Consider the following 57,053-nt stretch of genomic DNA (forward strand, 5'->3'; position numbering starts at 1 on the left):
AGTGCCGTTCAACAACTGAAAGGTCGAGGAATCGAAGTACACCTGCTTACTGGAGATAACCTAGAAACTGCACAAGCAGTGGCGAGATCAGTAGGGATTGAACACTATAAAGGTGAAGTATTGCCTGCTGACAAAGCCAGATACATCAAAGAATTACAGGCGAACAATCAAACGGTCGCTATGATTGGAGATGGAATAAATGACAGTCAGGCTTTAGCTCAAGCAGATGTAAGTATCGCAATGGCGACAGGGTCAGATATCGCCATGGATGTTGCCAAGATAACCTTGATGTCTTCCGATTTAGAATCGGTACCAAAGGCATTGAACCTTTCAAAAAAGACAGTCCTAGGGATTCGACAAAACCTGTTTTGGGCATTCATTTATAACATCATTGGTATTCCGCTGGCCGCTGGTATTCTCTACCCTTTAAACGGATTCCTATTAAACCCAATGATTGCTGGTGCGGCCATGGCATTTAGCTCCGTTTCCGTCGTTTTGAACAGTCTAAGACTTCGGGCTGCTAAACTATAAGCATAGGAGTAAAAATCTTGATTGACTGTGTCAAAATTCTATAACGCATTCAACAAGTAACGCTCCTAACTTTGAGTTAAGTTAAATTATCAACTATGAAAGAATACAAATTCAATACAACCATTAAGTGTAACGGATGTATCACTAAAGTAAAGCCCTCTTTAGATGGGCTAAAAGGGGTTGAATCATGGGAAGTAGACATACTAAACCCTAAGAAACCACTAACCGTCATTGCGAAAGAAGGGACTTCTCATCAGATCATCGAAACTGTTCAAAAGGCTGGTTTCGAAATTTCGGAACAATAAAAAAGCGGGGAATTGATATTCCCCGCTTCAACTTTTAAAATAAATCTTTCTTAAAACGGACTCTTATAATCTGGATTATTCATCATTTCTTGATCCGTCAAGGTTTTCAAGAATGCCACTAAGTCTTGTACGTCTTGATTTGATAGGTTAAGACCTCCAGAATTGATAGGATAGATTAGTGCTGGATCAATGGTTGATGACATCACCATCCCTGTATTGTAGTGGTTAACTACTTCTTCGAGCGTATTGAACCTTCCATCATGCATATAAGGAGGAGTCAATTCAATGTTGCGCAGAGTAGGCACCTTAAACTTGGCTCGATCTGACTGATTTCCAGTGGCCAATTCGCGACCATAATCATCGAAATCGGCATCCGAGTCCAAGCCATTATTCATGTACAAATCATTCTCAAAGTTGAGTCCACCATGACAGTGAGCGCAGTCAGCCCCAGATGAATCTGGAAATCCGGGATTGAACTCAGCAAAATATAGTTCTCGGCCCCTCTCTTCTGAAGCGCTGAGGGTCACCTCACCGCGTAAGTACTTGTCATATTTGCTGTCCACAGAAATGATGGAATTCATGAACTGTTCAAGCGCGAGACCAATTCGTTCTTCTGTTACTGTGGAAGACCCAAACGCTCTGATGAATTGATCTTGATACTCTTCGATGGCAGAAAGTCTAGTTATTAGATCAGCCATTGCCAAGTCCATTTCCAAAGAATCTTGGATGGGCAATACAGCCTGATCTCTCAGAAGATGAGCTCTACCATCCCAGAAAAACTCATTTGTGTTATAGGCCATATTGAAGGCTACCATGGCTTGACGCTTCCCAGGAAAACCATTCACTCCAATGGAAAAGGTATTTGTGTCAGAAAATCCTGTTGATTGAACATGGCAGGTGGCACAGCTCATACTATTGTCAGCACTAAGCCGATCATCATGAAAGAGCATTCTGCCTAATCTTACTTTTTGCTCTGTCAATTCATTGTCTGCTGGAATTGTCGGTGGAGTAAGGTGCTTTGTGTCTAAAACAAAAGGTGTTAAATCGTGCTCTATTCGATTGTCTGGTTCATCAGGCGAGCAAGCAAGTGCAAGCATGAAAAAACTAAAGACTACACCAACGTGAATACTCTTGATTCTCATAAGGACGATTCAATTAATTAACCTGGAGTTTCGATGTACTCACACTTGAGTCCGTTTGAACCGTTACAATGTACATTCCAGTGTTCTCAATATAAACTAAAACTTCTCCTTGGTTTTCCACACTTGTTGAATAGATACATTTCCCAGTTAAATCAGTAATAGTCAATTCACCAGTCATCATCTCCTCTAAAGTTAGCAATGAATATCCTTGTGATGTAGGGTTTGGCTTTAGTTCAAGCGCGGAAACTGTATACTCATCCAAACCTACAGGATTAACAGTAGCTTGAGAGGGAGTGAAAACGCTATCTCGGAAATTTTCCATCAACTTAACTGCAGCTCCAGTTTCTCCATGATTTATCAATCCGTTATTCACAGAAATACCAGAAAATGAATTCAGATACTCAGCATCTAGTTGGATTACTAGATATCCCCCCATATCAGCACCGTTGGTAACTACGGTTTGACTGAAGTAGTTTTGATCACCTAAGGCATGTATCTCCATATTATTGCTAAGATTACTTCCTGCACCACCTTCAACAGCAACGAATCTATATCCAGCCGACCAACCCCAGTGCATACTAGGTGACTTGGGAGCTAGCGGATGTGAAGCGTTATAACCTGCAGGATCAGCATGGTTTGCATTCTGATCTACACCGATTGAAAAACTTATAGAATCTAAAGTTGTAATGGCGTGGTTTCCAAGATTAACTTGAGTTGTCGTTCGTGCATCGGCCAAAATGTAAGTAGTCGGCAATGCTGTTGTCTGACCGCCATCATGGTGTAATTCAATTCCCGAAATGTAGTATTGGAGTCTATCCAATTGAAGATTATCACCATCTTGAGTAACGGCAGGAGAATTCACAGCAAAAGGCTGCCCATCCCAATTGTGCATCACTCGAAAGTACACATCCATCTGAGCGACGAGAGATGTTGATATGAGTGAAATGATTAAGAGTAAAGCTTTCTTCATGGGTTGTCTTGTTAGTTATAAAAGTTGCTTCGGAATGGCAAAATACAGAAATTGACAGAACTATACTTCTGATGGTGAGTTCTCTATAAAACTGCGGTATGTCAAATTATTCTAAAAACAGCCTTTCACTTGTAGGTTCTATTGCGCTTGGCACTGGCGTAATGATAGGAGCAGGAATTTTCGCTCTCCTTGGCCAGGTTGCAGAACTTTCCAAAAGCTGGTTTCCCTACATGTTTATTGTAGGTGCCATCATCTCTGGTTTTAGCGCGTATTCTTATGTAAAGGTTTCAAGTGTCTATCCTTCTTCTGGTGGCATTGCCATGATATTACAAAAAGCCTACGGCAAAACCGCGATTACCGGTGGTGCTGCTTTGCTAATGGCCTTCTCAATGATCATGAATGAAAGTTTGGTCGCTCGAACTTTTGGCACCTACGTTATGCGCCTTTTCCCTGAAACAGATGCTCACATCCTTATCCCTTTTCTCGGGGTATGTCTGATTATTACAGCATATGTCATCAACCTTATGGGCAATAAAGTGATAGAGGGCTCTTCGAATGTGATGTCCTTTGCGAAGATTATTGGAATACTCGTCTTCGCCCTGGCTGCAATATGGGGAGTCGATCAATTTGAACTTTCCATTGTTACCCCTGCGGAACGTATCACCGGTTTTGATTTATCAGACACGCTAGCAGCAGCAGCCCTTTCAATATTAGCATTCAAAGGGTTCACGACAATCACGAATAGCGGAGATGAAATAACAAAACCTGAACGTAATGTTGGACGATCTATCGTTTACTCAATCCTTATTTGCCTAGTAGTATATCTGATTGTCGCATTTGCCGTAAACGCCAATCTATCAATCGAAGAAATTGTTCATGCTCGTGATTATTCCCTGGCGGAAGCCGCTCGTCCTTCATTGGGGAATTCAGGTGTATATTTTACAATAGGAATTGCCATCATAGCGACGATCTCAGGGATTATCGCAAGTCTGTTTGCAGTTTCGCGTATGACAACAATGCTGACTGAAATGAAATTGATTCCTCATAGTCACTTTGGAATGACCGGAGGAGTTCACAAACACATGTTGCTCTATATATCGCTCATTGCAATCGTATTGACCGTGCTATTTGACCTATCAAGGATTGCAACGATTGGGGCAGTATTCTACCTGGTGATGGATATCATCATCCATGTGGGAGTATTAAAGCACCTCAGAAAGGATGTACATGCCCAACCAGTGGTTTTAATTATCGCTATACTATTAGACATCACAATACTCGTAGGACTTCTCTACTCTAAGCTCTCTACTGACCCAATCATAGTTTATGTTTCGCTTGGCGGTATAGTTCTCACATTTAGCTTTGAGTGGTTTTACCTAAAGCGAAAATTGAATGCGAAAGAATAGTTAAAGCGAATTGGATAACTCAATAAATTGTAATTTTATCAAGTGAAATGGTTGAAGTCCATATCGTTAACACTACTCATCCTCATTTCCAACAGTGGGATTGCAGCAAATTATCATTGGTGCGCAGGTGAGTTAATGGAGGCTTCTATTTCGTGGGGGACTGAGAAGCTGAGTTGTGGTATGTCTGAAATGGATACTTGCCCAATTCCCGCTACACCATCTGAAGAAGATACCCTTTCGAATCTATCATGCTGTGACCACACCAGTCATATTCTTTCGGTTGATGATGAACTCCGTAAAAGTGATGTAAGTGTAGATAACATCACACTCCACTTTATTATCGCCTTCGCAACTTCCATTACCTCAACTCATTCGCAGAAGGAAGTCTTAGGATACGACATCTCGCATCGCCCTTCGACCCATCGAATTCCTTTCTACATCATTCACTGCTCTTACCTGATTTAAATCTTTTCGTTCACGAGTAAAAGCCATCCCCCTTGGATGGTGCATTCATGAATTGGAAAAGAAGTAAATCATGCTCAACAAACTCATAGACTATTTTTTAAGGAACAAGCTTGTAACGTCCTTGTTTCTCGGTGGTCTCATAATTTGGGGAATCGCCACTGCTCCGTTCGCATGGAACATCCCGGCCATCCCCTCCGCCCCAGTACCCGTTGATGCCATACCGGATATTGGAGAAAATCAACAAATCGTATTCACTAAATGGCCAGGAAGATCTCCTCAAGATATTGAGGACCAAATCTCCTATCCACTAACAACGTATCTCCTCGGAATTCCTGGAGTAAAAACCATTCGGAGCAATTCCATGTTCGGATTCTCGAGTATCTATATCATATTCGAAGAAGATATTGAATTCTATTGGTCGCGTTCCCGAATCTTGGAGAAATTGAACTCCATGCCAAGCGGTTTGCTTCCGACAGGGATAACACCATCTTTAGGTCCAGATGCTACAGCCTTAGGCCAAGTGTACTGGTACACCATAGAAGGCAGAGATTCGAGCGGCCAAGTTACAGGCGGATGGGATCTTGATGAACTCAGAAGCATTCAGGACTTCTATGTAAAATATGCACTCAGTGCTGTAGATGGTGTTTCTGAAGTCGCCTCTATCGGAGGATTTGTGAAAGAGTATCAAATCGACGTCAATCCCGATGCTCTGCAGAGTTATGAAATCACACTACTCGATGTTGTGAATGCGGTTCGCAACTCCAACATTGACGTCGGAGCTCAAACCATAGAGGTGAACAAGGTCGAATACATGGTTCGAGGACTAGGCTACGTCGAGTCTCTCGAAGACTTGGAACTGGCGGTTGTGGCAGAATTCGATAATACTCCCATCTATCTAAAAGAAGTTGCCCGTGTCAGCTATGGCCCGGCCACAAGACGAGGAATACTAGATAAAGGTGGCGCCGAGGTGGTTGGTGGTGTTGTCGTTGCGAGATATGGCGCAAATCCAATGCACGTAATCAACGGAGTTAAGGAAAAAGTAGAGGCTATAGCGGGAGGACTTCCCTCAAAAGAATTAAGCGATGGAAGTACTAGTCAACTCACAATAGTTCCTTTCTACGATCGATCAGAATTGATTGAAGAAACCCTAGGCACGCTGGAGGAAGCACTTTCACTGGAAATTCTTATCACCATTCTGGTGGTACTGTTAATGGTATACCACCTAAGGGCATCGATGCTAATATCATTACTCCTTCCTATAGCTGTGCTCTTCACCTTTATCGCAATGAAGGGTTTTGGCGTGGATGCAAATATTGTCGCATTATCAGGAATAGCCATTGCAATTGGCACCATGGTAGACTTAGGTATTATTCTTACAGAAAACGTACTGGTTCACGTTAATGACGGATCGAATAAACCTCTAATCGACAGGATCTCGTCTGGAGTATCCGAAGTTTCTACTGCCATAGTAACTGCGGTTAGCACTACGGTAGTTAGCTTCATTCCTGTTTTCGCGATGGAGAACGCCGAGGGAAAACTGTTTGGTCCATTGGCCTACACAAAGACATTTGCACTTGTTGCAGCACTCTTAGTCTCACTGTTCTTTCTGCCCATGCTCGCCCACTTATTCATGTCCAAAGTGAAGGGCAAGTATTTAGCCATTGTTGCAAAAGTGCTCACCATACTGGCGGGAGTAGCTACTCTGGCACTAGGCCACACCGCTGTAGGTACAGGGCTTTTGTTAATCGGTGCAATTGACTTTTTCAAAACGAAATACGGAGGCTACGAAATCAACAATCGACTGTTGACCCATGTATGGCATAACTCCACAATCCTGATTGCTGTGGTTGTTGTAACGTGGATGCTTTCAAGCTACTGGATGCCATTAGGACCTGCGGTAGGCGAGCTCATCAACTTTGTATTTGTGAGTGTGCTGGTAGGGCTAGTTCTTACTTTATTTTCACTGCTCAGATGGAGATACGAGCAAATCCTGCACTGGTGCTTGAATCACAAGTGGACTTTCCTTTCCATTCCAGCGCTCTTCATCGTTCTTGCGCTAAACATTTGGCTTGGATTCTCAACCGTATTTAGCTTTATCCCTAAGGGGTTCAATGCAATAGACATCAATATTCAGCAAACCAAAGTATGGTCTAGCTTGTCGCATGCATTCCCAGGAATCGGACAAGAATTTATGCCGTCTTTGGATGAAGGTGCATTCCTGTTAATGCCCACCTCTATGCCCCATTCTGGTGTTGAATATAACCGGGAAATTGTTGGTCAGCTGGACATGCGCATTGCGTCCATACCAGAAATCAACGAAGTAGTTGGAAAGGCAGGGCGCGTAGAGTCAGCCATTGATCCCGCGCCAATTTCCATGTTCGAGAACATCATCACTTATAAGTCTGAATATGCCACTGATCCTGATGGAAGAAGGTTGAGATTCAGAGCGCACGGAGACCGCTTCATTTTAGAAAATGGCACCTATGTCCAAATGGACTCAGCTGCCTATCTCGGCATACCATCTTCGGAGCTCATACCCGATGAAGACGGGTATTTCTACCGTCAATGGCGTCCAGAAATTGAATCACCCGATGATATATGGAACGAGATTGTAGCCGCTTCAAGGATTCCAGGCGTCACATCTTCTCCAAAACTACAGCCTATTGAAACCCGGCTTGTCATGCTACAAACTGGCATGCGTGCACCAATGGGTATCAAGATTTACGGTGATGACCTGAAGGTCATGGAACGCTTTGGACAATCACTCGAAGGTCATTTGAAGAAGGTTCCAGGCGTAAAGGCAGAAGCCGTATTTGCCGATAGAATTGTAGGCAAACCCTACTTGGAAATCGACATTGATAGAGTGGCCATTGCTCAATATGGCTTGACCATTAAGGGGGTACAAGATGTCATTGAAATTGCCATAGGTGGCATTCCCCTTACCGCGAGTGTCGAAGGTCGTGAGCGATACAATATCCGTGTTCGATATCCGCGTGAGAGGCGGGATGACCCTGAAGCTATTGGAGAAATTTTGGTTCCCACACCTTCAGGTACTCAAATTCCATTGTCACAACTAGCTGATTTGAATTATGTACAAGGGCCTCAATCCATTAAGAGTGAAGACACCTTTTTGGTAGGGTATGTTCTTTTCGATAAGCAAGATGGATATTCAGAGGTAGAAGTCGTTAACAACGCACAGTCCTTCCTCAAAGATAGAATAGATGCAGGCGAGCTGATTATGCCGGAAGGTATTCGATATGAATTCTCAGGATCCTATGAGAATCAAGTGCGCGCAGAAAAACGTTTGTCATTCATCGTTCCTGTAGTACTTGTGCTGGTATTCCTCATTCTCTATTTCCAATTCAAGAGTGCCTCAACTTCCATGATGGTATTTTCTGGCATAGCGATGGCCTTTAGTGGTGCTTTTCTTGTGCTGTGGTTATTTGGACAGTCCTGGTTCATGGATTTTGATGTGATTGGCCAGTCGTTTAGGTCCATCTTCGGCATTCAAACCATCAACCTAAGTGTGGCCGTATGGGTTGGATTTATTGCACTTTTTGGAATTGCCACCGATGATGGTGTGCTGATGGCGACGTATTTAGATGAATCGTTCAAGAGGAACAAGCCCAAGAACATGAAGGAAGTTCGTGAAGCAGTTGTTGAAGGAGGCCTCAAGCGTATTCGCCCAGCCGTCATGACTTCGGCAACGACGGTCATCGCACTACTCCCTATCCTCTCCTCTTCTGGAAGAGGAGCCGATGTAATGATTCCGATGGCCATTCCAGCTGTTGGAGGGATGTTGATGGCGTCTATCACTTACTTTATTGTGCCAGTGCTTTATGCCATGCGAGAAGAGCGTAGAATCCGAAAAAGTACTAAATCATGAGAGTCCTATTTATCACCCTATTTGGCTTATTCTCCACAGGACTGAGCGCTCAGAGTTTAGATAGCTTAAAAATCGAAGCCATTCAGAACAACCCGTCAGTTTTGGCTTCATATCACTTGTTTGAAGCACAATTGGAACGAGTGGCGCAAGTGAATGCTCTTCCCGATCCTCAGTTGTCGGCTGGGGTATTCATCCAGCCTATCGAAACACGAGTTGGACCACAAGTTGCCAAAGTTTCGATTTCACAAATGTTCCCATGGTTCGGAACGCTTAGTGCTAGAGGCGATGCAGCAGCACTACAAGCTGAAGCTGCTTATGCCGTATTTCTCAATGAGAAATTAACAGTGACGCGGAATCTTGAGATTACCTATTACGAGTGGTTAGAATGGCATGAATCCATGACTATTCTGCAGGATGATATTACTCTTCTTGAGCGAATCTTGAATACTGCCGAACTTCAAGCTGAAGTTGGAGAAGCGAGCTTGGCCGATGTGCTCCGCCTCCAGATCCGTATCGAAGATGTGAAATCGAATCTCAATCAATTGAGAAATCAAGAAGAGGTGATTTTGACCAAGCTGAGATCCCATTTGAATCGTGTAGACTCCATCACTATTCAATTGGAAGTAGTGCCAATAGACTCAATGGATTACTTCATAACATGGCCAGTGGATTCTGGAATAGATAATCACCCAAGGATTAGTAGATTTCTTTCTCTTCGGAATAGCGAAATATCTAGGGAAGAAGCTGCAAAAAAAGCAGGATATCCAAGTATTGGATTGGGTTTGGATTACATGTTCGTAAATCCAAGGTCAGACATGTCGGTTCCCAATAGCGGACAAGATGCAATCATGCCAATGGTGTCCATCTCTCTCCCTATTTTCAGATCGAAGTACAATGCCAGTATTCGAGAAGCTCAGCTTCGTCAGAATGCATATGACTACCAAAGTCAGAATGAAGCTAATGCAATTCGAAACGAATGGGAAATGGTGAAATTTGAATGGTTATATAATCTAGAAGAAGTTCGTAGACTGGAAAGCAACGTGGATCGAGCTTCCTCTACCTTGAGATTACTTGTATCGGCATATGAAGCTGATGGGGCCGATTTCAACGGTGTGCTAGAAGTGGAGGAGTTATTACTCAAGTACAGATTGGAAGAGTTATCCGCGAAAATCAACTTACTGAAAACAAAGTCTCAATTGAATTATCTGTTGGGAGAAAACATAGAAAAATGAAAAAGAAGCAAATCATTGGAATTATAGCAGTGGCTATTGTCGCCGGTGCTCTTGGGTGGTTGATCAAACCCAATCATGAAGCACATAACCACACCGAAACAGTCACTGAATCTCAAATTTGGACTTGTTCTATGCATCCTCAGATAAGGAGCAATGAACCAGGAAATTGTCCGATTTGTGGGATGGATTTGATTCCTCTTGAAGAAGAGGGCGAATCGGCGAATTCTCATGAAATTTCACTCACCGAAAATGCAAGGAGACTCGCAAATGTTCAAACAGAGGTCGTTGGCCACTCTGAAACATCAAATGAAATCAGACTCAGTGGAAAAGTGAAGCCAGACGAGCGTTTAGTACAATCTCAGACCGCTCATTTCCCTGGAAGGATAGAGTCTCTAGCTGTAGATTTCACCGGAGCTTATGTTGAAAAAGGACAGGTAATAGCACGAATTTACAGCCCACAACTTCTGGTTGCCCAGCGTGAACTTCAGGAAGCCGCACGATTCAAGGATTCTCAACCGAGCTTGTATCAAGGAGCTAGGCGCAAGCTGCAGAATTGGACTATTCCAGCTCATCAAATCGATGCTATTGAGGCCGGCTCTATAGACATGAATGCCTTTCCTGTTTTGGCCAACGCTTCGGGCTACGTAACCGCTTTGAATGTATCTCAAGGAGACTATATTGATCGAGGTACTGTCATGTATGAGATTACAGGTTTGGAAAAAGTGTGGATTTCACTTGACGTTTATGAAAACCAATTGAATGCCATCTCCAAAGGTGATGAAGTGACGTATACAGTTAGGAGCAATCCAGGCAATAAATACACTGGGGTGATTGATTACTTAGATCCTGTTCTCCAAGGATCACGCCGCACACTAGAAGCACGAGTGGTACATCAAAACCGAGGTCAAGAATTAAAACCAGAAATGATTGTTTCTGCAGTCGTAAAGCCAAAGGTCAATTCAATGCAATTATCCGTACCGTCGAGTGCAGTTCTTTGGACTGGAGAAAGGTCGATTGTCTATGTAGAGAATCCATCTAGTGCAGGTGTATATCAATTGCGAAATGTAGAATTAGGCCAGCAAATTGGTCGTCGCTATGAGGTGCTAAAAGGATTACAAAGCGGCGAAAAAGTGGTAATCAATGGTACGTTTACGGTAGATGCAGCTGCTCAACTCGCTTCAAAGCCAAGCATGATGTCAAATGAATCTGAATCCAAACACGCCGTTAGTGCTCAAACAGAAGAGAAATTGAGGCAGCTTCTTAGCACTTATTTGGAATGGGAAAACGCCTTACACAACGATGAATTGGAAAAGGCTAGGTCAGCATTTAATGCGTTTCAAGATAACGCTTCCCAGTTCCAGATGAGCGACTTCGCAGGTCCCGCGCATCAAGTATATATGGAAGCCGTTTCAGGATTAGAATTGTCAGGCAGTAGTGCGTCCATTTCGATACAGGAACTGCGTGAACAATTTTATTCTGCCTCCAAGGCCCTGATTCTTCTCACTGAAAAAATTGAGTACAACACCGACGAACTCTACGTTCTTCATTGCCCCATGGCAAACTCGAATAATGGTGCCGATTGGCTTAGCACACAACCCGAAGTTCTGAATCCATATTTCGGTTCGAGCATGTTGAGATGTGGAGAGGTGAAATCAGCGATCTGATTAATCCAACCAGAATTGATTCTAAAGAGTTTGATATCTTCGTTTCTGGATTCGAATTGAGAACTTCTGAGCCGGTGAGAGGGGGACTCGAACCCCCGGTACCTATCCAATGATAACACACTATCGATTTACGAGAACTCAATATTCATAGGACTTCGGAATCTCTGTCGATTCCGAAGTCTTACTTCGCAATATTGCGAAGTAAGAAGTGGTCTTATTGATCCATTTAGTAGGAACTTACTATCTTCAAACTAAGGTTACCAACTGAGAACTTCTGAGCGAGAAGCCCTCTGCACTGAGAAGTTTCTCCCGCAACCGCGGGATAACCCTTCTGAGAAGCAAGGCTCTGAAATACTGATTTTTAGGACGATATAAGAGAGGTTCATTTCCCTCCTTCTTGGAGAGAGAATAGATTTGATTGAAATTAAGAATGTTAATTTTGCATTGATAATTAGAAAACAGGGGTTTCAATGAAGAAAAAGAACTCGAGAGCATTCGCCTTTACCGGTCTGCTTACTGCAATTACTGCATCGCTTTGTTGCATAACCCCTGTGTTGGCCCTGATGGCTGGATCAAGCGGACTTGCCGCGACATTTTCTTGGTTAGAGCCATATAGGCGATGGTTAATAGGCTTGTCCGCTCTAACCTTAGTGTTTGCATGGTACCAAAAGCTGAAACCGAGATCCGCTGAAGAAATTGCATGTGAATGTGAAGAGGATGCAAAGCCCTCATTTTGGCAATCGAAGAAGTTTCTGGGGATAATAAGTGTCTTCGCATTGTTGATGATGGCCTTTCCGTATTATTCAACTTCCTTTTATCCTGAACCGACAATTTCTCCAGCTCAAACAGCTCAAAATGAGTCAAGCTATGAAATCAATATTAGTGGCATGACTTGTTCTGGATGTGAAGAGCACGTGAAAATGGAAGTAGGAAGCCTACCAGGAATATCAGGATTGGAAGTGTCTTATGAAAAAGGAAGTGCTTTGGTTTCCTTTGATAAAGAACTTACCAATCTTGAAGAGGTGAAGGAAGCCGTGAAGAAGACCGGATATACAGTAGAATCGGTTAAGCAATCAAGATGAGCGAGGTAATTTTAAAATCTACAATAACATGTCCTACATGTGGACATCAGAAGGAGGAAATCATGCCCACTGATGCCTGTCAATTTTTCTATAATTGTGAAAATTGCAAGGAAGTACTTCGACCAGAGCCCGGTGACTGTTGCGTCTATTGTTCTTATGGGTCGGCAGCTTGTCCACCTATTCAGGAAAATGGTAAAGGTTGCTGCTGATGTTTTTTTAAGTGAAGGGAATAGAACCTTTTGAGGTGGAGATAGTCGGAGTCGAACCGACGCCACCTCACTACTTTCATATAGATACGAATTACTTTAACCCGCTTGAACACTACTCTCCGGAATCTCTGTCGATTCCGAAGTCTTATTGATCCATTTAGTAGGAACTTATTATCTTCGAACTAAGGTTACCAACTGAGAACTTCTGAGCGAGAAGCCCTCGACGTTGAGAAGTTTCCAAATCGTAACCCTTCTGAGAAGCATAGCTCTGAAACACTGATTTTCAGGACGATATAAGAGAGGTTCATTTCCCTCCCTCTCCGGGGATAGTAACAATAACATTACGGGTTTTCGAACAAGATCCTATTATAGAGGAAGTGTGGCAGAACAGTATCTTAATAACTATGGCAAATTATAAGTTGCATATCGTTATATGGAGCAATATCTTCTTGTTCATGTTGCTTCTTTGCTCGTGTAGTAGTCATTATAATCATGATATTGAGAACTGGTCACTATCTTACTTTCGTGGACTCAATCCTTATGATATACATTCGCCAGGTCTATTGGTGATAAAGAATGATTCAATTAGATGGTATGGGCACATGTTTGATGTTCAATCAAACCTGTGTCTTGACAATTTAATGGATCATAGATATTGTGGGCCGTATACACGAGAACATTTAGGTGCGGTCTATGATTACTGTCATAACACAATTCCACATGTAAAATTGAAAATGACGGATACATGCAGATCCATTAGTGTCATTGTAAGTCCTCGAATTTTGCATTATCGGTTTCAATCGACTGACACCATCTATACTATTAAAACTGGAGAGGCCTTTGATTTATGTGGCCTGATTTTGCAGCACGGCCTAGCGCAAGGTAGAGAGGATGAAAATTTGATTTACTTCGGAAACAGAGAGATTTGGCACCGATTATTTGCATTTCCAATTGCCGCTAAATCTGGAATACTCCCTCCAGTAACTAGGTCTATTGAGAGGTATTTTAGTAATTTTAATAATCCCCGCATAGATGAGACCGGATATGCTAAAAGAGCGTATAGTGAGACCATTAGCTTCAGAGATGATGATACCTGGATGATGCTAGGTCAGTCTTCGAACTTAAAGTCAGAACTCGATTCAATTATGACCACCTTTACTCAGGATGCTTATCAGGTCATTAAAGATCGTGATGATTTGGAGCAGATAATGATGGCATATTTTAAATTGATACTCTCTGGTGAGGAGTACTTAAAGATTAATAAGTTGGATGTAGATTCAGGACTTTTATTTATTTCATTATGTGAAGAAAATATGGTTCTCGAATATTGTGTTGAACGTCCGTATATATTCAGAATACATGAGCAATAAGCAACCGGTATCACACATTATTGACATCAGTAAGCTTCCCGTTGAGACGAGTTGGTTATCAGTCAATATTTCATCGTTTTTTAACTCACTATACCTGGGGTATTTACGCAGATACAATGATAAAGGGTTGAATAAGGAGTATTTGGACTTTTCGGTCGGTGAGAGGGGGACTCGAACCCCCGGTACCTATCCAAAGGTAGCACACTATCGATTTACGTTAACTCAATATTCATAGGACTTCGGAATCTCTGTCGATTCCGAGGTGCTACTTCGCAATATTGCGAAGTAAAAAGTTGCGGTCGTTCATCATTGTTCTCACTTTTAGAGGACATTTTTATTCTCTTCAGAATCATAAAGCGATCTCTCCTTGGCCCTCTAGTAACTTTACACCTGCACTTCTGTGTGAGTCGTCAATTGACGGGGCTAAGGTATCCCTCTTACCAGCCTTTTAGATTTTTGAAGTAATTGCGCTTCATTTTGACTTCTGACCTAAAAAGCGCAACTCGCCTCATTGTTTAGTGATTTGATCATTAGCAGTTCTCGATAATCCCATACTAAGGAATCTAGCGCAGGCCGATTTGTCTTCATTTTGACTTCTCTTGGTGTGTTCTTTCTCATTTCAATTGAGTGCGCGGATGAGCTCTGCTCAGACGCTCCATCTTGCTTTAATCTTTTATTTAAATAGTTAGAATATACTGGTATGGTTGTCGTTTTTTCCGGAATCCCCTCTGAAACGCCCATGTTTTCGTTGACTATCTAAAAATGGACTTCGGAAATTTTTTCCGTTGGAGATAGTCGGAGTCGAACCGACGACCTTCAACCAACTATACATAGATACGCAATCTCCTGATGCCACGTAAGCACTGCACTTCGGAATCTCTGTCGATTCCGAAGTCTTACTTCGCAATATTGCGAAGTAAGAAGTGGTCTCCATGCCCCATTTATTGGGATCTTATTATCTTCGAACTAAGGTTACCTACTGAGAACTTCTGAGCGAGAAGCCCTCTGCACTGAGAAGTTTCTCCCGCAACCGCGGGATAACCCTTCTGAGAAACATAGCTCTGAAAAACTGATTTTCAGGACGATATAAGAGAGGTTCATTTCCCTCCCGTAGAAATGGCGGTGGAAAACCGAATCCAAGCGACCGAAGGGAGCTTGAGCAAAGGTTTGTGCATTAAAAAACTAGTCGCTGAGGAACGAAGCGGCCGTGGTTTTGAAGTTTTATAGGTTCCCCGCAAGCCGAGGAACGAGGCGCAGCGGAACGCCGACCAATAGCCTAAACACACCTCCTTTTTCACTTTGGATGAGAAGGAATAAGTAGACTCTTTCCGATTCCAGCATTTCCTATCTTTAATTCATGAAATCTCTCACCTCTATCCTTTTCTTTCTGCATACTGCATTGTCATTCGCGCAAGTGCCTTATACAAACGTTGCAAACTACATCTGTCATAATTCCGACCCGTCCATTGAAGTTGTCGGCAATCATTACTTCATCGCCAATATAAATAATAGCATCTCTGAAGAAATTTTTCAATTTGTCAAGTGTGACACACTTGGTAACATACTTGACACCCTAACTCTGAACTATAGCTCAACTGAGGATTTTGTAACGAATTGTAAAAAATGCCTGGAGTACCATGATGGAGCACTGTACCATGGGTTTATTAACGATCTTGCTTTTGTGCCTTTCGATACTGGAGTTGTCGTATTCACTAAGATTAAGCCCGATCTTTCTGACACTATTAAAACTCTAGTATATAATTCCAATAGAAGAAATCTCCTAGGTCTAACCGACATGGAGTTTGATTCAGATTCCACATTTGTCTCTTGTATGTTTCGTACGTTCATTGCCGGAACTGACTCTACACTTCCAGGCTATTACAAAACTGAAAGTCTAATTACTAAATTGGATACTAATCTCAATGTGCTTTGGGAACTTAGCATTCCAGATCCGGATTCTAGTCGAGATTATGGTCATTCCCCCTCCAAAATAATCATCAACAATGATGGCACTGCTTTTATTATTGGACCCGACCATGCATTTCACGTTTCTTCATATCGAGAATCATTTGTTGCAAAAGTCAGACTAAGCGATGGCCATTTACTCTGGAGAAAAACCTTTACACATCCGCGAGGTTTCAGAGGCATGTATGCAGCGGATAATGGTGATGGCACCTTGAGATTCGTCAGGAGCACTTATCAAAGCACAGGTCAATTTCACACATTACTAAGTGTGGGTATTATAGATACTGCTGGAAACATCTTAAATGAAAAGGAGTACGGTTGGAAGAACTCAATTATTGTTAGTGATGATCTAATCAAACTGGACGACGGGAATTTCTATTGTAGTGGCGAGTATCAAAGAAATCGTGGTTTTGGCTTCAAATTCTCACCAAACTTAGATAGTCTTTGGATGGTTAATTACGATTATCCATTTAACGTAGGATTATCTGTTCCGGATGCATTTATTCAAGACTCAAGCGGCATGATTGCACATACTGGATGGACCGTTTTAACCATTGACAGTGTAACGGATGTTTACAACTGGTTATTCAGAGTAGACACCCGAGGCTGCACCGTTTCAAATTGTGATATCAGTATCTACGAGCATACACAGTTAGATCCTCGATGGAGGGGATTTCCAATTCCATCTACAGGGCCGCTTACTATTGATCATCCTGAATTGGCCCGTTTTGGAAGCGTAGCTATTCAGGTTTTTGATCTTGCCGGGCGAAAGGTCTATGCACAAATACACGACTGCAATCAAGCCATATCCATAAACATTGAAGCACCTGGACAGTACCAAGTGCTTATTGGAGACGAAAACCTCAATGCATTAGGCCTTTTAAAGGTTGTGATTCAGTAGTCATTTCATATTCTTCTCCAAGGATGAATTGAATTAAAGCAAGATTGAATAGTTCACAAAGAATCCCAAGGAGTTCAATGGCCTTGGTCCAAGGTAAAAACCATACTGCCCTCTAACCGGTGAGTACTCATCTGTGAATGACTCATCCGCATTCGAATAGGTAGTCTTTTGAGTATTGAAACTCTGGAAGTACACACTAACACCTAAACCAATCGAGGAACCATTCTTCAAATACCTAGCAAGGGAAATTTTATTATCAAATCCCACAGAAAGCTTGCTAATGGCTCGTTCATTTGGGTATCGTGTGGCAGACAGTGAAGTTGTAGCAAGAAGTTCATTACCTTCTTGAGGCACCCAAGAGTGGACTTCTTTATTCATAACTCCCATACCTACATGAACATCCGAAGAAAAGCGCAATGCATATTTCTCTCTACTTCCTAGAGGTAATTCAGCACCTAGGCCAACATAAAGAGAAGTGAACCACAAATCATAGGAATACACCTCAGTTTCCCTAGTTGATGCATTAACATGAATGCCTCCATTAACTGGACTAATCCATTCTCTTCTATAAAAGTAGCCAGGATAATATGGGGTCGCTTGATTATTCCAACTAATCAATTGACGTAAGCCAAATCTCAAATAAACGTGCTCAACTATCCTATGACTATATGTAATGTTCAACACAGGCCCATCTCCATAGCCTCCCGTTTCCTGGTCATACTCATTGAAAAAGTATATATAATTTCCAGGTACTGGCTGAGTCGATCGACTAGGAGTCTCTGTAACCACAAATGAATTCTCTCCATAGGTTCCTGGTAGCCTCATAGAATAATTAAGCTCTATGGTCAATGAGTGTGAGCCTCCTTGCCCGTAGAGACCTAGACTAGTTAATAGCAAGAATACCCCTACTAGTCCTTTCACGCTGAATAGTCTACCAATTTCATTCATAAGTTTCTGATCTGAGGTTTTATAGTTGGGTTTTGAGTCGATTTAATCTTTCTGCTTTAAAGGCAACTCAGTTTTAAAGTCCGACTCTAAAGCTAGAACTATCACGAACAAAATACCAAGTTGTGTCAGAATTGTGCTGACGGGTTACAATCTTGAGCGGAGTGCTTGATTTTTCGACTGACCAGTCGTGGACTAACGCTATGAAAGGTTATTAAAAAAACGCCACCCAACAACACCTATACGCAACGCCCTTCGGGACACTGCGCATAACCAAACTGTTATGTGCTATTTGAGAAAATGAGATTAGCTATATTGACCACCATCCCATTGCAGGCATGTATAAATAATCAAGGCAATCGAAAAAATAACATTACTGGCATGTCAGAGTTGCCCACATTTAAATACAATCCCAATGCAGAAAGACTTGGGATAATTTCAAAAGAAAATACAACTTGCCCAGTGTGCGGACAAGACCGAGACTACCTTTATCAAGGGCCATTCTATTGTATTGACGATGTTGAAGGTATTTGCCCATGGTGCATCGAAGACGGTTCAGCAGCCAAAAAATATGACGGCGAATTTCAAGACGCGGCCTCTTGCGACACAGTAGACAACGAAGAATATCTGGTAGAATTGACAACAAGGACGCCCGGATACTCAGGATGGCAGCAGGAAAGATGGTTGAGTCATTGCGGTGACTTTTGCGCACTAAAAGAATATGTTGGCTGGACTGAAATAAAGGATCTACTAGAAGAGCTTGCTGAAGACCTCAACGAAATCAAAGCAGGCTACAAATTGACACAAGAAGAACTAGAAAGGTATTTTGTCCATAATGGTCGTATTCAAGGTTATTTGTTTCAATGTTTACATTGCGAAAAGCACCGGCTGACCGTCGATATGAACTAACCTTCGGAACGGTGCGCAACAACTTATCTAGCTTATTTCGGGTGAACCGCTGCAAGCACGGCTTGAATTACGCAGCTTTCTTTCATCTCCCTATCTCTCTTACTTCCTTGCATGAATTCTACGCTCAAAAGGAAACGTATAGTCAAATTGAGCTCTCCGCAAAAAAAGGTTTTTGGGGATTTGATGTATTGCTAGATCGGAGACAAAAATGAGCAGTCCGCAATCGATACGTCTTCATCGTTTTCGTAGCTTTATCTCACCGCTCTATCTCTCAATCCTCTTCATAACAAGGACACTTCCGAGGTAAAGCCTAACAAACTTGATTAAATCATCGAGTTAACTACTATTGAAAAATGAAAAGGATAATCGCCCTAATAATCCTGTCAATGTCGGCTTTTCCAATAAAGGCTCAGACGGACACTGTTGAAATTGTGTTTAACGGATTCTATGAAGTGCGCGAAGGCTTAAATGGCGACAAGTACTATTCATTGCTTTTTGACTCAACATATTACGAAAGTGAAAATCTACAATTCATAAGGACTCTTTTATTAGGCAATAAAGATGAGTTAGCAGATTCTCTTGTTAAAGGCCGAACGTATATAGTAGTAATTCAACAAAAACAACAACACCGTTTTGGTTGCTCGGACAACTTGATTATTATTCGTTCAGGCCGTATCTCGACAGACCAAGGAACTTTATTTGGCTCCGATTTTCTGGAAAAACAAAAAGTGATTGCGAAAGAAAGTTCATGTGAATACAAAGCAATTGAAGATTACTACATACTTGAAATAACATATAAACCCGGTGGCTAACTAAGTGAGCTGCTCTTTGCCCAAACCAATCAAACCGTTTCTGGGCTTCTATGTCGAAATGTAATCGAGTAAAAAATAGCAGAGGAATTGAAAGGTGAAAAAGACCTAACCTGCGTTCACGGACCTAAACTTTATGATTGTCTGATTGAGCCAATAAAAGAGACTTACACAAGCTCTGTTGATAGTTCGAATTCTGGACCGTCTTCAAAGAAATGCCAAACAGGAGTGATTATAGGATAATCTTCGAAGAGACCGAAGGCTCCTTTGGACAGGGAATGGTGGGCGACAACGGTGACCTGTTTGACAGAAAATTTCAACAAATTGCCTAATTCAAAGTATGAGAATTCCAGATGACATACTAGATCCTTTGAATTGTGCCTTGAATGAATCGAGACTAACGCAGTTCTCTCTTGACCGAGAATTGAAAAAAGTTACGATAGTCTTGGAAACTGTAGCAATGAACCAAGATGGAACAATCCCGGATGACTCAAGAGTGGTTATAACTTTCCATAATGTGTGTCGGTTAGCGGGTAAACTGAAACATGGAATTTGGAATGATGAATCTGCCAGAATTGAAACCTTACAACCAGAAGAATTAACCGAAAGACTACGGAACTTCAATGGTCATACGATGTATGGCTGGGATTTCATTAATGTAGAGAACTCGGATAAAGAATTTCAGAAATGGGAAGCCGATGCAAGCTTCGATTTAGAATTATCCGATTGCAAAAAAGATGTGAATACAATTGACATCTTTTCAGAACACTACAGCCAGAAATCAAAAACTCTTGACTTAAGAGTTTGGTTTGAAGAACTTGATTTTCGGTCGATTACCGGTCTACCTATGACTACTAAGGAATTTATTGACCGAGGGATTCGAGGTTGGAATGCTGTGTACAACGGTCACAAAGGAATGACGAAGGTTTCCGGAATAGTAGCTGCAGGTTCAGACGAAAAAGAAAACAACAATACCCAACAAAAAGGGGCTAATCAAGCTAGACATTTGCATAAAACGCAAGGTAATCTATTATTAAAATTTTGGTCACGGCTCACTAAGAAGTAAGTAAAATGCTCCGCTTAACTCAACCCCAACTCGCAGCACATTGAAAAATGAACAAACAACTCACCCTAACCACCACCCTATCAACCATCGGCTGGTTACTCCTCAGACTGACTATTCTGAATGTCGTCATCCTGATCGTCGCATTCGCTCTAGCGGCTGCACGTAACCTTTTTGAACCGACAGACCAGTTTGTGATGACGTTCCCCTTTCGACTTTACGTGGCGACTCTCTTCCTGACAAACTTGGTTTATATCATCGGAAACACCTTCGAGTCCATTTATCTCCGACTTTGGGATAAAGCGATTAATGTCAGAGATTTTGAGAAGAAGTTTTTCAAAGCGGGATTGGCAATGACGTTGATTGTCAATGCCACAGGGGTGGTTATGTACGTAATAGATTACCTCGAGTGATTCGAATAAAATGAAAGACGGATACCAATTCATAACACAGCCCGATGGAACCTCAAGAGAGATCGACTGGGAAGAGTTAAACCAACTCAAAAAAGATATCCTTTGGTTATACGACGAGAATTTCGGCGAGAAATACGGTGTCTTTGTTCCAGAATACTCCTTTAGAAGTAATTATTGGGAATATTTGACCCTGAATGGAGACAAGTGGTTTCAAGAAGACGAAAAGGCATTCTACCGTACAGGCTGCTTGATAATTCTGCTCTACTTCTGCATTGAGTACATCGATATAGAAGCTGGAAACCAACGTGTTTTTGAAAGAAGCACACTCCCAGAAATCATTAGCTATGTAAACGGTTTTCAGCCAAATACCGAAATTGAAAAATCGATTAAAGAAAAGGTTCTTCTTGGTCTAGAAATATCGCTATCGATGACGCCAGAAAATTTAAGAGATTCTGATTTTGAGCATGAAAGGACTGCCGAGTTTTATAATGGATCACACGAATTAACTGATAGGGTTATCAGAAAGTATTACGAAGAGATCTTAAGAAAGTAGACGCATGAAACTACACCTCAACCAAGGAATCAACAATCTGAGATTCGGAATGACTCGCACAAAAGTTGAAAGCATTCTTGGACAGCCAGACAAAATACTTATCGACCCAGATGATGAAAATGAGTTGATTTGGGAATACTCAGATCAAAAGCTAAGATTAACTTTTTATCAGAACGAAGCAGACAGACTCGGTTACATCCGATGTTCAAATTCCAATTTGACCATAAAGGGCCTGCAGATTATAGACAAGAAAATCGTAGACGTTCAAAACCAGATTGACTCAGATCCTGATGCGTGGGAAATAGAAGAGTATCATTTCTTCAAAGTCTATTTCCTTGAACAGTATTGGCTGTCTTTGCAGGTCGAATACGAAAGGGTAACCGTCATTGAACATGGAGTTCCTTTTAAAAATGACGATGAATATGACTGGCCAGATGAAGACGATTTTAGCCTAGTGTCATAATACATCTTGCACGAAATAGAATTGCATCCGACTTCAAGTATTGTCTTTTAGATCTCGTGAAATCGTAAGATCCATACCTCAATCACTATAGAATCTAAGTTTATTGAGCTTTCTAACCGGGAGGTTAAACTAAAGAATGCGAACCTTCCCACACCCTTTCCGTACCTTACCCCTACCAAATTTCAACCACCATGAAAAAGCTAGCGGTACTTCTCGCATTCACATCACTCTTAGCCTGTAACCCAACGGATAAGTCTCGTCAGAACGATACAGAAACTTCCAGCGAATTGGTGAGCGTCACCCCCGAGACTTTCATCCGTGCCGAAACAGATCGCGCTTTCGCCGAAATGATTAAAAATGCCGGCCAGACCAACGCTTTCTACCATTTCCGCCGACCTACTCCGCTCGACAAACAATCCGTGATTCGAATGAATAGAGACGTGTTGTACTCCGGTGGAGTTTTCGATGCGCGTGAAGGTCTGGAAATTACCTTTCCTGAAATGCCCGATGAGCGCTATGCCTCCATCTTCATTCTGGACAACGACCACTACGTGCAGGAGTTGATTTACGAACCCGGACAATACACCATCCAAGGCAACACGGATTTCCTGTACATCATCATCCGACTGCAAGTCCTCAATGCTGGCGATACTCAGGAAATTGAAATGTTGAACAACCTTCAAGACCAATTTGTGGTCCATTCCATATCTAACCAAGAATTCCCTGAACTGACATGGAATCTGAATTCCCTCGATTCACTTCGTGCGGTGTATAACGAGGAGGCCACTGCGTATTCCAGCTGGAAGGGAATGATGGGAAAACGCGGAGAAGTTGACGAAAGCACACGTCACATTGCCGCGGCGGCGGCATGGGGACTATTACCCGAGGAGGCAGCGACCTACCTGAATTTCAAGCCTGAAAATCTCACGGGTCCAGGATGCTATTCCGCTACTTATACGGTACCCGAGCACAACGGCTTTTGGTCCATAACTGTCTATGGAAACGACGGCTACATCACATCCGAAAATTGCCTTCTTAACAACTCCAATGTTCAGCTGAACGATGACGGTACTTTTACGGTCTACTACGGTTCCGAGGAAGAATGTGGAGACGTGCCAAACAGGCTCGACGCACCTGAGGGATGGAATTTCCTCTTCCGAGTTTACCTGCCTGGCGAAGAGGTACTTTCTGGCGAATACGAGCTGCCGGAGGTTCGGAAGACGGTTGCTTCTGTTGAATAAGCTCTATGAGATTACCCGCTATTCCCTCTTTCGTATCTTGAAGTACAAATAACACAATATGCCGCTCTTCAAGGACCCGAAACGCCTGCAGTACATTCTGATCGGATTGCTGGCGTATATGAATTTCTATTCACTCCGATTTGCAATACTGGAGTTCGGAAATTTTTACGAGTATCAGATACTTCAATTTGACTTTGAAAATTTCGAGTCATTCGTCTCCTATTTAATCAATGCCTGGTTTGCTTTCTCGGTGCTTACTTCCTTGATTGTCATGGCAAGCAAAAGGAAGTTTTACTTGAGCAGGGCCTTAAAAGCCTACATGTTTTGGATTGTCATTCACCAGTTAATTGTTTGGGTGATTTCCACGATTGACCTCAGCACTACCTACTCTGCTGCACTCGAAGGCTACCAACAAGCTCAGGAATTTGGAGGTGAAATTTCCTATCCATTGTGGCAACTTGTTCTCTTTCTATTTAACAATTTGGTCAATGATGCAATCATGGTGCTTGGCCTCATCTATGGGTTTACTCAAGTAAAGGTTACTTCGGGACATCATTACACCAAAGTGGGACTAGGATCGCGGTTCTTGAACAGAGTTTTCGACCTAATTATCATCTTGTTCTTTGCCTATCGATACGATATGATAGAAACGCCGTGGCTCATCCTGCCCTTTCCTTTCTTCTATTACTTCACGCTTGAATACGTGTTTCGTCAGACCATTGGAAAACTTCACAACGACGCATATGTGCATCATGTGGAAGAGGGTTGGACACCAGCACAATCGAGAATACGCAATGCCCTTCAGAGAACGCTGTGCAGGTTCATTCCATTCGAGGCGTTTTCGTTTCTCTTCACATCCAACCATGTGGGCTGGCACGATAGATTTTCGAAGACGAGGGTTGTGGGACCGAGCAGAAAGGGAAATACTGAGATTATTGATATGTGAGAGATGTGCTCATTAACCTCCCCTTCTTTAGTTCGAAAGAGAGAGGCTTCAAGACATTCGGATTTCAAAACGAAATGTACCTTTAGCTGACAACGAAAAACTCGCTCTCTGTATCATGAAAACAAACTTTCAAGGTCTAACCGTCAACGAAAGACTCCACGCTGTTGGCTTGATGGAAGAGTTCGACCAAGTGAAGAATTCGGATAAGATCAGGGCGGCGGAGATTCTAAGGCAGATTGAAGTTGATGAGGCGTCAATCGAACAGATTCTCTCATGAAAATTCGACAGATTCTTACTTACACCGCTCATCGGCCGTGGGAATTGCCAAAAGGAGATTGGAAATTCTATCAGGAATGGAACGATGCGATATTTCTGCATTACAAAGTAGACAAGGCGGAACTCAGGAAGCATGTCCCTGAAGAGCTCGAAATTGATTTAATCAACGGTGATGCTTGGGTTTCTGTAGTCCCCTTTACGATGGAAAAACTACGTCCTCGCAACTTGCCCTATTTCCCTCCTATATCTGATTTCCACGAAATCAATATTCGAACATATGTAAGATCTGGACACAAATCGGGTGTCTATTTTTTGAGTATTGAAGGCGGAAATAGAATTTCGTGTAAGCTTGCCAAAAAAATATCTGAACTTCCGTACAGGTTCACCAGTATAACTCGAACAGACGGCAAATACGAGTCCTATAATGAAGTCTATGGCGACTCGTTAAAACTTCAATTTGAAGTCAATAAAAGTCATGTCCCTAAATCTGATTTCGACAACTGGCTCACCGAGAGGTATGCACTTTTCCAAGACTCAGGTGAATCTATCAATGCGTTTGACATCCATCATTTAGCCTGGAAAATTCAGGATATCAAAATGATTAGATTAGAAATTAACTACCCTCGTTTCAATAACTTGATTCATAATAAGCCCGATGTCGTTCAATACTCGAAAGGTGTGCAGGTGATTGCTTGGGAGAAGATGAAGTCCACACGAAAAACACTTGAATGAAGTACGTCTACTCCCTCATTATTGCTACGTCTCTCTTCAGCTGCACGACAAAGTCCACACGGCCCACAGAGCCGACAACTCCGACCATGCTTGGGTATGACAACCTTCAAAAAACTATCATCATAAGATCTGACGAACCGATAGATCTTGCCACTTGTATTGAAGAGCACTCATATCCTCCACATTTGAATCAGGACATCTATTGGAATTTACCAGACACTTCTGATTGGGGATATAATGCGAAGAGCACCATTGCGATTAAACATTCGTTTGATTCAATTGGAAGATTAGGAGAGTACTACTACAGGGGAAGTTTAATTTCTGGTGAGTATCCTCTATCCTATAAAATAGAATATGCAACGCAAGGATCTGATGTTATCGTGAGATTCGAAGATATCTTTAATCGAGAAGAGTATCTAGTCGATTATTTCAAAGATGGAGGTGTGAAGCAAATTCAAAAACGGGACTCTACCGGGCGGGTAGTTGAAGTTCTTGCGGTTCAACCTATCAACTGATTGAAGGCTAACGTGAAAGTCCGCACCGAAACCATTTCCGAAATCAAGCTCAACTCAAACAACGAGCTGCACCTCGTACTGGAGAGTGGTGGCCGACCTGATTATCAGTACATCTATCGTACTGCCACTGGTATATCCTGGCTAAGCGATTCTACCTCTTTCAAAGTTGGGCCACTACGAGATTGGAGCGTAGAAGAAGCGTACCGACATATTGTTAATTCGGTTGCCCAAACCATGAATCTCCAACTTTCCTTTTCCAGTGAAACCGCTTGGCATAATATCCCTGAAGAAGAACAAAGAGCAATTGAGCGGAAAAATTCGAATCAATCATGAAAACCACTCCCCACTTCATCGCTCAACTCTCCTATCTCCCCACCGGAGATGGCGGTCGACAAACACCCGCCCGATCTGGCTATCGACCACATATAGAGTTCGATCACATTCCTGGAAAGCGAACTACTGGAATGCAACGTTTTATCGGACAAGAGTGGGTTGAACCTGGTCAAACTGTAGAAGCAGAAATCACCGTAGTATCTCCCAAATTCTTCTCTGGGAAAATACAGGTTGGAGATACGTTTACTTTTGATGAGGGGCCTCGTGTGGTCGGAACGGGGGTAGTGAAGGAAGTGGTGGATGAACGGTTGATGAAGAAAAACTAAATCTATCTCATTTAATTATGGCTGTGCCTGTATTCACCTCGATAGAATATGGGTATATCAGACGCTAGGGTCCATCGAATGGAATTTAGTAGTACAGGTCTGGTTCGACAAAGATGGCCTACCCAATAAGGTCTGGCATTCATATCGAGGTGAAGAGAAAACGTATATGGTAGAAGTAGAACGCTGGGATTGATATGATACACCCAAAAAGTCCAACCCAAACGTAATTCTGTATACGTTAACCGGGTTGAATCAATCCGACCTTTGTTTCATTCATTAAAGACCCAAAACAATGAGTGCAAACAAGTTTGGAAAAGAAGGATGGACTCCCAATCGCATAAAAGACCTCAGCGGCAAGACATTCGTCATTACTGGAACCACCAGCGGAACAGGCTTTGAGGCAGCCCGTATCCTTCTCTCAAAAGGAGCGAGAGTAGGAATGCTCAATCGCAATCCTCAAAAAGCGAAAGAGATTACCCAAATCCTGCAGCAAGAGAATAGCAAGGCAGATATCATCAACATCCAAATTGATCTCGGAGTACAGGCTTCCGTCAAGCAGGCCGCTGCCGAAGTGCTACAATCTATAGATCGAATTGACGCCTTAATGTGCAACGGAGCTATTGCTCAAGTTCCCACCCGAAAACTCACCAAAGAAGGATGGGAAAGTCAAATGGGCGTAAACTACTTCGGACATTTCACTTTGCAAGCTCTACTCTATCCTCTCATCGAGAAATCTCAGGGTCGAATCGTGACAGTCGGAAGTTTAGGATACGATATGGGACTCAAAACCATCAAGTTTGATGACCTAAATTGGAATGAAGGCTATACGCCGAACAACGCGTACAGTCAGAGCAAGCTTGCTCAAATCATGTCGGCATACGAACTTCAGCGCCGTCTCGCCCTCGCAGGAAAAACCGCGGTAAAAGTCTATGCATGCCACCCTGGATCTTCGCGAACCTCACTCATCAAAACAAGCGGAAGCTTGCTTATGCGAATCACTTTTGGATTGATGAAGCTGTCACCTCTAACCCAACCTGCAGAGAAGGGCGCGTATCCAGAATTGATGTGTGCAACCGAAGAAGACCTTGACCAAACAGCATTCTATGGACCTACAGGTAGAAGTAACTGGGTTGGTCCGGTCGGAGCTCACCACATAGAATCGCATGCTAAAGATGAGGCCGTGGCTCAAAGGCTATGGGATCTCTCCGTAGCTGAAACTGGTGTTACTTGGAATATATAATTTGAAAATTCAAATCGGCTAGACATGGACATTCTAAAAGTTGCGACAGATTGGGCAAAAGATGAACTCGTTTCAACCTCGTTCTTTGTTTTGGTTGGACTTGCATTCGTACTGATGAGCATTGGATTCTGGCAGTTTGGTAAAACTGATTTAGCGCGTGCATACATCATTCCTATGTTGGTAGCAGGATCCTTCCTGATGACGGTCGGAATTGGGCTCTTCTACACCAATAAAACCCGGATTGCTCAGTTTGAGATGGCCTATGCAGACAGTTCCCCCTCGTTCATCTCCGCAGAAATCGAAAGGACTGAGAGTACATTGAAGGAATACAAAACCATTGTGTTTAGGGCGATACCCATCATTATTATTGCGAGTGGAATTGTGCTTTACTTCTTCAATGCCCCACTCATCCGGGCAAGTATGATAACTACCATTGCCATGCTTTCTGTGATTCTTCTTATTGATGGTTTGGCTCACGCCAGAATCGATGCATATCACAAACACCTCATTCAGGCTCATAGTCAGCTTTAAACCATGCAGCACTTCAGTACACTATCATCATATCTGGAGTACTTGGAACTTCCAGGTCCTGAACACCCAATGCTCAGTGTTTTTACAGCCACAAGCGATGGTTTTTTGCCTTGCCCGAAGGAAAGCTCACCGCCCATTACAAACGACTGCTACACAATCAGCTTTAAGAAGATTGTGAAGGGGAATTTGAACTACGGACGGACCAAGTACGATTTCACCAATGGGGCTCTCTTTTTTATCGGCCCTAGACAGGTTTTACAATGGGATGATGCGGTCGTATTCGAGCAGATGGGGTTCTCCATCAACTTTCACGAAGACTTCTTAAAAGGAACGGATCTCGCACATCAGATCAGGAAATATGGATTTTTTTCCTACTCTACCAACGAAGCGCTTCACCTGTCGCCCAAGGAGGAACGTCAGATGGAATTAATCGTAGAGAACATTCATTTAGAATATCAGAATAACCACGACTCTTTCAGCAAGGAAATCATCATTTCACATCTCTCCACCCTGTTGAAGTATGCAGAACGATTTTACGAGCGCCAATTCATGAATAGAGCAGAGCTTTCAAGCACGCTCCTAGAACAGTTTCACCAATTACTGATCGATTACTTTGAGTCTGGACGGCTCGAAAAAGAAGGTATACCTAGTATTCAAGATATAGCAAGCAATTTGAACGTGTCACAGAGATATCTCAGCGATTCCTTAAAAAGAGAAACTGGCAAAACCACGATTGAGCATCTGCATAGTTACCTCATAGATGAAGCGAAGAATATGCTACTCTCTCCCACAAAAACCGTTGCAGAGGTGGCCTATGAGCTGGGCTTTGAAAACCCACCGTACTTTTCCAGATTATTCAAGAAGAAAGAAGGTGTGAGTCCAACAGAATATCGGGATAGGTATAGGATGAATTAAGGGCCAGACGTTAAGGACAAGGATCTTCACGGTTTTAGTATCTTCATGGTGCTCGAAACCCTAAGGGCAATACGCTCATTCTCGTTTTACTTCCTTGAAAGGATTGTTGGGTTACTTCAATTAATCCCCACTCTTATGAAACCTCTCTTCGTCATCCTTCTTCTCTTCACCAGCCTTTCCTCTCGCGCTGAGTATGTGGCCGTTCCTCTTTACCAAATGATACTTACCGCCGACGAAATCGTCTACGGCGAAATTATTGCCCTCGATTCTACGAGCTACCAATTCAAGATAGAAGGTGAAACTGTTGAAGATCGTGAGGTTATTACCGTAAGGCGATTTGAAGATTGGGCCTGCGCATCTCGCTGGACGAAATACGCCGTTGGTCAAAAGTTGTTGCTTTTCCTAGTTGAACATGATGGTGCTTACGTCACGATGAGCGCCGGTAACGAGGGTGAACTGCCCATTTTAGGTGACCATATTTATCTTCATCGCTTTAGCTCACCTATACTTCCTCGAATTCCCGATTCAGATGAGGGAGATGAGGATGAAGAAAGAGCTCTATCCATGAAAAGATACCCACTGTACGGCGGAAGGTTTCTAGGATACCAAGTAAGTCTCGAGCAGTTCTTAAAGACAATCGAAACGCTCAAAAATTGCGTCGAAGTAAAAACCATTGGGAATTATCACAGGATTACAGATGCTTCCTTTACATGCAGCAACGAAGAACTACAAGTGCTTTGTGAAGACGATCTAGTGCTAGAGACGATGGTGATTGAGTTGAAGGAGCGATACGCAGATTAACTCCAAACGTGTGTAGTATCTGAAGTGTTACCTTTTGCCTTCGACCAATGAGGAACAAGGCACGCATTTTGGCAAATTAGAAGTATCTTCTAGGTTCCAAATTGGTTCTCTGAACGTAATCCAGAATAGCCAACTGAACCCACGCCATGAAACTCTACAAGCTCATTCGGAAGCCCCCCTTCTTTCTTCAGGCGAAACACTACATCCGAAAGGACGAATCGCCCATGACAAGCGCTCCAAATGCCAGGAGAGCAGTTATCATCCCCACACTCCTCATCCAATACGGGAGTCTGCGCGATAAGTTTAAAAGTCTGCCACTCGTCGGCAAAGCATTCAAGAGGTCATTCATCGAGCTTTACAAGAGTGCTTCTCAGTTGAAACAAAACCCGCACTTAGGGAAGACACAAATCGATCCAAAAACGCTGTTAGAACTCGAGGCCTATGCCAGAGAGCTGGGCATTTCGAAAATTGGATATACCAAAGTGAATCGCGACTTCATCTTCAAGGGTTTCGAAATTCTGTACCCAAACGCCATGGTGCTCGGAATGGAAATGGACAAGGATAAAATGAAGACCAATCCGTCCGACGCCTCCACTACCGAAATCTGGAAGGCCTACTCTAACCTCGGAATTGCCGTGAACAAGCTCGCAAAGTGGCTCCGGGATAAGGGCTACAATTGTCACCCATCACCCGCCATCGGCGGCGATGTAATGATAACACCCGTTGCCCAAGATGCACACCTTGGCTATGTCGGCAAAAACGGACTCCTCATTACCGAAGAGTTCGGTCCTTCCCTACGCTTAGCAGCTGTTTTCTGTGATATTGAGAATTTACCGCTCACCGAACCCGAAGAAAATCCGCATAAGTGGATTCGTGAATTCTGCGACGAGTGCAATAACTGCGTTCACAAATGTCCCGGCGATGCAATTTTCGAGGAAACAAAAACGCTTGAAGACGGCTATCCACAGTTCATCGATCGCGAGAAATGCGCCCCACACTTCTCCAAAAACTGCAGCCAATGCATCTCCTCATGTCCGTTTATTCATGGGCATTACAACAAGATTAAGGAGACCTTCGAACGTCACCACGAAACGGAGAGCGCATAAAGCCGCAGCCTCATTAAAACCCAAAGTGGTAATCAACCCCTACATAGGCATACGTTCCTCTGAACCGATATATGCCTGAACTCGGTGCGCTGTTTTCCAAATTGGCAATCCAATACCTCCCGCGAAATTGGGTTTGCAATGAAAAACTAAAACCGGCATTAACGGTCCATTCGGCATCCCAAAAGGCAACGTCGTACCCAATATTTGGAGCCACATACGCATAAAGCGTGTAGTCATTCGCCGGCAGTATCTCCTCGTAGAAAACCTCCTTTTCATTCTGCCCATTTTCGTCGGCATACGTAATGGAAACCTCCACCGATCCCCTCGGCAGATGCGTTACCCCAGCCGCGAGGCCAATTGAAAGTGGCGAATCTCTAAATTGATACTGAAGGTTCACGCCAAAGTCAAGCTTGTAGAACCCGTATTCGGTCGACCGTGTGGTCGATTCATCATAATCGTAATTGAAGCCTAGGTCGTCCGTTTGAAAGGTGATCTCAAAAGTTTGAACTGGAGCAAGTCCAATGCCGCCGACAAGATCGATGACGAATCCGTGGTCCAACCAAAACCTCCGCTTCACCAAAAAGGAAGCCCCGGTTATTGTGCTTGATGTTATAGGGTATGACGATTCTGTGAATTCGAAACTCCCCGGAACGTGAAGTTCGGTGCGCACACCAGCAAAGAACGATTGCGCCTTCAATTGAGTTGTTGCCCCAATCAAGAGAACAAAAGAGAGAAGCAGTCGTCCGTTCAATACTGAATTCACTCTTTTCATCAAGCCTAAGTTGATAGATGCAGGTTGAAATTAGGCATAAAGTCTAATAAAGTGGAACATGAAACTCACAAGGAAGTTTGAAGTGAATCCATTTTCCCTTCCACTCGCCTTACCTACTTTTACCGGCCAGAATCGACACATTGCTCCAAGGACCTATGAAAGCCAGCATCATTTCATTATTGACTATCGCACTGCTCGCCCAAGCCTGCAGGGAACCAGCTTCGGATTACGGTCATCTTCGCGAGGGGGACCTCCTCTTCCAAGACCTCGACTGCGGACCTATGTGTGACGCCATTGAAACGGTAACCGAAGGCGTGGATGGAAAGGACTTTTCACATTGTGCCATGGTCGTAGAGCGCAACGATTCTCTTTTCGCCATTGAGGCTATTGGTTCCGGTGTGCAGCTTACCCCTATTGAAAAGTTCTACCGTAGAAGTGGCGACACTCTGGAGGTTAAGAACATCACGGTTGGACGTGTAAAAGCAGAATACACGTACCTCATCCCTCAAGCGATGCGATTCGCCACTCAGCAGGTCGGACAACCTTATGACGATCCTTTCCTGTTGAACAACGGCCGCTGGTATTGCAGTGAATTGCTGTACGAGAGCTTTAAATCGGCCAATGGCGGTGAGGACTTCTTTGAACTTTTTCCGATGACCTTCAAGGATCCTGGCACTAATGAGTTTTTCCCCGCGTGGACAGACTACTACGCCGAGCTAGGCGATAGTATTCCGGAGGGTGAGCCGGGACTGAATCCGGGGTCTATATCAAGGTCCGAACGCATCGAGATTATCGAATAAAAACAAAACAGCGCCCTCGTTTGAGTGCGCTGTTTTCATTTTAAAAATTGTGATGCAAACTCACCTGGGCTTGATTTTTGGCCCATCCGGCAGTGGTTTGACGCATCCAACCGAGCTGAACACGGAGGTTGCTGAGTATTCCATATCCAACCCCAATGTAACTTCGGTTTCGGTCGAAATACTGTCCCGGAAGCCTACCATTCGTTCCCGTTTCTCCATTGATGAAAATCTCGTTGTACAGCGCCGCATACACCACGCCCTTGTCGAGCTTGGTATCGTTAAATGGCACATTCACAAAGATGTTGTAGCGGTAACGGGTTCGAAAATCCTGACCTTCAACCCAGCGTTGCTCGCTTCTGAAGCGGTGCGTAAGGAGAACACGGTTTCCGAGTTTCTGCGGTATTAACGCCTCCTGGTAAATACGATGTTCCATGGAGGTGGCATCACTTTCACCAAAAGCGCCGGAGGTGATATTCGCATATCCAGCGGTGAAAAGGACGTTTGCGTTTGTGGGTCTATAGGTAACCCCCGTTCTTAAGAGCACCTGTTCTAAATCGCTACCGAAATCCCAAAATCGGAATTGATAATCCCCTTGAATTCCCCAGTTACTGTCTTCAAACTGTTTCTGCACGAAGTACATGTACCAGGCACCGAGTTGACCTTCATCAAACTCCGATTGGGCGTGTGTTGAGACCGTTCCCCAACAAACTATGGCAGCTAGAAAATATCTAATCGACTTCATTCTTTAAGTATTAGGAGTAAGCCGGAACTTCTCCATTCGGATAGTGTGGCCGGCTTACTCTAATTCGCAAATCGATTAGTTGCCAGCCGGATTGTATGGAAGAGAAGACTGATGGGTTACAATTCTGAGTTTCCCGGTCTTGTCTTTCACATATGCAAAGGTATACTCCACCTTGGTTTCATTTCCATTGGTGTCGGTAAAGTAGTAGTTCCCCATCGCCACGGCCATTCTACAGCTGTTGTTGATGATACCTACATTGTCAAACTTCACCTTTGTATACGGCTTGATGGCGAACCCTTTGTCTTCGGCATACGCCTCGTTACCACCTACGAAATACGACAAAGCCGCATCGAAACTAGAGCGGAACTGATCGTTAGATGCCAATGTAGGCTTGAAGAGTACACTACTCAAATCGTATCCGTACATATCCTGGATGAAGTCGGCGGCCTCTTTTGAATAGTCACCTTTCTCTGAATACACCTTGCCGATACGAACGATACCGTCGCCCCACATCTTCTGTGCTTCAACGACTTCGCGCTCTGTTATACACTCATCCGAATAGAGTAAAGCGGTATTGCTTTCTTCTGCTATTTCGATAACCGCTGCCGTTTGAGTGCTTGCGGAATTGGGTTGATTCGTACAGCTGGCAGATAGCACACCTGCGGTTCCAAGTGCGAGAATGTATGCGATTGATTTCCCAAAAGGGTTTGATTTCTGAAACAATGATTTCATGTGTCTTTCTATTAAATTTTGAATACGATGAACCGGATGGCAATTGCGAAGCGCAATGCAACCATCAAATTTGGGGTGTGACAAATTCGAGTGATATTAGAATCTCACACGTTCAAGAAGCGGTTCTTAAAAATGGAACAGTGACCGAATGGTCTTAGCGTACGTGCTCTGGTGGCACGTCTGGAATAGAAAGCACTGGGGCTTTGTAGATGATGTTGGAGTACCCGACAGATAGTCTAGCTTCGCCTTTCAAATGGTCTGCATTTGAAACCTCAACGAACTCACGGATTTCGTATTCCGACTTGTCGAGCTTCTCTTCGCCAACGAGCTCGGCATTCATAGAAATACCGTCATGCCAAGAATCGACGAACTTCATTGCGTCTTCGGCGGTCCAGGCTAGGACAAAAACTAGGGCTATGTACTTAAGAAATCTCACAGGGTCGTTTGAAATAACTTCGAACTACTTAACCTTGAAAGGTGAAAAAGGTTCTTACGGGTTGTAAATGTTTTTATTGATTTGATGTCAGCGCGTAATCAGTAGCTTTACGGTATGCTCTCTATTCAGCCCCAAATTCGAATTACGGATCCTCAACGTATCGACCGCAACGCTATACTGCGCGATATTGATGCTGGGATTCAGGTGATTGTGCAGTTCTCAGGTCAGACCTACACCCGGCGGTTGCTAGAAGAACTCAACGAACTTTGTTCTGAATTAGACGATAATTTCACCTTAAGATTTTACACATTGGGCCGCACGACCTACGACGGCCGCATACTTCGTTTTGTCCCGAATGTGAAGTCACTCCAAATAGATTCACAATACGAATCTACACATGGTGATTCCTTCACAGAACTCACCGAGCTAAAAAAACTGAATGTTGTAATCTCAGACCTCGCCCAGAAAGAAATACTTCAATCGGAAAATCTCAGAAGATTAGAGTACTTGGGAATTGGCAGCGTGAAGACCAAAGCGTTGAATCTTGAATATCTACGTGATTACAATGATCTCACTTCGCTCATGATAAACGGGCAAATCAAGAACATCGAAGCAGTAGGTTCGCTTCCGAAACTGAAGGAACTTCACCTCCATAGTCTTCCTAAAATTCCACTTCACTTTATTAATGAGCTGAAAGGACTGAGGAAGTTATCCATCCTTTTGGGAGGAAGAGAAAACATATTGGAAATCGAGGAGAATGAGATTGAAGACCTTTCTATTGATTGGGTGAGGGGCTTTAATAACTTGGATAATATTTCAAACTTCAGGAACCTAAAATCACTCAACATAGAAAATCTGATAAAGCTGAAAAGTCTTCATTTTGATGAAGCACTGCCTCGATTAGATTATCTAAGGATCTTAAATTGTAAAACGTTTGAATCTCTAACTGGAGTTCAGAATCTCCCTATACTCGATGAACTCAGGATAGTCGAGACGGCGCTCGATTTCGATCAATTCATGACTCAGCCTCTTCCTGAATCTCTGAACGAGTTGGCTTTCTATGCTAAAAGCGAAAGAGAGATCAAAGAGATTGGGAGGAAGCTGGAGACCTTGGGGTATTCGATTGAAAATAGAGTTTAAACGAAGTGCTACAATGAAAAGAATTCTTCCTCTCTTGCTTCTGGTCATATGCATGTATGGTTGCTCGAAAACGGCCGAGTTCAACCGCGTAATTGACTATTCAGAGCCGTTCACACTAACTAGGATTGGACAAGATTCCGCCTCAGGTTACGACGTCTTTCTTTCAGAGAACTTGCCATTAGAATCGGAGAAAAGCGAACGAATCAGGCGCTTCCTAAATACGCATTCGGATGGATGGAACACCAATATTTCGTCCATTATAGGCGATATGACGGTGTCCCAAGGCGACTTCCGAATGATCTATTCTGAGGGGGCGGAAAGTGTCAGTATTACCTATTTAGACAAGAATGGGCGCCCGACCCAATTGAGTAGGCGAATTGAACCAGGCGCTCTGGACTTTCTCTTTGATTGATGCAGTATATTGCTCTAATGAAAGCTCTCGTCATACTTTAACAACCTGGACTGCCATGCCCCAAAAAGTAAACCTCCAGGAGAAATTCGATCTCATTCAAGAGTATTGGAGTCCGAAAATTGTAGGTGAACTGAACAACCAACAGGTGAAGTTAGCCAAGTTCAAAGGGGAATTTGTTCGTCATACCCATGAACACGAAGACGAGTTGTTTCTCGTGGTTGAAGGGGTACTTTTTATCGAGTTGGAAGACCAAACGCTCGAGTTGAACTCTGGAGAGTTCGTCGTCATCCCCAAAGGCGTAGAACACAAGCCTTACGCACCAGAGGAAGTGAAGGTGATGTTGTTCGAGCCTGCAACAACGCTCAACACGGGAGATGCGGATAGCGAGATGACGGTGAGAGATTTGGATAGGATTTGATTTTCACGATTAACCCTACCTTTACTCTTCACCCAAATTCTGCCTACATGAAGCTCACCTATTCTTCCCTCCTGCTCTCCCTTACCCTCTTCGCAAATGTGCTCTTCGCACAAACAGAGGATTGGGTGACTATAAAGTCTGATGAATTCGGTTACATAGCAGACTTCCCACAAGAGCCCGAACCAAGCCAAACTGCTACTCAATCGGCGGTTGGTGAGCTTTATCTCAACATGTATATGTATGATGCCAGCAAGTCCGGCATACCCGATGACAACCTCATATACATGTGCTCCGCAACCGAGTATCCTGGAGAAGCTTTTGAGAAAAAGACGGAATCTGAACTCGACGGAATTTTCGACGGAGCCATTAACGGAGCCGTTACCAATGTTAATGGACGCTTGCTTTCGCAGGAGACTATAGAACTCCAAGGAATCGAAGGTCGCGCCGTGAAAATCTCTATCTACGACGGTCAGGCTTTCCTTTACATGAGGCTTTTTCTCCGCGGAAACAATCTCTACCTGCTTCAGGTAATTACAACGGGAGAGAACGATGGGAATTCTGATATTGATGCCTTCTTCAATTCATATCGATTCCTGGTCGTTGCCAACAAAAAGTAAACTGACCTATTCACGGGTCAAACCATCTCTGACCCCTTTTCGAACCACAAACACAATTCTCGAAATATGCTTCGTTCCACTATCCTTCGTTCCTCTGTCACGCTTCTATTCGCTTCGACAACCCTGTTGCTCACTTCCTCGTGTGCAAAGTCGGGCGATCAAGTCATCACACACGAAAACGGCTTTTCGCTTACCATTCCTGCAAGCATGAGGGAGTCTTCAGATTTAAATGAAGATGCCTCGCTTCAATATGAAAACATGTTCGACGACATCTATGTGATTGTTATTGAAGACACTAAAGAAGAAATGGAAGCCGCACTTTCTGAAAACGATTTGCTCGACCTCTACCCAAATACGTTGGAAGGTTTCACCGATCTCATCAGTGAATCGCTCGTTTCTTCACTTTCAAATGTGAATCAATCGCCAATTCTAGACACCACGATTAACAGTCTAGATGCCCGAATAATGACCATTTCGGGAACCTATCTCGATATTGACGGTTACTACTACCTCGGTTTGTTTGAAGGATCCGATCGCTATTATCAGGTGATGACATGGACTAGTCTCGACAACAAGGCCGAGCACACCGCTAAAATGAAGAACATGGTGTATTCCATGACCGAAATTTAATCCAACCAAAAACCGACCTATGATTTCAAGAGTGCACCCTTTACTGGCGGCTTTAGCCATGGCAACCGTATTAACCGGATGCGGAAACGATGGGAATTCTTCGAGTTCCTCTTCTGGGGCTACCAACTTTGAATGGACGCTTACAGAAGGAAGTCGCTATACCTATGACTACAGCCATACCACCGAAACGATGCACCAATGGGCCGCCGATGAGGAGCCGATGCGTGCCACCTTACTCATGGATGGAAGTATTGAAATCATAGGATCAGCGGCCGATAGAGGCAACTTGAACACCACAAATACTGTGGTGCGCATGATTGATTACAACGACGAGGGCGCTCCGGTGGACACCATGCTTCAAGAACTTCCATCAAACAGAATAGAAGGATTTGCGAGCAACGGTTCACTCACCGGCGACATGTCCGGCTTATACACCAACTACCTCTTCCCGCTTCCGCCAGATGTAATTGCACAAGGAGGAACCTCTACGAAGGCCTTTACCACGGTGGCAAAAACAGCCGAGCAGGACTATGACGCCAAGGGGACGAATACGCTAACCTTCACCGGCTTTGAGCAAATGAACGGCAGAAACTGCGCGGTGCTCACAGGAGACATCGTGTTCACCGAGGTTGCACTACCCGAAGGTGAGGTTGGTGAAAGAAGCTACACGGTTGAGGGTAAAGGCAAGTACTACTTCGATGTAGAAAACGGCCTCTACGTAAAGAGTTCGGTTGAGATCACCACACATATCTTCGTCAACACCAAAATACCAGAAAACGATGGCCGAGGCTACTTCATGGACCGCGTAACGGTGGATAGTTATGAGGTGAATTTGGGTGGGACGGAATAGGATTAGAAATGAGAGGAATCTTCACGACGCTATTCTGTTTACTTCTTTTCGGATGCTCGAATGAAAAGACCACTGAAGCAAGCAATAAACCTGTCGATGCTAATGTATTGAACAGTTCATCGGTTGTAGTTGAGAAGAGCCAAACTCAGCCTGACTTTCAGAAATACATAAACTCTCTACCTCAACTAAAACTCCCGTTTAACGCTAGCACTCAAACCGGAATAAGCATACCTGAAGAGTATGACAAAGAGGGTTTTGACAAATTCAAAAGTGAAAGAGCTTACTATCCTTATGCATTGGTATTCCAATCGGATAGTGCGGTTGGAGTTCTAGAAATAATTGTTGGCGATTTACTTGTTCCTTACTACACAATTTATAATTGGAAAGGTGAAAAAATCGAGTCCTTGTTCTTTTATGACCGAGCCGGATGGGATCCAGCTTATGAAGGAAAGGTCTATATTACCTTCAATGCTGATTTGTCCGTAGCAGTTAGAGACACTGTTCACCAATGGGAAGTAGACGTTGACGACTTCCCAATTGAGGAATCTAAGAAGACTACCACTAGCCTAACGACCTATATGGTAAGTAAAACGGGGCGCGTATCAAAAGTGATTGTAGAAGATGAGAAGAAAGTCGAACGCAACTTTGGAAGCGAAGTTAAAATTGATCAGGTCCAATTGAATGTCTTCCTTGACACACTCATTGAGCTTAGTGATCGACATCTATCTATTGCTTTATCGTTTGCCATGCACTGCTATCGAGAGTATGGAGTAAACATTGATGACTTCAAGGCTAAGTCAAAATCATTCGAGAAATTCAACTACTCGTTAATTGATCGTCCCGGAACTCCTGAGAACTTCGAACATCACATGGAACGGTTTAGCGAATTCGAAGAAAATCTGTCAGTTTTAGTTGATCAACAATCAGAAATTGAAAACGAAGCGCCTTCTCAGCAATTCATTGATTTACTCAATGCGCTTGAAAGCTCTCGAAACAGAATTACAGTGATTTTACAAGAGTATAACAATCTGATAAGCTCTGGTGATGGCTATATTGACTTTCCGATGTATGAATCGAAGTAAATTGGCGCTACATCGAATCTGATTCGACAGTTAAATCCTGCCCTTGAGAACGGAAATTTCAAAATGATCTTTATGAAACTTCTACTCCCTCTTGTATTCTGCTCAACCATCGCTTTCGCACAAAGCAATCCACGTGTTTACGTGACCGACACCTCTCTGTACCACCAAAGTCTAATCGATCATTGGCTAGAGCTCAATCCTAATTCACTCTACATTTCGCACGATACCATTGTTGTGGATGGACATGTGAATTCACCAATTCTATTGCCAACGGATCTTCCGCTGAACGAAGAGGTGCACTACAAAGGCGCTAAAGGTGATACCCTTTTTCAGATGCTAATCACTCGGCAGAATTATACCACACTCGAGTACCACATGCACGGAAGCATACATGGTGATGTCTACTTTATTCGTCAGGGCACCGCTGTAATCAATCCGGCATTTTATTTCGGTTTTGAGAGTATTTACAACGATGAGGAGGGAAATGCCTTTGGCATGATTCGCTATGATGTTCAAGATATCGAGTTCTCCGCGTCACTCGTACTTCCCATGGGCACCGATGAGTTGATGGAGTACCGTGAGTCGATGGACGGTTACAGTTTCAATCTGCGCTTTGTGAATCCGGCGTATCAGAAGAGTACTGAGCAATTTTCCTGTAAAGAATTCAGGTTCGCATCCGCCCAAGAGCATGCGGACACCCTCCTGTTTTTAATGCAGAGGATCCAGAATTCAGGTGGCAAAGCCAAGATGAAATGGGAACAAGCGTTCTTCTGTGCATTCCCAAGCTCATTTCACGAAATGATTGGTCTGTTTGGAATTGACGATATCCGTGGCCCTGGTCCGCTTTACGACTTTCAAGTCGGTGGTCCCGTTCTACGCCAATTCAACCAACTCGCCACCATCCCAGATTCCACGTTCTTCCACAAGTACATCTCCATTTGTGTTGAAGGAGAGTATCACGCCGATTTGATTCAAGGCGGTTTTGGAATAGCGACGAGAATTCAGAGCAAACCAGAAGCTTTTGTAAAGGCCCTCTCCAGCATTCCAGATTACAAGAGGTTGAGTGTGTTCAAATACATATTCGATGGCCCTGCTCCCGACAATGAGACCAATCAGGCTATTCTAAAAGCGCTCGACGAGGCTATTCGTCCGCACAGCGAAAGAGAGGCCGATATTCTCAACCAAGCGTATCGCGAAGTTGTGGAGAAATGGAAGTAAGAGAGGCACCGTAGACCTTCGAGGCTGATAAAATTAACACCGCCATAATTGGTTAATAGTCAGTAAAATGTGATATTTAGAACCACACATGACCACTGACCTTATGCGCAAGACTTTACTCTACTTGGCCTTTTTGGCTTCGCCTACACTTTTCTCTCAAACGACTTTCACCTCAGCTCAGAGTGGCCCTTGGAATGACGGAGCCTCTTGGGGAAATACGAGCCCCGGATCAGCTGGGACAGATTACCCAGGTACGGGAGATCATGCGGTGATTGACGGACATGCTATTACGTACACGATTAATGCGCCTGCCGATTTCGGGGATATCACCCTGCAGAATTCGGGTTCATTTATCACCGATGGAACAACGGGTACTATTTCATTCGACAGCTTCACACAAGATGCTTCTTCGAGTTTTTCTACCGCGGCTAACGCAGGAGCCATCACTTTTGATGCTGATGTGACGGTAAACGGAACTCTCACAGTCCAATCCATTCTAACCATCAATGGCGACTTCACCTTGGCTGTAGGAGGTACCACAACTATTCAGAATCTGGGTGTATTACGCGTCATTTCCTCATCCACCGCTGTTGAAGTGAACGCAGATTTAACCATTTCACAAGGTGTATTCGCGCTCAATGCGAATGGTTCCAACTCCATAACTGTGAATGCTGCCTCTGATTTTATCGTAGCTGACGGAGGATCATTTTACTTTGAAGGAAATGGAGCGGCTAACATCACCAACAATGGAAACATTACCGCGGAGCAAGGTGGTCAGATCATCAATAACTCTGGAGCCAATATCAATATTGACAATCAAGGATCTATCACTTTTGAGTGGGGATCCAGCTATTACGAAGGTGATGGTGTAAATAAGATTAGCGTCTCCACCAATCGTCCGACTTTTGAAATTGCACTTTCCTCTGGCGGACAATGGCGTCAGCTCGGGTCTCCTTTTGCAGATGGAACGACACTAAGCGTGTTATCAGGCACAGACTTAAACCCGAATGTAACCGCCGGGCAAAGGAATATGTATTATTGGGATGCAACGGTAGCCTCTGCGGGTGATAATGCTCCAGGTTGGACAGAAGTAACGAGCCTGGGGGATGCCTTTGATGGCGATGACGCATCGGGAAGGGCGTACAACATATACACTGGAGATGCGAATTACCCTTTTTCAAACAGTGGAGTGGTTTCTTTCGATGAACAACTCCAGTCTCCCGCACAATTTGACTTTACCACATACAACTCTAAAGACCCAAATGGTGATGGTTCTTCCACCGATCAAGGATGGAACCTAGTGTATAATCCGTACTCTCATTGGCTAGACATAGAGGATGTTTTCGACGATACAGATAATGACAACTTCACCTATGAAGGAGCGCATTTCTGGGACGTAAGTGCTGGACAGTATGTGGCTTACATGGCTAATGGAGAATCTTTGATTACGCACTCAAACGGACAACCCTCAGGTGCAACTGGTTCCAGACGCATAAGTCCGTTTCAAGCCTTTTGGGTCAAACTAGAATCTGGAAATGGAACGACTGAAACTCTGCGGATAAAGCACTCTCATTCTGCATTCATTGCCCCAGCAGACTACTACATGAAAAACTCTACGGTCGAATCTCGCATCCGACTAAACACCTTCGCTGTGACAGATTCAGCTTGGGATCAAGTTCTTGTTTCGATAGACCCTTATGCATCGGTTGATCGAGTTGGTCGAGAAGACGCCTACGACCGCGTTCCAAGCTTTGGTGTTCCTAACATGACGCTCTTGCATGCGGATGGCTCTCGCTTGTCGATTGACACACGTCCACTCGATTCAACCACCACCATACCCATGTCGTTCACCAATGCGGTTGATGGACAGGAATACTACATTGAGCTTGATAAGTCGTACTTCGACCAAACCATGGGCGCCTTCTTGGAAGATGTGAAAACGGGCACGATTCACGACTTACAGATTGGGGCTTATCGCTTTGCGTACGACGCGAACTGGGGAGGTGTTCGGTTCATGATATACCTTTCGAGAAGCACGATTGGTATTGAAGAATCTGTCGAGTCGCTCAGTGAAGTTTGGATCCATGACAATGTGATGCAAATTCGAAGTGAGCAAGCCTTGCGAGACGTTATTCTTGAAGAACTAGACCTTTCTGGAAGGCTGATAAGCCGTATGAACCTTGAGCTTTCCACCGGCGTAAATGAGATTGAACTTGAAAGAGCTAGTGCGGGTTCTGTTCGGCTTTATCGAATCATAGAACCCACCGGATCTGTTATAAACCTTAAGCACATTTGGAGATGAGCGTATTGAATAAGACCACACTCACATTCGCACTTTTAACCGTTGCCGGAACTGTGCTTGCATTTGCTCAACCGGGAAATCCGAGCACTCCAGCTCCACTAGGTTTCATGGAGGTCCTCTTACTTACTGGCGCCGCCTATGGAGCCAAAAAAATTAGCCAAAAAAGAAAATCATGAGAAAGCTATTGTCTTACGCCTCCATCCTCCTTATCGCTGTTTCCACGTTTGGACTGCAATCATGCGACGACGATTCTGGCTATGCCAATGTGACTATCCCACCGAACGAACAATTCCTGTTGGGAGAATACAAGACTGGAGGATTCCAAGTGAAGTTTTCCAACACTGGGGATGTAGAAGTTCAAATCAAGACCATCGATACGGGGACGAAGGAACAGACTTCTGGCTTTGGCCTCCCGGCTGGCTCCACACAAACGGTCAACGTTCGTGAAGGAAACACAGCTGTCATTGTGAACGACAACGACGAAGAAGCAGTGGTGAGAGCCTACCTCGACGAACAGGTGGAAGGCATGCGGTATGAGGCGTTGGGTGAGTAGTTAATCATTGGAAATTATATCTCACGTGGAATAACTCTATTTGGGACACGTTCTTAGGCATGCACCCTGCGTTTCTAAACATCGATTCACTCTTGGCTGAGAAGACGATATTGCATTAACAATTCGCGTAAATGGCCTGGTTCCTCCTCTTCGTTGTCGTACTCCTTCCCTTTTTCCTAAGTTTCTTCACTCGATTCTACGGGTCGAAAAATAAGAGGTTTGTATCCAGAGTATGGAAAGTGACGCTACTGTCCTTCGGCCTCATAGTATTCATCTTCATCATAGATGTGTTCAACCTGCGCTTTAGTGGGAAGTACACAGAGCTCATAGTCTACATAGTCTTCGAAATTACCGCTATTGTGTACTTCTTAAAAGTTCCCACGAACTGGAGTAAAATTGCCTTGGACTTTGCTCTTATCCCAACCTACTTGGTCGTGCTGTTTCAGATTGTGATCTATTCTCCACCCTCAGTATTTCCTCTTGATGATACATACTCTATTTCTACAAGAATTGAAGGGTTGCTGGCCTGTGGCGAGAGCATTTCAATCACCAAAAATCGATTGTGGATTTTCGTGGAGACTCTTCACAGCAATGATCCGTGTTTACGCAATGTGGAAAGCATAGACGTTATTGACTTCTCTCCAGAAAAACTTATCATCTACATCCATCACGACGGTGACCTCGACTCTGAGAATCCCTATCGTTATGAAGTGGAAAATGAAGGATATTGGTAACTTCCCCTCATGGCAGGACTCGTAACCATCGAAACAGATAGAAGCGTTGATAATTTCATCGCGCAGGTTGGCAATGCTTCCAAAGAAGCGGATAGCCAGGTCATTTTGAAAATGATGGAAGAAGCCACCGGAATTGCTCCCAAAGTGTGGGGAAACGATAAGGTGCCCGATTTCATCATTGGTTTCGGAAAGTACAGCTATACACGCAAAGGATCGAAGGAAGAGTTTGAATGGTTCAAACTCGGCTTTGCCGCCCGGAAGACAAAGCTCACGCTGTATCTTCCCGTTGACCTGACCCAAGAGCCGCTCATAGATGACCTCGGCAAATGCAAGATTGGCAAGGGCTGTCTGTACATCAACAAATTGGCAGACGTTGATCAAAACGTGTTAAAGCAGCTCATTGAAAAGAGCGCAACCAAGATGAAATAACCTCAGCCCGCACGTTCACGTAGCACCTTTTCAACATCTCCCAAACTCTTGTTCTTCGCTTTGAGCAACAGTAAGGTATGATAGAGCAAGTCCGCTGCCTCATTTAAGAACAGCTCGTCGTTGTCATCCTTAGCTTCTATTACCAATTCAACCGCTTCCTCCCCTACTTTCTGCGCTACTTTATTGATGCCCTTTTTATACAATCGATTCGTGTACGAGTCAGCACGGTCGTTGTCAATTCTATCCTGAATCACGGATTCCAATTGGTATAAAAACCTACCCTGATTCATTTCATCAAAGCAGGTATCGCTGCCGGTGTGGCAAACCGGACCGTTGGGAACGGCTTGTATCAGGAGGGTATCTCGATCGCAATCCAACTTCACATCTTTAACCTGAAGTGTATTTCCAGAGGTCTCACCCTTTGTCCACAATCGCCCTTTACTTCTGCTGTAAAAGGTGACCAATCCCGTTTCGGTGGTGCGTGTGAATGCCTCTTCCGACATGTAGCCGAGCATCAGCACTTTTTGAGTGTAGTAATCTTGGACTATGGCGGGAACAAGCCCGTCGCCCTTAGAAAAATTGATTGTCATCGTACTTGAATATTTACGTCTTTGAGGTACTTCTTGAGTTGAGGAATAGGTATGAGACCATCGTGAAAAATGCTCGCCGCCAATCCAGCAGATGCCCTAGTATTGTTGAACAGCGCTTCAAAGTGTTCTTCCGAACCCGCGCCTCCCGAAGCAATGACTGGAACACTCGATTCTCTTGAGACTTCATCTGTAAAGTCCAGCGCGAATCCGTTCTTCGTGCCGTCGTTCGAAATAGATGTCAGGAGTATTTCTCCTGCCCCGTGAGCAATAGCTTCTGCTATCCAACTCTTGGCAACTAGTCCGGTTGACTCTCTCCCTCCCTTCACGAAAACGACCCATTCGTCATTTTGAAAAGCAGCGTCGACAGCAACCACTACACATTGCGAGCCGAACTCGGTGGCAATTTCTGTGATCAGCTGTGGACGAAGAACTGCCGAACTGTTTAGTGAAACTTTGTCGGCGCCAGCTTGCAGGAGCCTGCGTGCATCCTCCACCGACTTAATGCCACCTCCAACGGTAAATGGGATGTCAATTTCTGCCGCGATTCGCTCCACCAGGGGAACCAGTGTTTTACGTTCTTCTATCGTAGCGGAGATATCTAAAAACACGAGTTCATCCGCACCTTCGTTGGCGTACTTTAACGCGAGCTCCAAAGGGTCTCCCGCATCGCGAATTCCCACAAAGTTCACTCCTTTTACTGCGCGTCCACCTTGAATATCCAAGCATGGGATTATCCTTTTCTTCAACATAATTCAACCAATTCCTTTAGTGTAATTCGTCCTTCATATATCGCCTTTCCAACAATAGCCCCCTCACAACCGAGGTTGCGCAATCGTTTCAAATCATCAACCGATTGAATGCCGCCGCTAGCGATGGGATGCACATTCGTTTCCCTCAAAATCTTCGCATACAGCTCAAAACTGGGGCCCTGCAACATGCCGTCCTTTTCTATATCAGTAGAAATCACGCTCCTTATTCCCGATTCAGAATACGATTGGATAAAGTCGATGACATCCCATTGTGTTTCATTGCTCCACCCCTGGGTAGCGATCTTCCCATTTCGACAATCTGCTCCGAGGATGATTCGCTCGGCTCCATACCGCTTTACCCATTCCAACACCGCATTGGGATTGCTCGCGGCAATACTTCCTGCGGTTATCTGATTTGCACCCGAATCAAAAGCGATTCTTACGTCGGAATCCGTTTTCAACCCTCCACCAAAATCAACTTTTAAGCATGTACTAGTGGCGATAGTTTCGAGCACTTTTTGGTTGATAATGCGCTTCGATTTGGCGCCGTCGAGATCAACCAAGTGAACGTATTTCAACCCAGCGGCTTCAAATCTTTTCGCCACCTCCAGAGGATTCTCGTCATACATTTTTGCGGTTGAATAATCCCCTTTGCTAAGGCGTACGCACTTGCCATCGATGATATCAATTGCTGGTATAATCCTCATAATCTCAGGAAGTTTAAAAGCAGTTGTGTTCCTTGAGTTGATGATTTCTCAGGGTGAAACTGCGTTGCATAAAAGTTCCCTTTGTTGAGCGCTGCCGAAAAGGGCAGGATGTAGTTACACGTAGCCGAAGTATCCGCACTCAACTCCGCGTAATAGCTGTGTACGAAATAGAAGTCGGACGGCGAATTCAGACCTCGGAACAGTTCATCCTCTTTCGCCCGAACCTCATTCCAACCCATGTGTGGAACAATTTCGTTGGCCTCAAATTTTCGAACCTGATTAGAGAAAATGCCTAAGCACGGTGTATCCCCTTCTTCCGAGTACTCGCAGAGCACTTGAAGTCCGAGGCAAATGCCTAAGAAAGGTTGTGTGAGCGTGGGAATCACTTCGTCCAATCCCGAATTGCGAAGATTCCGCATCGCCGACCCCGCCTCGCCTACACCTGGCAGAATCACCTTTTCGGCAGCTCGAATTTCAGTTTCATTCTTAGTTATTGCGGATGGATAACCTAGCCGTGTGAGCGCGTTTTGCACGGACCGTACATTTCCCGCATTGTAGTCAATTATTGCAATCATAGTGTGCCTTTTGTGCTTGGAATACTCCCTGTGGAATTCTGAGTTTTGGCCATTTTTATCGCCTTAGCTAGACCTTTGAAAATCGCCTCAATTTTGTGGTGTTCGTTTTCTCCCTCTGCCTTGATATTCAAGTTGCACGCAGCTGCATCACTAAATGATTTAAAGAAGTGCATGAACATCTCTGTTGGCATGTCGCCAATCTTCTCTCTTTTGAAATCGGCGTCCCAAACCAGCCAAGGTCTGCCCCCAAAATCAATGGCCACTTGTGCCAAACAATCGTCCATGGGAAGAAGAAATCCATAGCGTTCTATTCCCTTCTTACTTCCCAAAGCGCGTTTGAAGGCTGCTCCAAGAGCTAATGCTACGTCTTCTATCGTGTGGTGTTCATCAATTTCCAGATCGCCTTTTGAGCGGATGATCAAATCCATCTCACCGTGCCTTGCAATCTGTTCCAACATGTGATCGAAAAAGGGAAGTCCGGTATCAATGTCCGACACACCTGTCCCGTCAAGATTCAATTCTACCGAGATTTGAGTCTCACTAGTCTCTCGCGACACAACCGATTTCCGTGGCTCCACAGACAGGTAGTCGAAAATCTCATTCCAGCTAGAGGTACAAAGCGCCGCTTCGGGTGAAGATTCACCACCAATTAAAATTCCTTTTGCACCTAGGTTGATAGCGAGTTGCAGATCTGATTGTCGGTCGCCAATAACAAACGAGTTCGCCAAATCATACGGACCGTAAACATACTTACCCAACATGGCCGTCCCCGGCTTCCGAGTAAGTGCATTGTCTTCTGGAAAGCTTCGATCAATGAAAATTTCAGCAAAGTGGATCCCTTCATTTTCAAAGGCGCGAAGCACTTTATTCTGTGCGGGCCAGAAAGTATCTTCGGGAAAGGACTCGGTACCAAGTCCATCTTGATTCGTCACCATAACCAACTCGTAATCAAGCAGACTGGCAATTTTGGACAATCCTGAAAATACGGTGGGATAGAACTCCAGCTTCTCAATGCTGTCGAGTTGCTTATCCACAGGAGGCTCAATCACGAGCGTCCCGTCTCTATCTATAAACAGTACTTTTTTCATCGTTGAGTTTTGCTAAGGTGGACAGCAAAGCATCATTTTCGGCTTGTGTGCCAACAGTTATCCTTAGGCAATTGGGCACTACATTGCTTCGATTCCGTACAATGATTTTATTCTGAAGGAGGGAGTCGTAAACGGCATCTGCGTTCGCAAATTCAACCAAGAGGAAATTTGCTTCTGAAGGGTAGATTCTCCGCACATTATCCAGCTGCGACAGCTGAAATCTCAGCCTACTCCTTTCTTTAGTAATTCGATGACCGACGCGTTCAGCCTCAGCCGCCTTACTCAAGGTCTCCAATGCCGATTGCTGGTTTAAGCTACTCACGTTATAAGGAGGCTTAACGGCGTCGAGAAGAGCGATAATCGATTCTGATGCAAGCGCATAGCCAATTCGTGCACCCGCCAATCCCCAATACTTACTCAGGGTGCGCATGATCACTAGGTTAGGCAGCGATCCGAGTTGTGTAGCCAGAGAAGCTGTAGCACTGAATTCGATGTAGGCCTCATCCACTACAACAAGCCCCTCGCTCGCCTCGGCAATGCGTTTGATGCAACCAAGCGATAGCGTGTTTCCGGTAGGATTGTTCGGAGAGCAAAGGAAAATCAGCTTTGGTAGGTATAGCTCAATCGCGCGAAGCGTCGAAACCAAGTCGATATCGTACTCCGAATTGAGGGGTACCTCAATGACCGCGACGTCATTTACTGCGGCGCTAACCGCGTACATACCGTAGGTTGGGGGAAGAACTAGCACCCTATCTAAGCTTGGTCGGCAGAAAATTCGGAACAGAAGATCGATCACTTCATCGCTTCCATTTCCAACGAACACTTGGGGGGTGTCTACATCGTTCAGTTGCGCTAACCTATTTCGCAACTCGTGCTGGATAGGATCTGGATAACGGTTGAGTTCACCATTCGGATTTTCGTTGGCGTCGAGGTACACTTTTGCCTCACCAGAAAATTCACTTCGGGCTGACGAATATGGAACAAGGCTCCGAATATTCTCGCGAACCAGGGCATTCAAATCAAACATTGCTAAGGGATTTTAATCTGACAGTCACCGCGTTTGCGTGTCCATCGAGCAGTTCGGCTTTGGCCATCGTTTCTATGGCGGGCCCAATCTCTTTGATACCGCGGGCGGAGATATTCTGGAAGGTTATTTTCTTGATGAAACTGTCGACCGAAACCCCACTGTACGCCTTTGCAAACCCATTGGTGGGAAGGGTGTGATTGGTACCACTCGCATAATCTCCAGCGCTCTCGCAACTGTAGTTTCCGAGAAAGACGGAGCCTGCATTTTGAACAAGAGGAACATATTCCTCCGCATTTTCAGAGGCGATGATTAGGTGCTCAGGAGCATAATAATTACTGAACTGGAGGCATTGCTCGATGTTTTCAAACTGAATTACCCTACTGGCATTCAAGGCCATTTCTGCTATTGCTCGACGCTTGAGTGTGGGCAACTGTCGGTCAATTTCTTCTAGTACCTCGGCGATTACTCGGTTTGAATCACTCAGAAGCAAAACTTGGCTATCTGGACCGTGTTCGGCTTGCGACAAAAGGTCGGATGCCACGAACTCGGGAACTGCGGTAGAATCAGCGATGACTAGCACTTCACTTGGACCGGCAGGCATATCAATCGCAACACCTTTCTCTTGCACGAGCTCTTTGGCTTTTGTCACGTATGAATTACCCGGGCCGAAGATTTTGGAAACTGCGGGGATAGACTCGGTTCCATATGCTAAAGCTGCAATGGCTTGAGCTCCACCTACCTTGAACACCTTTCGGATTCCAAGGAGCTTTGCGCAGTACAAAATGATAGGATTCACATTGCCGTTGGCGTCTGGAGGTGTACAGAGAATGATGTCGGAACAACCCGCTAATACTGCGGGAACGCCCAACATCAGGACGGTTGAAAAGAGCGGCGCAGAACCGCCAGGGACATACAGCCCAACACGCTCTATCGCTCGAGCTTCTCGCCAGCATGAGACTCCAGGTACGGTTTCAACTCGTTCTTCTTTCAAGACCTGAGAGCGGTGGAAAGCCTCGATGTTTCCTTTGGCCAGTTGGATGGCACCCTTGAGTTCAGCGCTCACTTTCGATTCTGAATCGAAAATCTCCTCTTCAGAAATTGCGATAGTATTCAAGGAAACACCATCGTACTTCTCGGTCAGTTCAAGTAGTGCAGAATCTCCACGTTGAGCAACGCGTTCGAGAATTCCACGGACGTCCGATTCTAAACTTGCTGAAGACGCAGAAGGACGTTGGGATAGCGACTTCCATTTTGATTTAGGGGGAAACTTTGATCGTATCATCACACCACCATTTTATCGATTGGCACTACGAGAATTCCCTCTGCTCCGGCAGACTTCAGCTCGTCTATGACGTTCCAGAATCTCTCTTCCTCGATCACGGAGTGTAGAGAACTCCATCCTGGTTCAGCTAGCGGAAGCACTGTTGGCGATTTGAGCACAGGTAGGATTTTCGTGACCTCGTCGATTCTTTCGTTCGGAACGTTTAGCAGGATGTACTTAGAATTCCTAGCTCGAAGCACAGACTCAATTCGAAAGGTCAATTGATTTAGGATTGACTGCTTCTCAGGACTAAGATTTCGGGCTGAAGCTAGCACGGCCTCTGACTTTAGGATTACCCCCACCTCTTTGAGTCCGTTGCTAAAAAGTGTGGAACCGGTACTTACGATATCGCATATTCCATCGGCTAAACCGATGTTTGGTGCGATTTCAACGGATCCCGAGATTGTGTGTATTTCGGCGTTCACCCCTTGGCTTTGGAGGTAGTTTTGAAGTGTATTTGGATAAGACGTAGCCACTTTTCTCCCTTCGAAGTAACTCGCATCTGTGGCATCTACTTCCTTGGGCACGGCTAGAGAAACACGGCATCTCGAGAAGCCAAGTCGGGATACAACATCCACTTGTTTTTCTTGCTCCACCAGCAAGTTCTCGCCTACAATGGCAACATCGGCAACGCCATCCTCTAAGTACTGTGGGATATCCGAGTTTCTCAAATAGAGAATCTCTAGCGGGAAGTTGGGGGCTGAAACTTTCAGTCGGCCTTCGCCATTTTCAACCTTAATGCCGCAGGACTCCAGCAGCTTTAGGGAGTCGGAATTCAGCCTTCCGGATTTTTGAATCGCAATCTTCAGTTTACTCATTTTGAAATGAATGTGTCTGAGTAAACCGTACGGCAGAAAACAAAAAACCCGTCTGATTTACTCAGACGGGTTTTGTGAAATTATTTGAGAATACTACACATCATTACCACCTCGCCTGAGAGCGTGTATGGAAATGATGATGATGTAGTTGAATCGAATACATGTCTTTGCTTGAAGGCACAAACTTAGAAACTATTTTCAAACCAGAAAAGTTCATCCCAATGAATGGGCACACAGATTCGTTCAATTAATTAAATTCGAATAAAATCACTCTCCATGCATCGCATTACCCTGCTCTTCCTACTTGTCTCATTTTTTAGTCAGGCTCAATCTGTAGTTACAGACACTTTAGATCGGGTGAGTTTGAGCTATGTAGCTATCGATGGGTTCTTCGTTCTTGACAACCCCAATCCGATGTACACCTACCTCGATGAACCGTTTCAGGACACGGATTTCGATTCAACCCAGTTTGGAAGCTACAATCGTTCAAACGGAGAGGCCGTGCTTGTTTCAGGCATTCGCCTTTCCTATCAGAGTTGGATTGCTACTCAAGTTTTTATCAACCTTGGAGTAGAATACGATTTCGTATCATTCACGCCGTATCGAACTGGAGCTGGCACACAAAATGCCCCCTTCCTTTATGTGGATGAGCGCTACTCTTCCCTAAATGCAACGGTAGGAATTGGCTACGATTTCTTGCCTTCGGGGACCTATGAGCTGGGCTTAGGAGCATATTGGACAGGTGGACCGGGCACCATTCGAATGGAATCCTATTTTGATGAAGCTAACACCCAAGTTGCGAACACGATTGAGCGAACTGGGTTTGCGAACCGATTTGAGCTCAAGCTGCATTATGCGATGTTCTTCGAAAGCGGCGTAGGGTTCATGGCTGCCCTGGGCAAACCGATCAATCAAACCTTTTCCCCAGGTCTGCTCACGACGTATGAAGAAGTGGACGGAACGGACCGTATTGCCAAGCGATACACCTTTGATGAGGAATACGACGAAAGTCGGGATCAACTCATAGAGGAGAACAATGTGCTGCGGGATATGTGGACGGTTACGGTGGGGGTTGTGTATGGGTTTTGACGGTGCGGGATTCGCTGACTCTGGTTCTCGCAAAAACGCAAAAAGCAAAAACGCAATTTGATGAAGATGTATGTTGCGGATATGCTGAATGTGCTTCACGCAAAAACGCCAATTATTAAAACCAATAGGAGCGAGTAGAAAACGCCAATCGAAATCGCGACTGTGTCGCTTTGCGTTTTTTTCTCACAAGTTCTCTTTTTTTTTAGCGATTTTGCGAGAACCACACCAAGTAATCAGCGTTTTTGCTTTTTGCGGTTTTGCGAGAACCACACTAAGTGCATCATCAAAACGAATACCCCACCCCAACATTCAATCCTACCCGCGTGAAGGTATCCCGATTCAGCAGTGGATCATTCGACAGCGGCACGGCTACATTTGTACGCAAGTACATTGTCCAGCGGTCGTTCCAAGAATACCCGATGTATGGGCGGAACAACGCATCAAGACCGTAGCCCGTAGTAGGTGTAAGCTCTGGATGAGTGTATGTCACGCTACGGAAATTGATTCCCGCTTGAATACCGTAGCTCCATTCGTTAGTGGTCCACTCGTACCCCCCAAGAACTGGAATTTGGATATAGGTAGTTTGAACTCGCGAGAGTTGTTGTCGAGTTACCAATCGAGAAGAAGTATCTGTTCGAGTAAACTGTACCGTATCAATGACTTCAACTTGCACCGTGTCGTATACAAACTCGCCCGTATACCAACCTGTAATCACCCAAGTTTGAATAACTCTTTGCTGATACGAGGTATCAATTCGAGTATCGGTCACTGTATCCATGCGAATGACAGTCTCGTTGTATGGCGTGTAGACATTCCCTGAAGTGTTTGCCACTTCAAGTCCCACTTGGGCTGTCCAGCCCTTGTTTCTGTACCCGAAAGCGAATCCACCGTCGAACGTATTGAGTGCGGTATTCACGGAAGTAGCTACACCGAGGTTAGCTTCAACCCAAAACGGTCGCTCGCGATTGGATGATTGACGGATTACAGGTCGAGCCTCCTCTGCTGATTCCTGTGCATCCCCCACTACGTCTTCAGCCGGAAGTTCCTCTGCTGGTTCTAGAGCGACAGCTGCAGACTCCTCCTCTACTTCAGGTGTAGATTCGGAAGACGCTTCTGCAATGATCTCTTCTGTCGACTCATCTTCTGATGAAGTAGGAGAAGCCAATGGCTCGGCGAGCTCAAATTGCACTTGCGACTCGTGTGCAGCAGTCGGCTCTTGTCTTGCGTCGGATGCCAGTCGCTCATTCATTGCACTAAACTCTCCTGAATTCGATTGTTCGGATGATGTGCTGGAAGTTCCTTCGGACTCGATAGATGGTTCGTCAAAATTGGAAGAAGCAACGCCTTCCACACGCTCACCTTGCAAGGCATTGGTCGTGGCGAAATCCTCTTCTGGAGCATTAACATTATCAAAATCAGAAACCTGACTTCCTTCGCTAATTGGCGTTGTAGAAGCAGATGCTTCCGTGGATCTTTCTCTCGCTACAGTTATCTCATCGTCGCTAGACATCCCGTTCTCGGTCGAATTTCGAGTCGGTGGCTCCATTGGGTAATCAGCAGAAGGATAGGTCGATGGCGCATCGTTGGAAAGTGTATTGCTTTCAGGCGCGCTGTCACTTTTTCCACTATTGGTAGTGGTAATTACCTCAACTTCTCCATCGGTAGCTGAATCTGATTCCGCAGGATAGAACAGAACAGCTGAAATGCCGATAACGGAGACTAGGAAAATGGTGATTCCACCCCATCTCAAGTTGCGTCCTTTGGTCGGAACAATCTGGGTTTCATCCAGAAGTGTTTCCATAGCCTTCCAGTCACCTTCCTGCATAGGTGTGGCGGTACTATCTACCTTTTCCTTAAATATTGACCATAAATTCTTCATGAGAACGAGGATTGGATTTGGTGTTGTTTCCCTAGTTCTTCCTTCAGCATGTCTTTGGCTGACTTCAAATACCGCTTGGTTGACCTCTCGGTAACTCCAAGTTCGAGTGCAATCTCATGGTGCTTATACCCTTCAATTTCATGAAGTGTGAACACCAGTCTTTCGTTATCTGGCAGGTTAAAAATCAACTTCTTGATTTCGTCTGCGCTCATGGCGGAAACAGCATCTACGTAATGTTCATCGGAAGACATCCCTTCTAGATCTCCTTCTGAATCACTGTAGATCATTTCCAAATTGTGCGTGCGGTTAGATCGATACTCATCGATGGCTGTTCTGACCATGATAGTTGAAGCCCAGGGGAAGAAATTCTGCTTATCGTCGTACTTATCGAGATTCACAAGAATCTTCAAAAACCCGGAATTCAACAATGCAAGTGCGTCTTCTCTATTCCGCTTATATCGGTTACATATGAGCATGAGGCGATCGAAGCAATGTTGATATAAATCAAATTGCGCTCGTCGGTTGTTCTCCCGACATTTTTTGATGGTCGCCTTGAGGTCTTTGCTCATCTATGAAAAAGCGATACCACCCTGCGGTTTGGCAGAGTGGTAAAGCATTGTGTTCTACTTATTCGAGAATGATAGAATCATTCAACAATCAACCTTTGTGAGGTTACGGCATTCTCTGTTTGGATGCGAACCATATACACTCCAGTTGGAAGCGAAGATATCATCACTTCATTATTGTTCGGTGTGAGGTTCAACATTTGCTGACCATTGATTGTGAATACGCTCACTTGATCAACATTCAAAGTCGCATCCCAAGTCAATCTAGCCTCACCTTTTGATGGGTTTGGATAAAGAGAAATCGACTCAAGCAATGGATCGTCGAGTGAGAAGGTGGCCGGATCAATAACATTTACGGTAAAGCCATTCTTCAATACAGGGGCACCTGTGGAATCGAACTGCACCGGTAGGCAGAAAGTGCTTCTGCATGTATCGGCACCATCAACAGCGGTGATAGTCAAGCAGATGTTATAGGAAGCAGCAGTCGCGGCATACGTGTGGATTGGGTACTGAGTGTTGTACAGATTTCCGTCGCCCATATCCCAAACATAGCTAACAATGGAACCAGAAGAAGTGGTCGAATTCTCTTGAAGAATAAGCTGACCTTGGAACGCGGCAGTGTTGACTGAATCAACAAAGAAGCTCGCGTTACAAGACAAACCAGATCCACCTCCGTTGTACCATAGTGAATCCCACACGGCCGAGCAGAGTGAGTCGGTTCTCGTGTAAAAGATAGTAACGGGACCACTCGCCGGTAATGCAGAGTTAGGAACCATCACGGACGACGAATTAGCGCTTGACGTCGTTCCCTGATATGATGTTCCGTTCACATCAAAGCGGTGGTCAGAACCCGGAAGGTTTGTCCAATTGATATCGCGAAGAGCAGTTGCCTCGATGCCAAGACCGGTTGCAGTCTGACCAGTGCGAATGATTGCCGAGCAATCGTTTGGCACACAAGTAGTGTAGACCAGAGTGTCCATTGCCTGACTAGCTGGTGCGAAGATGTGGAAACCTTGATAGAAATTCCCGCTGCAATCGAATGTACCGTAGAAGGCCGTATCGGAAGAAGTGGTAAAACTCGCGATACCGTTACCACTTGTGTATTCGACCTGTGTAAAGAGATCTGTATTTGTGATGGGACCGGTTGTTCTGGCCATTGGGTTTTCGTAAAGAAAAACCGCAACTCCTGAATGAGGTTGATTACCATTATCTACCTGGACAGTAACGGTGTTTTGTGCGAACGCCCCTATGGAAAGAGACAGGCACAGAAGGGATAGTAGTTTTTTCATCATAGAAATTTTTGATTCTCTATTCACAACTACGGAGGAGGGGGTGAAAGGGTGACAGGGGGGGGATTCTGCGCCTGCGGCTTGAAAAGGATCCGCCTACCGGCGGAAAGGATCCTCCGCCTGTCGGCGGAAAGGGTCATCGCCTGTCGGCGGATGAAAGGATTGTCTCGTTCCTCGACAAAAAGGATCCGCCTACCGGCGGATAAGATCATTTCTTCCCTGTGGTCAGAAATGATAAGACTC

General features: G+C 44.4%; 62 protein-coding genes (1 of these 62 only partly in view). 44 read left to right on the forward strand and 18 right to left on the reverse strand.

From position 1 onward, the window contains the following. Together F8C67_RS11620 and F8C67_RS11625 are read left to right on the forward strand one after the other, a co-directional pair. Positions 1–531 carry the end of a heavy metal translocating P-type ATPase gene (locus F8C67_RS11620; RefSeq protein ID WP_151668022.1) on the forward strand. The gene continues 1,698 nt to the left of window position 1, outside the view, so only the last 531 of its 2,229 coding nucleotides appear in the window; its start codon lies beyond the left edge, outside the window; it ends in the stop codon at positions 529–531. 95 nt (positions 532–626) lie between these two features. Next, positions 627–836, forward strand: coding sequence for a heavy-metal-associated domain-containing protein (locus F8C67_RS11625; RefSeq protein WP_151668023.1), 210 nt, complete (start codon positions 627–629; stop codon positions 834–836). 50 nt (positions 837–886) lie between these two features. On the opposite strand, the gene F8C67_RS11630 is transcribed toward F8C67_RS11625, so the two are convergent. Together F8C67_RS11630 and F8C67_RS11635 are read right to left on the reverse strand one after the other, a co-directional pair. Next, entirely contained in the window at positions 887–1,978 is a 1,092-nt protein-coding gene (locus F8C67_RS11630) for a cytochrome-c peroxidase (protein ID WP_151668024.1), read from the reverse strand. Positions 1,979–1,991: 13 nt separating this feature from the next. Further along, positions 1,992–2,948, reverse strand: a complete 957-nt coding sequence (locus tag F8C67_RS11635) for an MbnP family protein (RefSeq protein ID WP_151668025.1) — start codon at positions 2,946–2,948, stop codon at positions 1,992–1,994. Positions 2,949–3,046: 98 nt separating this feature from the next. On the opposite strand from F8C67_RS11635, the gene F8C67_RS11640 reads away from it, so the two are divergent. From F8C67_RS11640 to F8C67_RS11680, 9 genes are all read left to right on the forward strand, one after another. Beyond that, positions 3,047–4,354, forward strand: a complete 1,308-nt coding sequence (locus F8C67_RS11640; protein ID WP_151668026.1) for an APC family permease — start codon at positions 3,047–3,049, stop codon at positions 4,352–4,354. 42 nt (positions 4,355–4,396) lie between these two features. Continuing rightward, positions 4,397–4,819, forward strand: coding sequence for an HYC_CC_PP family protein (locus tag F8C67_RS11645; RefSeq protein WP_151668027.1), 423 nt, complete (start codon positions 4,397–4,399; stop codon positions 4,817–4,819). A 70-nt stretch (positions 4,820–4,889) separates the two neighbouring features. Continuing rightward, positions 4,890–8,705 carry an efflux RND transporter permease subunit gene (locus F8C67_RS11650; protein WP_151668028.1) on the forward strand — a complete coding sequence of 1,272 codons (3,816 nt, stop codon included), beginning with the start codon at positions 4,890–4,892 and terminating at the stop codon, positions 8,703–8,705. Further along, on the forward strand, positions 8,702–9,937 hold the full coding sequence (locus F8C67_RS11655) for a TolC family protein (protein WP_151668029.1): 1,236 nt from the start codon (positions 8,702–8,704) through the stop codon (positions 9,935–9,937). Before F8C67_RS11650 ends, F8C67_RS11655 begins: the two co-directional genes overlap by 4 nt. Then, positions 9,934–11,601, forward strand: coding sequence for an efflux RND transporter periplasmic adaptor subunit (locus F8C67_RS11660; RefSeq protein ID WP_151668030.1), 1,668 nt, complete (start codon positions 9,934–9,936; stop codon positions 11,599–11,601). Before F8C67_RS11655 ends, F8C67_RS11660 begins: the two co-directional genes overlap by 4 nt. 470 nt (positions 11,602–12,071) lie before the next feature. Continuing rightward, on the forward strand, positions 12,072–12,683 hold the full coding sequence (gene merTP / locus F8C67_RS11665; protein WP_151668031.1) for a mercuric transport protein MerTP: 612 nt from the start codon (positions 12,072–12,074) through the stop codon (positions 12,681–12,683). Continuing rightward, positions 12,680–12,892 carry a GDCCVxC domain-containing (seleno)protein gene (locus tag F8C67_RS14415; RefSeq protein ID WP_151668032.1) on the forward strand — a complete coding sequence of 71 codons (213 nt, stop codon included), beginning with the start codon at positions 12,680–12,682 and terminating at the stop codon, positions 12,890–12,892. Before merTP ends, F8C67_RS14415 begins: the two co-directional genes overlap by 4 nt. Positions 12,893–13,674: 782 nt before the next feature. Then, positions 13,675–14,262, forward strand: coding sequence for a hypothetical protein (locus F8C67_RS11675; RefSeq protein ID WP_151668033.1), 588 nt, complete (start codon positions 13,675–13,677; stop codon positions 14,260–14,262). Positions 14,263–16,093: 1,831 nt separating this feature from the next. Further along, positions 16,094–17,128 (forward strand): T9SS type A sorting domain-containing protein, encoded by a 1,035-nt coding sequence (locus tag F8C67_RS11680; RefSeq protein WP_151668034.1) that lies wholly within the window; start codon positions 16,094–16,096, stop codon positions 17,126–17,128. A 33-nt stretch (positions 17,129–17,161) separates the two neighbouring features. Here F8C67_RS11680 and F8C67_RS11685 read toward each other — a convergent pair whose 3' ends face one another. Next, positions 17,162–17,953 carry a hypothetical protein gene (locus tag F8C67_RS11685; protein WP_151668035.1) on the reverse strand — a complete coding sequence of 264 codons (792 nt, stop codon included), beginning with the start codon at positions 17,951–17,953 and terminating at the stop codon, positions 17,162–17,164. A gap of 501 nt (positions 17,954–18,454) precedes the next feature. Here F8C67_RS11685 and F8C67_RS11690 point away from each other — a divergent pair. From F8C67_RS11690 to F8C67_RS11770, 18 genes are all read left to right on the forward strand, one after another. Then, positions 18,455–18,982, forward strand: a complete 528-nt coding sequence (locus tag F8C67_RS11690) for a CbrC family protein (RefSeq protein ID WP_151668097.1) — start codon at positions 18,455–18,457, stop codon at positions 18,980–18,982. Between the two features lie 353 nt (positions 18,983–19,335). Then, entirely contained in the window at positions 19,336–19,794 is a 459-nt protein-coding gene (locus F8C67_RS11695; RefSeq protein WP_151668036.1) for a hypothetical protein, read from the forward strand. 337 nt (positions 19,795–20,131) lie between these two features. Next, entirely contained in the window at positions 20,132–20,857 is a 726-nt protein-coding gene (locus F8C67_RS11700; RefSeq protein WP_151668037.1) for a hypothetical protein, read from the forward strand. 47 nt (positions 20,858–20,904) lie between these two features. Beyond that, a complete protein-coding gene (locus F8C67_RS11705) occupies positions 20,905–21,267 on the forward strand; it encodes a hypothetical protein (RefSeq protein WP_151668038.1) in 363 nt (120 codons plus the stop codon). Positions 21,268–21,277: 10 nt separating this feature from the next. Further along, positions 21,278–21,820, forward strand: a complete 543-nt coding sequence (locus F8C67_RS11710) for a hypothetical protein (protein WP_151668039.1) — start codon at positions 21,278–21,280, stop codon at positions 21,818–21,820. Between the two features lie 4 nt (positions 21,821–21,824). After that, positions 21,825–22,283: a hypothetical protein gene (locus F8C67_RS11715; RefSeq protein WP_151668040.1), complete on the forward strand. Its 459-nt coding sequence runs from the start codon at positions 21,825–21,827 to the stop codon at positions 22,281–22,283. Between the two features lie 191 nt (positions 22,284–22,474). Beyond that, a complete protein-coding gene (locus F8C67_RS11720; RefSeq protein WP_151668041.1) occupies positions 22,475–23,524 on the forward strand; it encodes a DUF1214 domain-containing protein in 1,050 nt (349 codons plus the stop codon). Between the two features lie 58 nt (positions 23,525–23,582). After that, positions 23,583–24,470 (forward strand): RDD family protein, encoded by an 888-nt coding sequence (locus F8C67_RS11725; RefSeq protein WP_151668042.1) that lies wholly within the window; start codon positions 23,583–23,585, stop codon positions 24,468–24,470. 115 nt (positions 24,471–24,585) lie between these two features. Continuing rightward, a complete protein-coding gene (locus tag F8C67_RS14330; RefSeq protein WP_170266444.1) occupies positions 24,586–24,747 on the forward strand; it encodes a hypothetical protein in 162 nt (53 codons plus the stop codon). Continuing rightward, entirely contained in the window at positions 24,744–25,478 is a 735-nt protein-coding gene (locus F8C67_RS11730) for a YqjF family protein (RefSeq protein WP_151668043.1), read from the forward strand. Before F8C67_RS14330 ends, F8C67_RS11730 begins: the two co-directional genes overlap by 4 nt. Further along, a complete protein-coding gene (locus tag F8C67_RS11735) occupies positions 25,475–25,993 on the forward strand; it encodes a hypothetical protein (protein WP_151668044.1) in 519 nt (172 codons plus the stop codon). The genes F8C67_RS11730 and F8C67_RS11735 overlap by 4 nt, the downstream gene beginning before the upstream one ends. Continuing rightward, positions 25,994–26,326, forward strand: coding sequence for a hypothetical protein (locus F8C67_RS11740; protein WP_151668045.1), 333 nt, complete (start codon positions 25,994–25,996; stop codon positions 26,324–26,326). Continuing rightward, positions 26,323–26,652, forward strand: a complete 330-nt coding sequence (locus tag F8C67_RS11745; RefSeq protein WP_151668046.1) for an EF-Tu C-terminal domain-related protein — start codon at positions 26,323–26,325, stop codon at positions 26,650–26,652. The genes F8C67_RS11740 and F8C67_RS11745 overlap by 4 nt, the downstream gene beginning before the upstream one ends. Before the next feature lie 292 nt (positions 26,653–26,944). Then, positions 26,945–27,892, forward strand: a complete 948-nt coding sequence (locus tag F8C67_RS11750; protein WP_151668047.1) for an SDR family oxidoreductase — start codon at positions 26,945–26,947, stop codon at positions 27,890–27,892. Between the two features lie 24 nt (positions 27,893–27,916). Continuing rightward, positions 27,917–28,423, forward strand: a complete 507-nt coding sequence (locus tag F8C67_RS11755) for a hypothetical protein (protein ID WP_151668048.1) — start codon at positions 27,917–27,919, stop codon at positions 28,421–28,423. A gap of 3 nt (positions 28,424–28,426) precedes the next feature. After that, complete coding sequence (locus F8C67_RS11760; RefSeq protein WP_151668049.1) at positions 28,427–29,338, forward strand: helix-turn-helix domain-containing protein; 912 nt, start codon at positions 28,427–28,429, stop codon at positions 29,336–29,338. Between the two features lie 135 nt (positions 29,339–29,473). Beyond that, a complete protein-coding gene (locus F8C67_RS11765; RefSeq protein WP_151668050.1) occupies positions 29,474–30,139 on the forward strand; it encodes a hypothetical protein in 666 nt (221 codons plus the stop codon). Positions 30,140–30,285: 146 nt separating this feature from the next. Then, positions 30,286–31,245 carry an epoxyqueuosine reductase gene (locus F8C67_RS11770; RefSeq protein WP_151668051.1) on the forward strand — a complete coding sequence of 320 codons (960 nt, stop codon included), beginning with the start codon at positions 30,286–30,288 and terminating at the stop codon, positions 31,243–31,245. Between the two features lie 13 nt (positions 31,246–31,258). On the opposite strand, the gene F8C67_RS11775 is transcribed toward F8C67_RS11770, so the two are convergent. Next, the gene (locus F8C67_RS11775; RefSeq protein ID WP_151668052.1) at positions 31,259–32,017 is read right to left on the reverse strand and encodes a hypothetical protein; all 759 of its coding nucleotides are present in this window, start codon (positions 32,015–32,017) and stop codon (positions 31,259–31,261) included. A gap of 155 nt (positions 32,018–32,172) precedes the next feature. Between F8C67_RS11775 and F8C67_RS11780 the strand changes: the two genes are divergently transcribed. Then, positions 32,173–32,817 (forward strand): YiiX/YebB-like N1pC/P60 family cysteine hydrolase, encoded by a 645-nt coding sequence (locus tag F8C67_RS11780; protein WP_151668053.1) that lies wholly within the window; start codon positions 32,173–32,175, stop codon positions 32,815–32,817. A 40-nt stretch (positions 32,818–32,857) separates the two neighbouring features. Here the strand turns inward: F8C67_RS11780 and F8C67_RS11785 are convergent, their stop codons facing one another. The 3 genes from F8C67_RS11785 to F8C67_RS11795 form a co-directional block, all read right to left on the reverse strand. After that, on the reverse strand, positions 32,858–33,559 hold the full coding sequence (locus tag F8C67_RS11785) for a DUF2490 domain-containing protein (protein ID WP_151668054.1): 702 nt from the start codon (positions 33,557–33,559) through the stop codon (positions 32,858–32,860). A 75-nt stretch (positions 33,560–33,634) separates the two neighbouring features. Continuing rightward, a complete protein-coding gene (locus F8C67_RS11790; protein WP_223277561.1) occupies positions 33,635–34,291 on the reverse strand; it encodes a phosphoribosyl-AMP cyclohydrolase in 657 nt (218 codons plus the stop codon). Positions 34,292–34,445: 154 nt separating this feature from the next. Continuing rightward, positions 34,446–34,727, reverse strand: coding sequence for a hypothetical protein (locus tag F8C67_RS11795; protein WP_151668055.1), 282 nt, complete (start codon positions 34,725–34,727; stop codon positions 34,446–34,448). A 114-nt stretch (positions 34,728–34,841) separates the two neighbouring features. Here F8C67_RS11795 and F8C67_RS11800 point away from each other — a divergent pair, with 114 nt between their 5' ends. The 13 genes from F8C67_RS11800 (at position 34,842) to F8C67_RS11860 (ending at position 45,112) form a co-directional block, all read left to right on the forward strand. Continuing rightward, positions 34,842–35,867, forward strand: a complete 1,026-nt coding sequence (locus F8C67_RS11800) for a hypothetical protein (RefSeq protein ID WP_151668056.1) — start codon at positions 34,842–34,844, stop codon at positions 35,865–35,867. A gap of 13 nt (positions 35,868–35,880) precedes the next feature. Beyond that, positions 35,881–36,279, forward strand: a complete 399-nt coding sequence (locus F8C67_RS11805; protein ID WP_151668057.1) for a hypothetical protein — start codon at positions 35,881–35,883, stop codon at positions 36,277–36,279. A 55-nt stretch (positions 36,280–36,334) separates the two neighbouring features. Continuing rightward, entirely contained in the window at positions 36,335–36,697 is a 363-nt protein-coding gene (locus F8C67_RS11810; RefSeq protein ID WP_151668058.1) for a cupin domain-containing protein, read from the forward strand. 47 nt (positions 36,698–36,744) lie between these two features. After that, the gene (locus tag F8C67_RS11815; RefSeq protein ID WP_151668059.1) at positions 36,745–37,314 is read left to right on the forward strand and encodes a hypothetical protein; all 570 of its coding nucleotides are present in this window, start codon (positions 36,745–36,747) and stop codon (positions 37,312–37,314) included. Between the two features lie 66 nt (positions 37,315–37,380). Beyond that, positions 37,381–37,944 (forward strand): hypothetical protein, encoded by a 564-nt coding sequence (locus F8C67_RS11820; RefSeq protein ID WP_151668060.1) that lies wholly within the window; start codon positions 37,381–37,383, stop codon positions 37,942–37,944. Between the two features lie 19 nt (positions 37,945–37,963). Further along, entirely contained in the window at positions 37,964–38,794 is an 831-nt protein-coding gene (locus tag F8C67_RS11825; RefSeq protein WP_170266445.1) for a hypothetical protein, read from the forward strand. Positions 38,795–38,802: 8 nt separating this feature from the next. Beyond that, entirely contained in the window at positions 38,803–39,876 is a 1,074-nt protein-coding gene (locus tag F8C67_RS11830; protein WP_151668062.1) for a hypothetical protein, read from the forward strand. A 72-nt stretch (positions 39,877–39,948) separates the two neighbouring features. Continuing rightward, positions 39,949–41,094, forward strand: coding sequence for a hypothetical protein (locus tag F8C67_RS11835; protein WP_151668063.1), 1,146 nt, complete (start codon positions 39,949–39,951; stop codon positions 41,092–41,094). An 88-nt stretch (positions 41,095–41,182) separates the two neighbouring features. Further along, entirely contained in the window at positions 41,183–43,396 is a 2,214-nt protein-coding gene (locus tag F8C67_RS11840; protein WP_151668064.1) for a hypothetical protein, read from the forward strand. Then, positions 43,393–43,572, forward strand: a complete 180-nt coding sequence (locus tag F8C67_RS11845) for a hypothetical protein (RefSeq protein WP_151668065.1) — start codon at positions 43,393–43,395, stop codon at positions 43,570–43,572. The genes F8C67_RS11840 and F8C67_RS11845 overlap by 4 nt, the downstream gene beginning before the upstream one ends. Next, positions 43,569–43,949, forward strand: coding sequence for a hypothetical protein (locus F8C67_RS11850; protein WP_151668066.1), 381 nt, complete (start codon positions 43,569–43,571; stop codon positions 43,947–43,949). Before F8C67_RS11845 ends, F8C67_RS11850 begins: the two co-directional genes overlap by 4 nt. 131 nt (positions 43,950–44,080) lie before the next feature. Beyond that, positions 44,081–44,683 (forward strand): hypothetical protein, encoded by a 603-nt coding sequence (locus tag F8C67_RS11855; RefSeq protein ID WP_151668067.1) that lies wholly within the window; start codon positions 44,081–44,083, stop codon positions 44,681–44,683. 9 nt (positions 44,684–44,692) lie between these two features. Continuing rightward, a complete protein-coding gene (locus tag F8C67_RS11860) occupies positions 44,693–45,112 on the forward strand; it encodes a DUF1801 domain-containing protein (RefSeq protein ID WP_151668068.1) in 420 nt (139 codons plus the stop codon). A gap of 2 nt (positions 45,113–45,114) precedes the next feature. Here the strand turns inward: F8C67_RS11860 and hisIE are convergent, their stop codons facing one another. The 8 genes from hisIE to hisG are packed head-to-tail and all read right to left on the reverse strand — an operon-like array spanning position 45,115 to position 51,987. Further along, positions 45,115–45,702, reverse strand: coding sequence for a bifunctional phosphoribosyl-AMP cyclohydrolase/phosphoribosyl-ATP diphosphatase HisIE (hisIE, locus tag F8C67_RS11865; RefSeq protein ID WP_151668069.1), 588 nt, complete (start codon positions 45,700–45,702; stop codon positions 45,115–45,117). Continuing rightward, positions 45,699–46,451 (reverse strand): imidazole glycerol phosphate synthase subunit HisF, encoded by a 753-nt coding sequence (gene hisF / locus F8C67_RS11870; protein ID WP_151668070.1) that lies wholly within the window; start codon positions 46,449–46,451, stop codon positions 45,699–45,701. Before hisF ends, hisIE begins: the two co-directional genes overlap by 4 nt. Next, positions 46,445–47,158 (reverse strand): 1-(5-phosphoribosyl)-5-[(5-phosphoribosylamino)methylideneamino]imidazole-4-carboxamide isomerase, encoded by a 714-nt coding sequence (gene hisA, locus F8C67_RS11875; RefSeq protein ID WP_151668071.1) that lies wholly within the window; start codon positions 47,156–47,158, stop codon positions 46,445–46,447. Before hisA ends, hisF begins: the two co-directional genes overlap by 7 nt. Then, a complete protein-coding gene (hisH, locus tag F8C67_RS11880) occupies positions 47,155–47,733 on the reverse strand; it encodes an imidazole glycerol phosphate synthase subunit HisH (RefSeq protein ID WP_151668072.1) in 579 nt (192 codons plus the stop codon). The genes hisA and hisH overlap by 4 nt, the downstream gene beginning before the upstream one ends. Beyond that, complete coding sequence (gene hisB / locus F8C67_RS11885; protein ID WP_151668073.1) at positions 47,730–48,821, reverse strand: bifunctional histidinol-phosphatase/imidazoleglycerol-phosphate dehydratase HisB; 1,092 nt, start codon at positions 48,819–48,821, stop codon at positions 47,730–47,732. Before hisB ends, hisH begins: the two co-directional genes overlap by 4 nt. Continuing rightward, the gene (gene hisC / locus F8C67_RS11890) at positions 48,796–49,848 is read right to left on the reverse strand and encodes a histidinol-phosphate transaminase (RefSeq protein ID WP_151668074.1); all 1,053 of its coding nucleotides are present in this window, start codon (positions 49,846–49,848) and stop codon (positions 48,796–48,798) included. Before hisC ends, hisB begins: the two co-directional genes overlap by 26 nt. Continuing rightward, entirely contained in the window at positions 49,841–51,130 is a 1,290-nt protein-coding gene (hisD, locus tag F8C67_RS11895) for a histidinol dehydrogenase (protein WP_151668075.1), read from the reverse strand. Before hisD ends, hisC begins: the two co-directional genes overlap by 8 nt. After that, on the reverse strand, positions 51,130–51,987 hold the full coding sequence (gene hisG / locus F8C67_RS11900) for an ATP phosphoribosyltransferase (protein WP_151668076.1): 858 nt from the start codon (positions 51,985–51,987) through the stop codon (positions 51,130–51,132). Before hisG ends, hisD begins: the two co-directional genes overlap by 1 nt. Before the next feature lie 276 nt (positions 51,988–52,263). On the opposite strand from hisG, the gene F8C67_RS11905 reads away from it, so the two are divergent. Beyond that, complete coding sequence (locus F8C67_RS11905) at positions 52,264–53,076, forward strand: hypothetical protein (protein ID WP_151668077.1); 813 nt, start codon at positions 52,264–52,266, stop codon at positions 53,074–53,076. A 283-nt stretch (positions 53,077–53,359) separates the two neighbouring features. Here the strand turns inward: F8C67_RS11905 and F8C67_RS11910 are convergent, their stop codons facing one another. The 3 genes from F8C67_RS11910 to F8C67_RS11920 form a co-directional block, all read right to left on the reverse strand. Next, positions 53,360–54,955 (reverse strand): outer membrane protein, encoded by a 1,596-nt coding sequence (locus F8C67_RS11910; RefSeq protein ID WP_151668078.1) that lies wholly within the window; start codon positions 54,953–54,955, stop codon positions 53,360–53,362. Continuing rightward, positions 54,952–55,524 carry an RNA polymerase sigma factor gene (locus F8C67_RS11915; RefSeq protein ID WP_151668079.1) on the reverse strand — a complete coding sequence of 191 codons (573 nt, stop codon included), beginning with the start codon at positions 55,522–55,524 and terminating at the stop codon, positions 54,952–54,954. The genes F8C67_RS11910 and F8C67_RS11915 overlap by 4 nt, the downstream gene beginning before the upstream one ends. Positions 55,525–55,601: 77 nt before the next feature. Beyond that, complete coding sequence (locus F8C67_RS11920; RefSeq protein ID WP_170266446.1) at positions 55,602–56,810, reverse strand: T9SS type A sorting domain-containing protein; 1,209 nt, start codon at positions 56,808–56,810, stop codon at positions 55,602–55,604. Positions 56,811–57,053 lie beyond the last annotated feature (243 nt).

The sequence above is a fragment of the Phaeocystidibacter luteus genome, assembly GCF_008933115.1.
GTDB lineage: Bacteria > Bacteroidota > Bacteroidia > Flavobacteriales > Schleiferiaceae > Phaeocystidibacter > Phaeocystidibacter luteus.

Bases quoted from the DNA above. Each gene is read 5' to 3' on its own strand.
- F8C67_RS11680 (WP_151668034.1), top strand. From the start codon at position 16,094: ATGTTTCGTACGTTCATTGCCGGAACTGACTCTACACTTCCAGGCTAT.
- F8C67_RS11830 (WP_151668062.1), top strand. From the start codon at position 38,803: ATGAGAGGAATCTTCACGACGCTATTCTGTTTACTTCTTTTCGGATGC.
- hisF (WP_151668070.1), bottom strand. From the start codon at position 46,451: ATGTTGAAGAAAAGGATAATCCCATGCTTGGATATTCAAGGTGGACGC.
- F8C67_RS11910 (WP_151668078.1), bottom strand. From the start codon at position 54,955: ATGAAGAATTTATGGTCAATATTTAAGGAAAAGGTAGATAGTACCGCC.
- F8C67_RS11720 (WP_151668041.1), top strand. From the start codon at position 22,475: ATGAAAAAGCTAGCGGTACTTCTCGCATTCACATCACTCTTAGCCTGT.
- F8C67_RS11685 (WP_151668035.1), bottom strand. From the start codon at position 17,953: ATGAGGCTACCAGGAACCTATGGAGAGAATTCATTTGTGGTTACAGAG.
- F8C67_RS14415 (WP_151668032.1), top strand. From the start codon at position 12,680: ATGAGCGAGGTAATTTTAAAATCTACAATAACATGTCCTACATGTGGA.
- F8C67_RS11655 (WP_151668029.1), top strand. From the start codon at position 8,702: ATGAGAGTCCTATTTATCACCCTATTTGGCTTATTCTCCACAGGACTG.
- hisIE (WP_151668069.1), bottom strand. From the start codon at position 45,702: ATGACAATCAATTTTTCTAAGGGCGACGGGCTTGTTCCCGCCATAGTC.
- hisH (WP_151668072.1), bottom strand. From the start codon at position 47,733: ATGATTGCAATAATTGACTACAATGCGGGAAATGTACGGTCCGTGCAA.
- F8C67_RS11835 (WP_151668063.1), top strand. From the start codon at position 39,949: ATGAAACTTCTACTCCCTCTTGTATTCTGCTCAACCATCGCTTTCGCA.
- F8C67_RS11710 (WP_151668039.1), top strand. From the start codon at position 21,278: ATGAAAGACGGATACCAATTCATAACACAGCCCGATGGAACCTCAAGA.
- F8C67_RS11635 (WP_151668025.1), bottom strand. From the start codon at position 2,948: ATGAAGAAAGCTTTACTCTTAATCATTTCACTCATATCAACATCTCTC.
- F8C67_RS11815 (WP_151668059.1), top strand. From the start codon at position 36,745: ATGAAGCTCACCTATTCTTCCCTCCTGCTCTCCCTTACCCTCTTCGCA.
- F8C67_RS11810 (WP_151668058.1), top strand. From the start codon at position 36,335: ATGCCCCAAAAAGTAAACCTCCAGGAGAAATTCGATCTCATTCAAGAG.
- hisB (WP_151668073.1), bottom strand. From the start codon at position 48,821: ATGAAAAAAGTACTGTTTATAGATAGAGACGGGACGCTCGTGATTGAG.
- F8C67_RS11845 (WP_151668065.1), top strand. From the start codon at position 43,393: ATGAGCGTATTGAATAAGACCACACTCACATTCGCACTTTTAACCGTT.
- F8C67_RS11915 (WP_151668079.1), bottom strand. From the start codon at position 55,524: ATGAGCAAAGACCTCAAGGCGACCATCAAAAAATGTCGGGAGAACAAC.
- F8C67_RS11920 (WP_170266446.1), bottom strand. From the start codon at position 56,810: ATGAAAAAACTACTATCCCTTCTGTGCCTGTCTCTTTCCATAGGGGCG.
- F8C67_RS11770 (WP_151668051.1), top strand. From the start codon at position 30,286: ATGAAACTCTACAAGCTCATTCGGAAGCCCCCCTTCTTTCTTCAGGCG.
- F8C67_RS11695 (WP_151668036.1), top strand. From the start codon at position 19,336: ATGAAAAGGATAATCGCCCTAATAATCCTGTCAATGTCGGCTTTTCCA.
- F8C67_RS11715 (WP_151668040.1), top strand. From the start codon at position 21,825: ATGAAACTACACCTCAACCAAGGAATCAACAATCTGAGATTCGGAATG.
- F8C67_RS11725 (WP_151668042.1), top strand. From the start codon at position 23,583: ATGCCGCTCTTCAAGGACCCGAAACGCCTGCAGTACATTCTGATCGGA.
- F8C67_RS11700 (WP_151668037.1), top strand. From the start codon at position 20,132: ATGAGAATTCCAGATGACATACTAGATCCTTTGAATTGTGCCTTGAAT.
- hisD (WP_151668075.1), bottom strand. From the start codon at position 51,130: ATGATACGATCAAAGTTTCCCCCTAAATCAAAATGGAAGTCGCTATCC.
- F8C67_RS11825 (WP_170266445.1), top strand. From the start codon at position 37,964: ATGATTTCAAGAGTGCACCCTTTACTGGCGGCTTTAGCCATGGCAACC.
- F8C67_RS14330 (WP_170266444.1), top strand. From the start codon at position 24,586: ATGAAAACAAACTTTCAAGGTCTAACCGTCAACGAAAGACTCCACGCT.
- F8C67_RS11800 (WP_151668056.1), top strand. From the start codon at position 34,842: ATGCTCTCTATTCAGCCCCAAATTCGAATTACGGATCCTCAACGTATC.
- F8C67_RS11790 (WP_223277561.1), bottom strand. From the start codon at position 34,291: ATGAAATCATTGTTTCAGAAATCAAACCCTTTTGGGAAATCAATCGCA.
- hisC (WP_151668074.1), bottom strand. From the start codon at position 49,848: ATGTTTGATTTGAATGCCCTGGTTCGCGAGAATATTCGGAGCCTTGTT.
- F8C67_RS11780 (WP_151668053.1), top strand. From the start codon at position 32,173: ATGAAAGCCAGCATCATTTCATTATTGACTATCGCACTGCTCGCCCAA.
- F8C67_RS11625 (WP_151668023.1), top strand. From the start codon at position 627: ATGAAAGAATACAAATTCAATACAACCATTAAGTGTAACGGATGTATC.
- F8C67_RS11650 (WP_151668028.1), top strand. From the start codon at position 4,890: ATGCTCAACAAACTCATAGACTATTTTTTAAGGAACAAGCTTGTAACG.
- F8C67_RS11640 (WP_151668026.1), top strand. From the start codon at position 3,047: ATGTCAAATTATTCTAAAAACAGCCTTTCACTTGTAGGTTCTATTGCG.
- F8C67_RS11630 (WP_151668024.1), bottom strand. From the start codon at position 1,978: ATGAGAATCAAGAGTATTCACGTTGGTGTAGTCTTTAGTTTTTTCATG.
- F8C67_RS11730 (WP_151668043.1), top strand. From the start codon at position 24,744: ATGAAAATTCGACAGATTCTTACTTACACCGCTCATCGGCCGTGGGAA.
- F8C67_RS11905 (WP_151668077.1), top strand. From the start codon at position 52,264: ATGCATCGCATTACCCTGCTCTTCCTACTTGTCTCATTTTTTAGTCAG.
- F8C67_RS11840 (WP_151668064.1), top strand. From the start codon at position 41,183: ATGACCACTGACCTTATGCGCAAGACTTTACTCTACTTGGCCTTTTTG.
- F8C67_RS11775 (WP_151668052.1), bottom strand. From the start codon at position 32,017: ATGAAAAGAGTGAATTCAGTATTGAACGGACGACTGCTTCTCTCTTTT.
- F8C67_RS11855 (WP_151668067.1), top strand. From the start codon at position 44,081: ATGGCCTGGTTCCTCCTCTTCGTTGTCGTACTCCTTCCCTTTTTCCTA.
- F8C67_RS11850 (WP_151668066.1), top strand. From the start codon at position 43,569: ATGAGAAAGCTATTGTCTTACGCCTCCATCCTCCTTATCGCTGTTTCC.
- F8C67_RS11735 (WP_151668044.1), top strand. From the start codon at position 25,475: ATGAAGTACGTCTACTCCCTCATTATTGCTACGTCTCTCTTCAGCTGC.
- F8C67_RS11805 (WP_151668057.1), top strand. From the start codon at position 35,881: ATGAAAAGAATTCTTCCTCTCTTGCTTCTGGTCATATGCATGTATGGT.
- F8C67_RS11760 (WP_151668049.1), top strand. From the start codon at position 28,427: ATGCAGCACTTCAGTACACTATCATCATATCTGGAGTACTTGGAACTT.
- F8C67_RS11705 (WP_151668038.1), top strand. From the start codon at position 20,905: ATGAACAAACAACTCACCCTAACCACCACCCTATCAACCATCGGCTGG.
- hisA (WP_151668071.1), bottom strand. From the start codon at position 47,158: ATGAGGATTATACCAGCAATTGATATCATCGATGGCAAGTGCGTACGC.
- merTP (WP_151668031.1), top strand. From the start codon at position 12,072: ATGAAGAAAAAGAACTCGAGAGCATTCGCCTTTACCGGTCTGCTTACT.
- F8C67_RS11690 (WP_151668097.1), top strand. From the start codon at position 18,455: ATGTCAGAGTTGCCCACATTTAAATACAATCCCAATGCAGAAAGACTT.
- F8C67_RS11860 (WP_151668068.1), top strand. From the start codon at position 44,693: ATGGCAGGACTCGTAACCATCGAAACAGATAGAAGCGTTGATAATTTC.
- F8C67_RS11750 (WP_151668047.1), top strand. From the start codon at position 26,945: ATGAGTGCAAACAAGTTTGGAAAAGAAGGATGGACTCCCAATCGCATA.
- F8C67_RS11745 (WP_151668046.1), top strand. From the start codon at position 26,323: ATGAAAACCACTCCCCACTTCATCGCTCAACTCTCCTATCTCCCCACC.
- hisG (WP_151668076.1), bottom strand. From the start codon at position 51,987: ATGAGTAAACTGAAGATTGCGATTCAAAAATCCGGAAGGCTGAATTCC.
- F8C67_RS11660 (WP_151668030.1), top strand. From the start codon at position 9,934: ATGAAAAAGAAGCAAATCATTGGAATTATAGCAGTGGCTATTGTCGCC.
- F8C67_RS11820 (WP_151668060.1), top strand. From the start codon at position 37,381: ATGCTTCGTTCCACTATCCTTCGTTCCTCTGTCACGCTTCTATTCGCT.
- F8C67_RS11765 (WP_151668050.1), top strand. From the start codon at position 29,474: ATGAAACCTCTCTTCGTCATCCTTCTTCTCTTCACCAGCCTTTCCTCT.
- F8C67_RS11755 (WP_151668048.1), top strand. From the start codon at position 27,917: ATGGACATTCTAAAAGTTGCGACAGATTGGGCAAAAGATGAACTCGTT.
- F8C67_RS11785 (WP_151668054.1), bottom strand. From the start codon at position 33,559: ATGAAGTCGATTAGATATTTTCTAGCTGCCATAGTTTGTTGGGGAACG.